Raw genomic sequence first — 57671 nt, 5'->3', positions numbered from 1 at the left:
CGCATTGCGTCCGGTGCCTTCTGCAACGACGCTCTCTAAAGCATAGCGGATTTGTTTTGATGTTTCCTTAGAAATGACTTGTTTCTTGGCGATTGGCGATTGTTTTTTGACTGTTTTTTTGGTTACCGGATCAATCCACTCTTTTGCTATATAAGGTGTGTAGAGCGTGCCGCCGTTAACAGCGGCAGAAACGGCTGCAACCTGCTGAATCGGCGTGACGGATACCCCCTGTCCGAAGGCGGTTGTCGCTTGCTCAACCGGACCTACTCTGTCAAGCGGAAATAAAATCCCTGTTCCTTCCCCTTGCAAGTCAATCCCGGTTTTTTGGCCAAATCCAAAGCCTTTTATATATTTGAATAGCTTTTCTTTGCCCAATCTCTCTCCCAATTCAACGAAGCCGGGGTTACAGGAGTTTTGCACAACTTCAAGATACGTTTGCAGTCCGTGGCCGCCTCTTTTCCAGCAGCGCAGTCTTGCTCCGTCTACTTCTGCATGTCCTTTATCATAAAATTGGTCGCGTTTTAAGTTGACTTTTTGCTCCTCCAGAGCCGCCGCAAGTGTAATAATCTTAAAGGTCGAACCCGGCTCGTACGTGCTCCACACAGGGAGATTCCGATTGTAAACGGACGGGTCAACAGATTGATAATCAGCCGGATCAAAGTCAGGTCTGCTTGCCATCCCAAGTATTTCTCCGTTTTTCGGGTTCATTGCAACTGCAATCATACCGTCTGGATGATATTTAGCTTCAGCGTTATCAAGCTCTCGTTCCATTATGGTTTGCACCTTCGAATCTACAGTTAGCTTCATATCGAGTCCATCCTTAGGAGGCGTGTAGTCATCGGCTTCATCGGGCATTTTCTTTCCTTTGGCATCTGTATAAAACTTAACAGAGCCTTTTTCTCCTTTTAAATCATCATCATAATAGGCTTCAAGCCCGAGGAGTCCTTGGTTATCAATCCCGGCAAACCCAAGAACATGGGATAAAAAGCTGCCGAACGGATAATGGCGGATACTATCCTCCGCTACATACACCCCTTTTAAATCGAGCGCTTTGATTTCTTTTGCCTTCTCATTTGAAATTTTTCTCCCTTCCGGCGTAATCTTTTCTATCGACGCTTTTTTTGTGACGTGCTTATATACTTTTTCTTCAGACATATTTAACACCGCAGCCAGCTGTTTGCTCGTTTTCAGTGGATCCTGGACTTGGCGCGGCACGACAAATACGGTCGGAGCACTCTTATTTGTAGCAAGCTTAACGCCGTTCCGATCAAGGATCTCTCCCCGTTCCGGCTCAAACGGCAGGTTCCGGCTCCAGGAATCCTTCGCCAGAGAAGTCAGTTTCTCCCCCATGACAAACTGAACATACCCCAGCCTTGTATCAATGATCAGAAATACGATCACTCCAAAAAGCAAAACAAATAATAAACGTTTTCTAACCGTTACATTCGAGACGCGCAAGGCACCGTTCACTCCTTATTTAGGCTTGTTTCATTTTATGCCTGCGTGTGGACAGGTAGAACGGCGCTCCTCTTTGGAGATAGAAAAAAAGAAAGCTCACCCAACAGGGTAAGCTTTCTTTCTATTTAATCAGGATTCTTAAACTTCACCTTGATCACGGTTCCGTCTTTTATTTCTTTGTCCTTCTTAACGCTTTGGCTCACAGCGTAACCTTGTCCGCTCACTTCTATATGAATTCCTGCCAAATCGCCGTATTGAAGAACCTCTCTTCTCGACCAGCCTGTCATATCAGGCATCTTGATTTTGCCCCCCGTTTTCAGGAAGACCTTCTGATTGGTCAAAACTTCCTCACCCGCTTTTGGATATTGCTGTTTTACTGCAATATCACTGCCGATCACAATCGGTGTGAGGTTTTCGTCTTTCGCTTTCTTTTGAGCACCTGTTACAGTTTGATCTGTTAAGTCAGGCATTGCCTGCGCTTTCGTTTCTTCCTCATCTGAATCTGACGTTTCAGTCGGCTCAATGTTCAGATAATGCAAACTGTTTTTCATTGTCGGATTGAAAATTTCAGATACTGGATTAGAACCTGTTTCATCATTTTCTAATTGCGGCTGCTGCACTGCAACATAGATCAGCAGCTCAGGATCATCTTTAGGCGCCATTCCCATTACGGAAAATACGTAATTATCGCGTCCAGATAGATAACCGTTTTGTCCGGCAATTTGTGCTGTTCCGGTTTTAACAGCCACATCAAAACCTTCAATTTTATATGGCTGTCCAGTACCGATATCAGAGGTAACGACATCACCTAAAATTTGACGAACCTTTTTAGCTGTATCCGCAGAAATTGGGGTACCGGCGGACTGAGGTTTATTTTGATAAATGGTTTTTTTCTTGTCAGGATCTACAATATGGTCTATGACATAGGGTTTCATCATTTTACCGTCATTTGCTATTGCAGTTGCAGCCTGCAGCTGTTGAATTGGTGTAACAGCAGAGGCTTGGCCATATGCAGTCGATGCTTTGTCAAATTCATATTTAAAATTGATTTTACTTGATGCTTCACCCGGCAAATCAATGCCTGTTTTTTGATAGAAATTGAACTTATGAAGATACTCATTAAACCGGGAATAGCCTAATTTTTCATTAGCCAGTTTGGCAAAAGCAACATTAGAAGATCTCACTACACCGTCATGGTATGTTGTTGGCCCCCAGCCTACACCATCATTATGGTCCTTTACAGGTTCTCCGCCTACTTTATATGTTCCGGACTTGTACTTTTCATTGCCGTTATACACATTCTCCTGTATGGCAGCAGCAAGTGTAAAAATTTTCATCGTTGATCCAGGCTCATACGCATATGAAATTAAATCATTATAGTAGTTCGTCACATCGCGCATATTCGGGTCAAAGCTTGGACGCTGACCCATTGCTAGCACTTTGCCTGTTTTCGGATCGACGACTGCTGCCATGATTTTTTTCGGATTATACTTTTTCGCCACTTTTGTCATGCTGTCTTCCAAAAAAGTTTGAATTTTTTGATCAATGGTTAAATATACATTGTCACCATTTTTTGGAGCTGTAATTTTATTTTTGCTGTTCGGGAGTTCCCAGCCGGATTTGTCACTTTCATATGTTACGTATCCGTCCCGCTCCCTCAAATACTTATCCAGCACTTTTTCTAATCCCATAGCGCCGGTGATTTCATTTGTTTTTTGGTCAACCTCGGCATAGCCAATCAAGTTGGACGCAAATATGCCGTTCGGGTAGTAGCGTTTTGTATCACGCAAAAATGAAATTCCCGGGAGATTCAACTTTTCGATTTTTTGCTTTTGTGAATACGTAATATCCCGTCCCGCTGAACCGAACTCGACTTGTTTTGCCTTCTTCTTGTTTAAGATATCAAGAATATCAGCCTTGTCCATGTTTATCATTTTAGACAATTCTTCAGCTGTTTTTTCCTTGTTCTGGACATGCTGCGGATGCTTTTTGTCAGTAGTCATTTTTTCATCAAGAACAGCGATCAGCTTATACGTAGCTGTATCCTCAGCAATTACTTTTCCATTTCGGTCTAAGATGGAGCCCCTGCTCGCTTCGATTGACCGTTTCTTTTCATGCTGCTCTGTCGCTTTTGTCGCAAGCACTTCACCGTTGGCTTTTCCGGTTATTTGAATATATGCCATTCTCCCGAGGATGACAAAGAAAAAGAGAGCGAAACAAATACTTAGAATCGCTGCTCCTCTGTTCATAAATTTATTCTTTTTTGGCATTTGAATCATTCCTGTATGTTTTTCACTTTTTTATCTTTTAAATTCAAGCCGTTCTTTTTCGCAATATCCATAATGCGCTGCGGCTTGCTTAAATCAGCAACGCTTTTTTCGAGGTCACCAATCTGCTTGTTTTCGGAAGAAATTTGCTCCTCAAGCTTTTGCACCTCTATATTTGTTTGGTAAGCCGCATAAGCCTTCGACACGATCAAAAGCGATACGCTCAGCACTGCAGCGGCGAAGAGGACGAGAAGCACCTTTTCTCCGAGAGTAATGGAAGCCCTTTTCTTGACAATCACTTTTTTCTCAGGACTGATCGCATGCCGTTGCTGTTTCTCTGGTTGATAAGCTAAATTGTTCATAGGCTGATGACCTCCTTTTTAGGTTTGCGTTCGCGTTTGTTATTTTCTTTTTTCAGCAATTCGAAGCTTCGCAGAACGGGCACGATTATTTTCTGCCAATTCTTCTTCAGATGCCGTGATCGGTTTTCTTGTGATAAGCTTGAGCTCCGGTTCAAACTCTTCCGGTATAACAGGAAGACCCGGAGGAAGATCCGGAAGTGACGACTTCTCTTTAAACGTTGATTTGCAAATTCTGTCCTCAAGTGAGTGGAAGGTAATCACTGATACCCTGCCCCCCGGCTTTAACACATCAATTGCTTGCTCCAAAGCCTCTTCAAAAACCTTCAGTTCATCGTTCACAGCAATTCTGATTGCCTGAAACACGCGTTTTGCGGGATGTCCTCCGCTCCTTCTGGCCGGAGCGGGAATCGCGTCTTTTATTAGATCGACCAGTTGGCCCGTAGTTTGAATAGGAGATTTGCTTCTGGCCTCCTCAATTTTTCTGGCGATCTGTTTGCTGAACTTCTCTTCACCGTATTTAAAGAAAATACGGACAAGATCCTCATAGCGCCACTCATTTACGACCTCTTTCGCCGTAAGCGTGGCCGACTGGTCCATCCTCATGTCCAAAGGTGCGTCATGATGGTAACTGAATCCTCTTTCCGGTGTATCCAGCTGCGGGGAAGACACCCCTAGATCAAATAAAATACCGTCTACTTCAGTAATGCCGTGTTCATGTAAACATTCTTTTAAGTACCTAAAGTTGCTTTTAATCAGAATAAGCTGTCCTTGATAATCGGACAACGCTTCTTCTGCATGCTGTAATGCCGTGTCATCTTGGTCAAAAGCGATTAAACGCCCTTTCTCGGATAACTGCTGTAATAAATATGTACTGTGCCCAGCTCCACCGAGTGTGCAGTCTACATATGTACCGTCCGGTTTAATATTTAGGCCGTCAACGGTTTCACGAAGAAGTACTGTCTTGTGTTGAAACATTTTGTGTTGGTCCCACCTTTTATCAGGATGAATTGAAATTGTTTTTAGAGTGTTATACACGAAGATTCATTATATATCAAATCCAATCATGTTTTCAGCAATTTCAGCGAATGAATCTTCTTGCTCTTCTGTGTATTGTTCCCAAATTACCTTACTCCACAATTCAATTCGATTCGAAACCCCGATAACAACACATTCTTTTTCCAGTTTAGCGTAATTCAATAGAGATGATGCGATATTTACCCTGCCCTGCTTGTCCAGTTCGCACTCTGTCGCACCTGAAAAGAAGAAACGTGTAAATGCGCGGGCATCTTTTTTTGTGAGAGGAAGAGCTTTTAGTTTTTCTTCAATCTGTTTCCACTCGTGCATAGGGTAGCCGAAGAGACACTGATCAAGTCCTCTTGTCAGCACAAACTGCTCACCGAGGCCTTCTCTGAATTTAGCGGGTACGATCATGCGGCCTTTCGCATCAATTGTATGCTGGTATTCACCCATAAACATGATCTTTTGCCCCACTTTCTCTCCTTAACTCACCACTATCCACCACTTCTCTCCACAACTTCATTTTACACTGTTTACACATAAAAAAAAACCCTGAACTATTCAGGGTTCTTTAAAACTTTATTTCAAAGTTTGACAACTTGATGTTGATTTTGAAAAGAAAATGGCAGATTCTTGAATGATATGAAGAATTTTGGGCCGTACCTGTTTAGATAATACATGATATTCCAAATTCGCTCTTGCGGTGCGAGCAGCGGCTTAATGCTATTTTGAATTCTCTCATAATCCCTTAAGACATAGCCTTCTTTTTCCTCAATTCGTTTTGTCACTGTACGCTCTAAAAACTGAAGCTGATCCTGAATAAACGCCGCGTTCTTCAGGAGCAAAGGCTCCATGCTCTGATCAACCTTAAGCGCCTCCTGCCGGACGGTTTTATGAATGGCTTCAATCTGGTTTTTCGCTTGCTCAATTACCGCGGTAAACTCTTCAGGAATCTGGTGTTCAAAGTATTTCTCTTTTTGGTTTTCCGTTCCGCCTTCTATCGCCTCTTGTAATGATATCTTTCGTTCAATCAGTTTTTTCTCAATATGGCGTTCAACTATCGTGATGTTCAGCCTCGGCATAACAGGAGGCATTTTAAAGCCCATCACTGCAAAAGCCTGTTTGAGCTCACCCCAATAATTGATTTCACCGGGTCCCGCGATAAATGCCAAGGTAGGAATCAAAAATTCCTGCATTAACGGTCTCGTTACGACATTATTGCTGAAGCGCTCAGGATGTTCTTCCATATGTGTATAAAGTTCATCCATCGACCATGCCAGATCAAGTTCCTTAATCACAAAACGGCCGTTGTCTTTCTCAATTAAAAAGCGTTCCTCTTCATATTCATAAAACAGATTTGCCTGCTCTTTTCCAGACTCGATAATCGGCTTGTAACCCGCTTCGCGCATGAAGTCCTGCTGTTTAGAAACAGCTTGTGCAAGATCATCATTGTCATGGAGGATCTTTTGGAACATGGCGGTTTCCAGCTTTTTAATTCCCGGGTCTCCGGAATTCAACAATACTAAGCCTTCCTCTTGAAACAGATCCGCAATCAGCTGTTCAAAGAAATCGGTAAACGTAACAGATTCTCTTAAACATCGTTTTACATGTTCCAGAAGTGTGTTCGTATGGTCTGTTTCTTCAAAAGCCGCAAACACATCGTCTATCCATGCGGCGCATTTTTCTTGATCAAGCGGTGTATTGGCGGCAGATGACTTTTTCCAGTAAGACTGTGGAAGCTTTTTTTTCACTGGCCCACTGTCTTCTGACGTATGGACAAAATTAATTTCATCCAAATCATGGTCTTCTCCGGCAACCCAAAAAATCGGTACAACAGGCACCTGTAGCTGTTCTTCCTTTTCCTTTGCTAAAACAATAATTGAGATGATTTTATGTATGGTGTAGAGCGGTCCTGTTAAAAGCCCTGCCTGCTGTCCGCCGACAACAGCAACACTGGAAGGATCCTTCAGCTTCTCAATAGAATGCTGCATAGCGCTTGAGCCGAACTTGTTGTGATAAGAGGATAAATAGGCTGTCAATTCCTCTCTTGCGAAAACCCGCGAGGATAAATCTTTCAGTCTTTCTTGCCACATATCCTTATGATGAATGCTGTAATCAAAAAAAGAAGACATTTCTTCTTTACCATCTATATAGTGCTGTACAAACACATTCTGATTTTTGATGGAAAGTTCAGTTAGCTGCATCTTCTAGAACTTCCTTTCTCCAATAAATAGTTAGTTATCCGAAATGAGTATAGCATGTTACCAGAAAAGCTCAAAAGACTTTGTTTCGGTTTCGCTCCAAAGCTTTGATGCTGCCATGTAAAAACGCAAGGTGAACAGCGTCACGACCTTGAAGCTGTGCTTCTTTCAGCAAATATCCGAGGATGGCATCAGCCTCCGTCTGCCGTCCGGCGGTCACATCGACCAGCATGGAAGAGCGATTGTCTTTCGTTTGCTCACAAACTGCACGTACACGCTCCCAGGCTGCCTCTTCATCTTCCAGCCGCAAAATGCTGCATGCCTCTTGAAAAACGAGCTTCATATAAGAAAAATAAGCAGGCACTGTCAACAGCTCTCCATTTTTCACACGCAGCAGCGCGGTTAACGGATTAATGCAGGCGTTTACGATCAGCTTGCCCGTCAGCAGGCGATACCAATCCATCTCATAGCGAATTGGAAATTCGGAATGGTTATGCTGGAGCATCGCGTTCAGCCGATCTGCTTCAGCATGCTTGAATGTGCTCCATTTTATCGCACCAATGCCTGTATGTTCAACGGCTGTATCCGATTTCCTTACAGCTCCGTGCTCAACAACCCCAACATAAACGGAATGGTCAGCCCCCCAGTCTTTAAGGTCGTGTATATGACCCATACCGTTTTGCAAGAATAAAATATTTGTTTTTTTGATTCGTTCAAGCATTGAAAAAACAGTTCGAAGCTGATGCTGTTTCACTGTCACGACAAGAAGGTCAAAACCTGAATCAATAGCTGTACCCGCACTGCAATGAGCATTGAACGCTTTCCCGGCTTTATAAAGCCGAACACCTTCAGATTGAATCGCTGCGGCCTGTTCATCCCGCCTCGTCAAAACAGTCACCTCATGATCCAAAGATAAATAATAGGCACATAAAAGACCGACGGAGCCCCCGCCGATAATTCCAATTTTCATGATGTCACACCCAATTTAACATTTACGTATTATCATAGCAGAAGTATGAAAAAAATACTTCGCAGAGATTTCAAAACACTTAAATTAAAGTTTAAATATTTGGATTTTTTAAATAAAGCGATTACAATATATGTAGAGAACAACAAAGGGGGAGATTGGTTTGATTAAGGTAGAACGTCTGCTTGTCAACTATAAAACGCTTGAAGAATTCAAGAAATTCAAAGAATATGGTATACAAGAGCTCTCGATGCTTGAAGATCTTCAAGCTAATATCATTGAAAATGACAGCACTTCGCCTTTTTATGGGATTTATTTTGGGGATAAACTGGTAGCGCGTATGAGTCTGTATCAAGTCAATGGCAAATCAAATCCTTACTTCGACCAACACCAGGATTACTTAGAGCTTTGGAAGCTTGAAGTCCTTCCAGGTTATCAAAACAGAGGCTACGGTACAGCCTTAGTTGAATTCGCCAAATCATTCAGAATGCCGATCCGAACAAACCCTCGGATCAAATCAGCAGAGTTTTTTAGTAAAATGAACTTTGAACCAGTCAAATATGACATGGCGCGGGACAAAGGGGAAAACCCGCTCATCTGGCATCCGGATATAGCTGGCGAGATGACACCGGGTGAATCAGCATAAAAATGAAACAACCGGCCTTTGATGACTCTAGGGCCGGTTCATTTTGAGGGTTCATTACGTTTCTTGAGCTGTTTTTTTCAGTCTCCCATCTTCCTTTGAAACAACCATTTTTCTGGCTCGGTCCATAATATCGATCAGTGCCTTGTAGTCCTCTTCTGTCATCTCCAGCTGGTTTCTCAATGTTTGGTTTTCACTCCGCAAATCCTCGAGTTCTTTTTGCAGCGACTGAATTTGCTCCTTCATTTTTTCCTTTTCAACGTGGAATTCTTGCGCGGACGGTGCCTCTTTAAACTGTTCGAGAAACTCAATCACATCCTGAATGGACAAATCTCTTTTTCCCTCTGAAGCTGCCGGGACAGTCTGCCTGACGGAATTCGGCATATTGACGGAATGAACCCCAATTTGTTTTCTTAGTTCTTTCCGCTGTTTTTTTGCCAGTTCTATGCCTGATTGGTATTGCTTTCTCACATAAGAGTTCCACCTGAATCCGCAGGCAGCGGCTGTTCTGGTCAGCGCCCTTCCGACCTCCTCAAAGGCAGAAAGCTGTGTTCCGCCCTCGCGAATATGACGAAGCACTACTTCTGCCAGCAGCAAATCCTCATCCTGTGTCCAAGCATCTTGTCTTGTAATGGTCAAATCAATCTCCCTCCATGTCAGCTTATTTATCTCATACATATGCCGGTAATAGATTAGATAGACTATTTGCACTCACAAATTTTCTACAAGCTGACAGGAAGAAAAAAAGAAAAAGCGCAGGGTTTTCACCCTGCGCTTTTCTAATTAGTTACTTTTTACATTTATGTCTTTGCCGTTGTATGATCCGCATGCTTTGCATACACGGTGAGACAATTTCATCTCTCCGCATGACGGACATTCTGTCATACCAGGTACATTAAGTTTGAAATGTGTACGGCGCAATCTTTTTTTCATTTTAGAAGTTCTTCTAAAAGGTACAGCCATTATTCCCACCTCCTTAAAGAGTTAAGATTCATCATCTTGTTTTAAGAGCTTTTCAAGGGCAGCAAGTCTCGGATCGACTTGATTCTTCTTGTCTTCCTCTGAAATGACTTGCCAGTCCTTTCCTTCTTGAGGAGCAGCTCCTTTTTCTTGTTCAGATTCACAAAAGATTTGCATAGGGATTTCTAAAAGAATTTCTTCTTTCAAGATCGGAGTTAAGTCGATAGTATCGTCCTCAACAATGTGAACGTCATCATCTTCTATATCATCCGTCTGATGAAATATAAACAGTTCTTTTGTTGAAATTGTAAATGGATACGGAACATCAACGAGTGTTCTTGAGCATGGCAAAATCATTTCGCCTGAGATCGTAAAATCAAACGAAACCTGCTTAGATTTGATATCCGCTCTGCCTTTCACCCTTACAGGAGAAATGCGGCGAATGTCAGAATTCTGCTTTGTCAGCTCATGTAACTCAACTGTCTCATCAAACTCAAAACTCGGGTTTTTCATTTGATGCAACTGATAAATCGTCCATTTCATTTGTATCACCTCAGGAAAGCAACAAACATGATTATAGCTTTTAAGAATGTTTTTGTCAATATTTTTTCTTTACAGCATAATGCTGCCAGCCAAGCATCGTTGACAGCTGAATATCCTATGCATACACTTAAATCAAAAAAGACGTAAGAGTTTTCAATTGCAAATGTACCATACGTTTTTAAACATAGCAAGAAAGGCGGAAAAAATATGAAAGCTGTCGGATTGGTGGTTGAGTATAATCCCTTTCATAACGGACATCTTTATCATGCCCAAACAGCCAAACGGCAAACCGGATGCGACACGGCTGTTGCGGTAATGAGCGGACATTTTCTGCAGCGCGGGGAGCCTGCTGTTGTATCCAAATGGGCCCGCACAAAAATGGCGCTTCAGAGCGGAGTCGACCTCGTAGTCGAACTGCCTTATCTTTACGCGGTGCAAAAAGCGGAGATTTTCGCAAGCGGCAGCGTCTCCACTTTGAATAACCTGGGATGCGAGGCACTGTTTTTCGGGAGTGAGAACGGACAGATTGAGCCGTTTTTAGAATCCGCAAAGATAATGGATGAGCATAAAGATTCGTTTGATCAATGTATAAAAGAAGAGCTTAAAAAGGGTGCCAGTTATCCATCAGCAGCTGCTATCGCCTTCAATTCCATTTTACATACAGAAAACGGACTTGATATGTCGAAGCCGAACAACATTCTGGGGTACCACTATGTAAAATCGATTCTTTCCGGCGGATATGAAATGAAGCCCTATACGACAGCGAGAATCTCCTCGGATTATCATGATGCTGACCTTCCTGATGAAGATAGGTATATTGCCAGCGCGACCAGCATCAGAAAAGCCCTGATTGAAAAGCCTTTTGATGACTGCGTTCCGTTTCTTCCCAAAGCAGCTGCACGAGAATTAGCCGATTACCGCAAGACTTTCGGACTGTGGCATACACCAGAAAGCTATTTTTCTTATTTGAAATACAGCCTTTCGACTCTCACAGCCTTAGAATTACAGCAAATATACGAGGTTGAGGAAGGACTGGAGAACAGAATCCTCCGTTCGATCAGAAAAGCCAGCTCCTATCAGGAATTTATGGAGCTTCTCAAAACAAAGCGATATACGTGGACGAGGCTTCAGCGGATGAACACACACATTTTAACGAGAACGAAAAAACAGGAGATTCACCGGCTGATCAATGACGAGGAGGTCCCTTATATCAGACTTCTTGGGATGACGAAAAAAGGACAGGCTTTTTTATCAGAAAAGAAAAAGACGCTGTCCGTTCCGCTTGTCAGTAAGCTGTCTTCCTTTTCCCACCCTGCTCTCGATCTGGACATTAAAGCAAGCAGAATCTACAGCCTTGCGATAGAAGAGCCCCTTAGAACCGAATTTGATATACAAGAATACGGACATGCCCCGATACGATATGACGAGGATGAACACCGTTTTTTGAGCATATAAAAAGAGCACCTGGATTTCAGGTGCTCTTCGCTTTCAGCTTATTCAAATAATCAATCGCATCCTGCATCGTATCAACAGGCACAATCTTCATGTCTGAATCAATGTCTTTCGCTGTTTTTACTGCGTTTTGATAATCAGAATTGCTGGCGCCGTTTTGATTCGGAGCGAAGAAGATGTCTTTACCGGCTTTGTCTGCGGCGACGACTTTTTGATCAATGCCGCCGATCGGTCCTACTTTTCCGTCGACATCAATCGTACCGGTGCCTGCAATGTCATAGCCTTTGGTTTCATCTGTTTTTGTCAGCTGATTATAAATTTCAAGCGACATCATTAATCCCGCTGATGGGCCGCCGATATTTTCGATTTCGAAATCAATATCAGGCTTCACCTTGACGTTTCTGTCCGTATACAGCGAAACTCCTATTCCAGCACGGCCAGGGTCATCAGGAAATTGTTTTAAAGTAAGGGTGGCGGTCTTTTCTTTTCCTTCTCTTTCAATTTTTAACGTTACTTTATCCCCGGCTGTTTTGCTGCTGATATAGTCGATCAGCTTTTCAGCAGACTGATAGGTTTTTCCGTCTGCACTGATGATTTTATCGCCGACTTCTATTTTGCCTTTCGCCGGCATGTTTTCTACCACTGAGCTTGCGTAGATGCCGTTAAAGGAATAGCTTACTTTTTTTCCTGCCTTTTGATATGCGGCGATGACGGCATTTTCCTGTGAGCTTTTCATCATTTGAAGCTGCCGTTTCATATATTCCTTATCTGATTCGCCTTCTTCCTTGATGCTTTCATCAGGAACGATTTCATAATAGGGATGCATCTTAGCCCATGCATATGTAAATGGATTAGCCGGTCCCACTTTGACAGTCATTAAGGAGAGACTCCCTGTTTCCGAGTAGCCTCCCTCCACTTTTATTAGTGAACCAAGCTCTGTCGCTTCTCCCGGTTTTGTAATATAGTATGGCAGTTTTATAAATGATAAAACGGCAATCAGAATGAGGATGACAAGCATCCAGCTAAAATGTTTTTTGCGTAGCAAGTTATTAGCCCTCCCAATTCTCTATTTCTTTTTTTATCTGGCTGATCATTCGGTTTGTTGCCTGCTCGCCTGCTGTTATCATCTCTTCTATATTGGCAAACGAGCTGGAGCTGTATGTTTCAAGAGAAGGGCGAATCATGATATCAGCGGCGATCGTCTGATGTCGCACCAATTCATTTTGGAGTATATCCATACTTTGCATGATTACATCAAAAATATGCGCCGCCTTTTCGGTTTTTCGAACCCTGGAGACATCTGAGGCGATGATAATGTCAGCCCCCATGTCTTTTACAACAGACACTGGGATACGGTCGACGACCGCGCCGTCTACAAGAAGCCGTCCGTCCAGCTTCTGCGGAATAAAAATGCCTGGTATGCTGATGCTTGCCCGCACCGCATCTGATACTGATCCTTTTCGGAAAACAATCTTTTCCCCTGTCTGCAGATCACACGCGACAATTCCAAGAGGGATTTTGAGTTCCTCAATCGGTTTGCCGAATGTATAAGCATGCACGAGCTGCCTGACACGGTCACCTCTCAAAAAACCGAGTTTCGGTACCGTATAATCAGCATAGAGCCGCCGTTTGAAAGCCTTGGCGACTTTTTTCATCGTTTCCACGTCATGCCCCGCGGCGTAGAAACTGCCGACCAAAGCGCCCATACTGCTCCCCGCAATCATATCCACTTCAATTTGGTGCTTATGTAAACTGGAAAGCACGCCAAGATGAGCAAGTCCTCTGGCGCCTCCCGATCCTAACGCTAACCCGATTTTAGGTTTGGCCAACGTGTTAACCTCCTGCCTGAATTCCCTGTATACCGAATTCTATGGTCTAAACTGAACCCCTATGCTCGTATATTAGTACAAAGGGTCAAGAGGACAGGTACTGCTTGGCCGTTTCGAGTCATACCATATTTTATCATGATATACATGTCATTGTGCATTTTTAGCGTCGGGGAGGTAAGAATGAACTTGTCGAAGATTCATACACTTTTGATTGCTGCGTTTTTTATTTTTTTAACAGCGACTGTCATCTCACATCCGCAGGCCTCATTCGAAGCCTCTAAAACCGGGCTGTCCATGTGGTGGGAGGTCGTATTTCCGTCTTTGCTGCCGTTTTTCATACTGTCTGAGCTATTAATTGGCTTTGGTATTGTAAGGTTTGTCGGTGTTCTGCTCGAGCCTTTTATGCGCCCTATTTTCCGCGTGCCGGGTGTCGGCGGCTTCGTTCTGGCCATGGGTATGGCATCAGGGAACCCCGCCGGCGCAAAACTGACGGCAAGGCTGCGGCAGGAAAAACAGATTTCAAGAGTAGAAGCAGAACGGCTTGCTTCCTTCACCAATTCATCCAACCCGCTCTTTATTTTTGGAGCTGTCGCCGTGGGCTTTTTTCAGAATGCGTCATTAGGTATTTTATTAGCATCTGCACACTATTTAGGAAATTTGGCTGTCGGTTTAACGATGCGCTCCTACGGGCGTAAAGAAGAGCGGCAGCTCATGAGAAACAAAACCATCTCTTTGCCTTCAATCAAAGATGCTTTACATGCTCTTCACACTGCAAGACTTGCGGAAAAAAGACCTTTAGGAAAAATTTTAGGCGACGCTGTAACGTCATCTGTGCAAACCCTTCTAATGGTGGGCGGCTTTATTATTTTGTTTTCTGTCTTTAATCGTTTGTTATCTGTCGTACAACTGACCGATATTCTCTCTATTCTCACAGAAGGCGCACTGACCTTGTTTCAGCTCCCCTCTCAGCTGGACATTCCTTTATTATCAGGGATGTTTGAAATTACAATGGGAAGCAAGCTTGTCAGCGAGACAGATGTCTCCCTTTTGCAAAAAGCCATTGTCGTCAGCTTTATCCTCGGGTTCAGCGGCTTTTCCGTTCAGGCTCAAGTTGCAGGCATTTTATCAGAGACGGACATCAGATTTAAACCATTCTTCATCGCGCGTGTGCTGCAAGGCATTTATGCCGCCGTTTTTGTCATTCTGTTATGGAAACCTCTTTACACCGCGTGGAATGACCATGATCAGTACGTTTTTAAATCTCTTGAAACAGGTGAGCTGCCGACAGCTCTTATCAGTGGATGGAATCTGCTTGTGCAGATTGGCCCTGCTGTCACGTTATGTGCACTGTTTACGTACATTTTCATTTTTTCATACAGACTGACAAACGGAACAAAAAAAGGATGAGCTCAAAACACTCATCCTTGTCTGAATTTTTCCTGAAGCGCCTTCTCGACTTCCGGCGGTACAAATTCTGATACCGCGCCTTTATACTTTGCCACTTCTTTTACTATGCTTGAACTTAAGAAAGAATATTGGTTATTTGTCATCATAAAAAAGGTTTCAATTGATTCATCAAGCACACGGTTTACGGATGTTCCCTGCATCTCGTACTCAAAATCAGACACCGCTCTCAAGCCTCTTAAAATGGCTTTTGCATTTTTTCTTTTTGCATAATCAATTAACAGTCCTTGTGACGTTTCAACTGTTATGTTCGGAATGTCTTTTGTCACTTCTCTCAAAAGCTCACAGCGTTCTTCTACACTGAATAACGGCTTTTTTGAAGAATTGTTCAGCACACACACATACACTTGATCAAATATATTAGCCCCCCGTTTAATGATATCCAGATGCCCGTAGGTCACCGGATCAAAACTGCCGGGACAGACAGCTATACTCGTCACATCACAACCCCCTCTTTTTATAGATCGCCACCCCTGTCAATCCGTAGGTTTCTTTTCTTGTTATCACTAAATCACCTACTGCTTCGGGAAGCTCGACGTCTTTGTCATGCTCTGCGACGATAAAACCGTCATCTTCCAGCATTTGTTGTTCGTCTATCACACTTAAGAGCGCTTTTAGTTTTTGTTCCTTATACGGAGGATCAAGAAAAATCCCGTGAAAACCCGTTTCTCTTTTCGCAGCTGCATGCAAAGCACGTTCCGCATCATTTCGGTACACATCTGCATACGCTGTAAGCTCTAATGTTTTTAAGTTCGATTTTACCGTTTGAATCGCTTTATAATCACGGTCAACGAATATACAATGGTCAAACCCTCGCGAAAGCGCTTCAATACCAAGACCTCCGCTTCCAGCGAATAAATCAAGTCCCCTGCCCCCGTCAAAATAAGGGCCAATCATATTGAAAATGGATTCCTTCACTTTATCAGTTGTCGGTCTCGTTGATGTTCCTGGCACTGCCTTTAGTGAACGGCCTTTTTTTGATCCAGAAATTACTCTCATGTTCCACACCACTTTTTCTAAAAGCTATTTTGTTACCTTGTTCGGCCGGACGCCGTTATGTATAAGAAAAAAACCAACCCTATCTTATCATAAAGCATTCTTTCAAACAATGAGCGCTAAACTTCATTTACAAGTGTATAAGCGGAAGGATCATTGTCCATACTATAAGCAACAGCATCCAGAGGATGTTGTTGCCAACCGCGGAGAAGACTTACGTTTCCCCATAAGTTCTTCCTCCGGTTTCTCCTCTCCCTTTGCCTTCTCCTTAACAAGTTAAGGAATAGAAGGACCCCGCAGAAACCTGCGGGGATTTTTTTATACAGCTATATTCCGATTTTATAATCATATTCTTTCGCTTTATCGAGCTTTGACTCAAATTCCAATTTTAAAAACGGTTTATAAGAAGGCACAACTTTCTTAACAAAAGAATATGACGAGATCTTGTCCATTGTTTTTTCAATTTGATCCATATCACAATACAGCACGACATATTTTAAGCGTTTTGACACATAATGCACATTTCCAAACTTTCTCAGCATTTTGCTTTGCTTTAAAGAATGAAGATACACAATCATGCCCTGGCGTCTATTCTCCAATACGTTCACCTGCCTGATTTCTCTTATATGTAAAAGACGAGACGGCCAGTCTCGTCATGACACTTTGCATCCGCAGCCGCCGCCTGATCCGCAGCCGCCTCCGCATGAAGACAAACCGTCAAAATAAGGATTCCCAGTCGGAACTTTTATATGCTCTGATACAGCTGTCCCAATTTCAACGCTGATTTCATCAAGAATAGACTGCAGTTCGGTCTCTGCTTTTTTGAAGTCGGCCACCTTATCGTTCAGGTCGAGCTCCCGCTTGATCTCCCTCATTTTCCGGGATATTTCTCTATAGTCAGGATGATATTTGCCAAAACGCTGCACATCCTCATATTGCTCTTTTATTTTGATAAAAGAACGAATAATCCGCCCTGCCTCTTCATCTTCCTGGAGACGCTTGTAACAATTGCGGTAGTTCTCAGCCGTCTCCGACTGCAGAATCATCTCGGCAAGCTGCTGAGCTTCACTTTGAAGCCGCACGGATTCCATCGTCGCATACATAGCACGCACCTCCAGTTGTTAGTTTACCATGAAACCTGCCAATTGGAAAATGCTTAGCCGCCCTTAAAAATGGAGTTGTAAAAGCCACACTGGTTTACACAATGAAAAAGACCCATTTTCGGGTCTTTTAATCTTTTGTCCGCATCGCTTGGAACATTTGCATCATCATTTGTGCCATTTGAATCCCGTTCGTAAACTGATTCACCCGATGCGGAATGGTTTTTTCATAAAAATTCATCATCTCAAGCTGAAATGAAGCCAGGTCATCCGGCTTCCTCGCCAGCCTCCGGTACCAAATCGGCTGTTCTCTTAAGAATCGTTTTCGTTCTTCATCTGCTAAAATAAATTCCTGAACGTCTTTGCGCATATAAGCTCTCCTTTATTAATCCTTCCGAAAAGAAAAAGGATGCTGTCCGGGTCCTGGCTGAGATTGCTTATGTCCGCTTCCGGAAAATGTGTTGAGAAGGCTTTGCAACGATGAGATCGACTGGCTCATTTTATTGATCTGTTCATTCATTTGATTGACATCCATCTTTTTCACAGCTGTCACCATTTTAGAAACAAAATCATTTCTTTCTGATGTGTCGGTTACCGCTTCTGCGGCTGCCCCCGGTTCTCTGTACGGATCCCAAATCGGGTCTTTTTCTCCGAAGAGAACCCAATTTTCGTATACGTCCTGCCAGCTTCTTTGTTCTTTGCGCACTTCTTTGATTAGCTTGGGATGTTTTTTAACGAATTGTTTAAAGTCATTAATTGAATGATTGGCATGTTGATTCGCCACAATCCTCACCCCCTCCGAAAAATGTACCTACTACAATGTATCGGTTTATGAGCCATAGTGTTCGCCTAATATTTACAGAAAAATTTTTTAAGCATTTCCCCTTAAAACAAGAAGTGCAGAACAAACTCCGCGTAATTTCTCAATGCGCTTTCAGGTCGAACAACAGAAGCTTTATCCCTAGCCGAGACCTTCGTTTCGAAATCAAGATTCCAGCCCTTTGTAAATGTTTAGATGCGGCATGTACCGAAACCCGTCAGAACAAGATCCCTAATTGGCTCCGGCCGTCTGTCAGTCTCCTCATCAAAAAAGAGCTGGACAGCAACTCGTTGCAGCCTTTTTTGGTCCCGACGTCACTCACAGTATCCATCGAGAAAGGTTCATCTGAGTCTTTGCAGAAACAATAAACAGCCGCGGTACCTGTGGCCCGCGGCTGATCTATCAGCGTTTAATAAAGTTTTGAGTGTAATACTTCCGGTCTACACCGACGCCAAGATGCGTGTAATCTGAATTTAGAAGCGCTTTTCGATGGCCTTCACTATTCAGCCAGCCTTCTACAGCAGCCGGACCGTCCACATAATTGTACGCGATATTTTCTCCCGCTTGCTCAAAGTCGACATCACCTTTTTCCAAGCGGTCCTTCAGCGTGCCGTATTTCTTCGATACATGGGAGAAATAGTTGTTTTCTTTCATATCCTCACTGTGGCCAAAAGCCACTTCGGCCGTTGGCTGATCCCACTCAAGCTTAGCTAACCCATGTTTGACACGAATGACATTGGTCAAATCGAGTATTTGCTTTTCACTCGTTGATTGGATCTCATTCCACTTATCTTCCGTAACGGTTTTCGGTTCTACTAACTCACCGCGGTACACTACCTCATAAGGTCTTTGCTTAACAAAGGTTTGCGCATCAAACGCCCTAATGCTGGATAGCTTCCCTTCAAATTTGTCCATATACAGCTGGACGTACATCTTCCCTACTTTTACAGTCGGTCTGGTGTTAATGTCCTCTTCAGAAAACTCAAACCGATAGGAATTTCCTTTATATTCTACATTTACAAACGGAGCCACCTGGGTTGTCTTAAATACTTCTCCCGTTGACTCACCGATTTTGAAGGGCTTTGCGTTAATATCATTTCCCGCCGCAAATAATGTGACCACTTTATTGTTCAGCATCCCGATTTGCACATATTGGTCTTTTCCCTGATTGTAAACCCACCATTCGTAATCATAAGCCGAGGGGTCAATACGTTCCGGTTCCCCAAGTTTTTTCTTTACATCGTCGTCGGATTTGCCCATAAAGGACAATAATCCTGAAGTCGGCATATGTATTCGTTTGCCGCTTGCCGCTTCCTCGTTAGAGACTTGAGGCTCGCTGTCATTTGATTTTTTTTCAGGAACAGCCCCATATTGAATAAACAGAACATAAGTTCCGCAAATGATCAAGAGGATAACCATGGCTCTTAATATATTTTTCAATCTATCACCCCCGTGATGTGAATTGCATGTCTTGCCTTATTTCTCATTACAATACAGCCTATTTAACATGTCAAAGATTTATGTGTTAATGCAAAAAGCCTTGCTCTCTGTTTTCGTCCTCTGAAATATCTGATAAAGCACTGCCGGCACGTTCATTTGTTTGTTCAGATAAGGAAAGATCGCCAAGCGTGACCATACCAGTCAGCTTGTTGTTTTTGGTTACAGGTATCCGTCTGAGCTGATGGGATGCCATTAAATGAAGTACCTCATCAACTGGCGCGTCCTCTTCGACACTGACAGGTTTTTCGGTCATAGCGTCAGTGATTTTTTGGGAGTTGGGCCTTTTTGAGGCGATGCCTCTTAACACTAGATCACGATCAGTTACGATGCCGACCAGTGTTTCTCCATCCTCATCAACTACCGGAATGGCTCCTACATCCGCGTCTTTCATCTTTACCGCAGCTTCATATACATTATCTAATACCGTGCAATATTGCAAGTCAGCTGTCATCAGATCTTTTATTTTTGTCATCCGTAAAACCTCCTTTTATCTAGTGATATTTTCGTCAAATTTTCATTTTTGCATACTTTCAAAAGAAGAAGATTCATTGAAAGTTTAACGCTTTCATACTATGATTGTCAGGAAAGGTAATTTTTATAAGGAGGGGTCAGTGTTGAAGTTTACTGATAGCGGACTTGAAGGGGTAAAGGCTGAGCTCAGCCTCTTGGACGATTTGATGGAAAGCAAGGGACTCATCAGAGCCGGTCAATGGGATTATGAAAGAGTGACCTATGACAGAAAGTTTTCGACGATTGAGGGAACGTTTTACCTGCGGATTCAAGGCAATGCAACAGAGGGCGATGTCGGAAGCGGCCGCGCCGTTATTCAATTAATGCCCCCTCTATTAGGAAAACACTATTACCCGCACGGAGTGGAATACGGAGAAACAGAAGAGTTCCCAGTGCAGGTTGTGACCAAAAGTAAGGCACTCATCCAGGACATCTCCGACATGCTGAAAACCGTTCAAATGTAATAAAAAAGGTACAGCTAATTGCCGCTGTACCTTTTATGATATCGTCTGCTGAATATAAGGCGGCTCCTCCTGTCCATCCTTTTCCCTTTCCTTCTTCACCCATTGAAAAAAGACTATCGCCAAAAAAGCGCCGTATACAATTTCCTGAATAATTTTCATCATAACTGCCCCGAGCTGCTGATCCTCTAACAAAGGAAGTGTATTAAACATTTCCGGTCCTGTTAACGGAACCTGTCCCAGCATATCCGCAGGAACACAAAGCTTCATGGCTTCCGCCCAGGCAGACGGATCTGTATAGGTGGCATATAACGGCGTTCCGCTAAACATGATCAGGGCGCAAGCAGGCGTCAGCAGTATACCGTCCGCCATAATATAGCCCAGCTTCATCAAGCCGCTGAGCTGCGGAAGCCGAGCCACCTTATGGACGAGCGGCCACCACATAAAAAATGCTAACACGAAAATGAGCCAAGTCATTACCGTATGGTAAAGCGTATCCGTTTTGACAGTGTCAAATATTAGCGGCACATGATAAAGAGAAAAAATGCCGTTAAATAAAAGCAATGCAATTAAGGGTGTTGAGAAAAAAGTAAAAAACGGCTTAATAGCAGGCTGAAAAATCATTTTTTCCCAGGCCCATGCAGGAATTCCTGCGATTAATAAAGGCGGAACCACTAAATACAAAACAGCCATCTGCACCATATGGGCGCTGAACATAATATGTCCGAGCAGATCAATCGGGCTTCCTTCGGCTGCATATAAAAACAGCATTGCCGACAGAAAACAGGCCATTTCTTTACCCGTAAGACGGTCAGGCTTTGAAGACATCCATCTGTAAAAAAAGATGTAAAGCACCGTGATGCCTAAAAGGATACAAAAAAGATAAGGGCTCCACATAGCGCGAAACCCAAACACGTCTAACTGATTCATTTCTTCACCTCCGGCGGCTGCTCAAATTACCACCATATAATTGTAACAAACGCAAGCACCGTAATGAACGCGACAAACATACCTGAATACAGAAACAATGCCGGCGCTTCATGCCCTTTCTGATTCATATGCATGAAGTAATACAGCTGAAATATCACTTGAATAGCCGCAAGCAGTATTATGAAAGGAATCGTAAACCAGCTGCCGATGCCGTCTGTTGCCACAGTCAGAAACGCAACGAGCGTAAGGCCAATCATCAGGCCAAAAGACATGACTTGATATTTCATCTCCTGAGCATGCTTCTTTTTCTTATATTCAAGGTCGCCGCTGATATGTCCTCTGCTTTTTTTATCGACCATGTTTATCCCACCATCCCCATTAAATATACAACGGTAAAGATAAAGACCCACACGACATCAATAAAATGCCAGTAAAGACTGGCCACGTAAAACTTAGGCGCTGTATATAAGCTCAAGCCCCTCTTTGCATTGCGAATCATCAGCGCGCTGATCCACAAGAGGCCAAACGCCACGTGCGCACCATGTGTGCCGACAAGCGTATAAAACGATGAGCCAAGCGCCGAGCTTGTGATGGTAAAGCCAAACTCATGTGTGTAATGCTTAAATTCATAAATCTCCAAGCCTAAAAATCCCGCCCCCAATAACAAGGTAATCCCCAGCCAGAGCTGCATTTTCCCGAATGAAAAGTTTTTCATATGATACATCGCATATACACTCGTTAAACTGCTCGTTAATAAGAGCATTGTGGCGATAAAAACGAGTGTGACATCAAACATTTCTGTCGTAGGCGGGTCACCGGCGTTTGAATTCCGGAGTGCAAGAAAAGTGGCGAAGAGAGACGCGAACAAAACAGTCTCTCCCCCAAGAAAAAGCCAAAAACCTAAAAATTTATTTTTCCCTTCCAGTGTTGCTTTTTCGGGAGAAGCTGGAAAGGTCTCTGCGGTGAATTTTTCTTCAATTTGCATTACGCCTTCACCCCTTTATCATCGTTCGGCAGTTCCTCTTTGTGAATATGATAACCGTGATCATCAATCAATGAACGGAGCAGCATTGTAAAAAATGTGATGCCAAGTCCGATAAAGATCACCGGCAGACCCCAAGCGTGCTCGGTTCTATACAAGAGACCAAAGGCAGCGACAAAGAGGCCGAAGGAAATGATCAGCGGCAGAATTGAACCGTTTGGCATATGGATATCTTCAACCGGTTCAGCCGGTGTCATTGATTTGTGTCCCGCCTGCTTCTCAATCCACAGCGGGTCAAGCCCTCTGACAAATGGAAGCTGTTTAAAATTATATTCTGGCGGCGGTGACGAAACAGCCCATTCAAGCGTACGCCCGTCATGCCATGGATCATCTCCGACATATTCGCCCTTCACCGAGGTCCAGATGACATTGACAAGCAGGAGGATAACGGCTGCTGCCATAAAAAACGCCCCGATTGTGCTGATCAAGTTGCCGGTTTCAAGCCCCTGGCCTGGCAAGAAGGTATACACTCGGCGCGGCATGCCCATTAAACCGACAAAGTGCTGGATGAAAAAAGTAAGATGGAAGCCGATAAAAAACAAGACAAATGATATTTTCCCCATTGTTTCATGCAGAATTTTACCGAACATTTTCGGCCACCAGAAATGAACACCGGCTAATAGCCCGAATACCACTCCGCCTATAATGACATAGTGAAAGTGCGCCACAACAAAATACGTATCATGGAACTGGTAATCAGCAGCTGCTGCCGCCAGCATGACACCTGTCACACCACCAAGCACAAAGGACGGGATAAATGAGACGGCATACAGCATGGCTGTGGTATATTTCACATTTCCTCCCCAAATCGTCAGCAGCCAGTTAAAAATTTTAATCCCGGTCGGAATAGCGATTGCCATTGTAGCAACTGCAAAGATTGCGTTCGCAATCGGTCCGAGGCCTGTCGTAAACATGTGGTGCACCCAAACCATAAAGCCAAGAAAACCGATAAGCACGATCGCAAAAACCATTGAAGAATATCCAAACAAACGCTTTCTGGAAAACACCGGGATGACCTCTGAGAAAATGCCGAAAGCAGGCAAAATCAGAATATAAACCTCCGGATGTCCGAATATCCAAAATAAATGTTCCCAAATAATCGTGTTACCGCCAAGCTCAGGATTAAAGAAATTTGTGCCGAACAGCCGATCCAGCATCATAAGAGCCAAGCCAACCGTTAGCGGCGGAAACGCAAACAAAATCAATGCCGACGCCACAAATGTCGTCCATGTAAACAAAGGCAGCCTCATGTACGTCATGCCGGGAGCCCTCATGTTAATAATCGTGGCCAAAAAGTTAATCCCGGCTATCAGCGTCCCCAGTCCGGATATTTGGAGTCCAAGGACGAAAAAGTCTATGCCGTGCCCTTTGGAATGAAGCGAAAGCGAGGCATATGACGTCCAGCCCGCATCTGGCGCTCCTCCCAAAAACCAGCTTAAGTTTAAGAAAATGCCCCCGAAGAAGAAGAGCCAAAAACCAAGCGAGTTTAAAAATGGAAACGAAACATCCCGCGCTCCGATCTGCAATGGAACAACCGCATTCATCAAAGCAAATAAAAGCGGCATCGCAGCCAAAAAGATCATTGTCGTCCCGTGCATCGTCATCACTTCATTGTACGCTTGAGCACTGAGAAAAGCATTTTCCGGCTTTGCAAGCTGGATTCTGATAAACATCGCTTCAATTCCCCCGACAAGAAAGAAGAATCCTCCTGCGATTAAGTAAAGTATTGCAATTTTTTTGTGGTCCACCGTCGTCAAATAATCCCAAAGCATAGATCCGCGCGTCCGCTTTTCTGTAAGCGCATTCAACATATGTGACCTCCCCCAATATCTCCCTTTCTTCCCTACTTGCTTTCTGCTTTCAAGCCTTTTAAGTATTCATAAAGCGCGTCCATTTCACTGTCTGAAAGCTTCGGATATGTTCCTGTCATTTTGTTCCCCGGCTTTATGCTCTCAGGGTCTTTCAGCCAGGCTTTCACATTTTCTTCATTGGCATCCTTTACCCCTGCCACTTTTGTCCTTTCACCGAAAGTCGCCAGATTTGGTGCCGTTCTTGCTGCCTCCGCACGCTTATCATTCGGCTCCACTGCATGACAGCTCAGGCAGTTTTTCTCTTTGAACAGCTCTTCCCCCTGCTTAGCCAAATCATTTTCTGCTGTCGTCTTATAGTTTTTCATATCTTTTGTCCATGCCTGAAACTCTTTCGCAGAAAGGGCCTTTACTTTAAAATCCATGAGTGCGTGTGAAGGCCCGCAAAGCTCAGCACACTTTCCAAAGAACGTATCTCCCGCCTCTTTGCTGCGTTTTGAATCGAACGTTAAGAAGAACGTATTTTCGTTATCAGTATTGGTATCAATTTTTCCTCCAGCTGAAGGAATCCAGAAAGAATGTTTTACATCAGAGGCTTTTAAACTGAAATAAACCCGCTGGTCTGTCGGTACGATCAGCTCCTGGCTTGTGATAATGCCATAATCAGGATATTCAAACTCCCACCAATATAAATTCGCTCTGACATTGACAACGAGAGCATCCTCGGCTTTGCGGTTTTTCTTATCCATAGGTGATGTATCTGCGAGTTCAAGCGTATATAATACGACAGGGATAACAAGAATGATGAGCAGCAAAATAGGGATTACTGTCCATGTGATTTCTAAAAATTTATTCCCTTCCACTTGTTTTGGTATCGTGTTTTCCCCAACCCGTGACCTTCTGAATCTTACAATCACGTAAAAGAAGATAACAGATACGACTGCTACGACAACAACCATAATCAATGTACTGAGCACTGTCAGGTCATACTGTTTATCAGCCACCTCGCCAGCAGGCTTGAGCGTGGATAAAAAAGGTTTTCCACATCCGCTTAACAGAAGCGGCACCAAGGCTAATAATAAGATAAGACGCCAATGCTTTACCATTTCACCCAACCCCTTTTCTGGTCAATACAGCGGCGGAAAATAGATTGATTCCATCGCAATCCGGCCGCCTCCCAATAAAGCACTTACATTTCCTCTTCTCTTAAATTATGAGTTTTTTTACTCAAAATGCCATCTATGTATAAAAGTAAAGCCGCCTGATTAAACAAAAGGTCAAGGCGGCATTCACTAGTTGTCATCGGTTATTTTGAAGCGATAAAACAAGCAATGTATCTATTTTTTAGAAAAGCGTAAAGACAACCATTGCAACGAAATAGATTGTCATGTAATTCAGTGAGTAAACGAACATCATCGTCGCCCACTTCATGATATTTTTTGAACGGAAACCCATCAACCCAAGAATCAGCCAGCCGATATTTAACAGCAATCCGAGAATCACAATCGGTAGACCTAGGCTTCCTAAAAAGAATGGAAGCGGCATCAGGCACGCAACCCATACAATAATTTGTCTTTTCGTCACTTCAAATCCATATACGACTGGAAGCATTGGAATATTCGCGGCTCTGTAGTCCTCAGTTTTCTTAATGGCAAGCGATAAGAAGTGAGGAATCTGCCAAATGAATAAAATCATAAATAATACCCATGCCACGACGCCGATATTTCCTTCTACTGCCGTCCATCCAATCAGAGGCGGCACTGCTCCGGAAACACTCCCTACTACTGTGTTAATCGTATAGCGGCGTTTCGTCCACATTGTGTACAGGACAACATAAGTAAATACTCCGATAAAACCAATAACAGCAGCCATCACAGTGGTCATCAGCAGCATGATCAATCCTAAAGCAACAAGCAAAATTCCAGACCATAAAGCCTGATTCGGCTGAATTTTACCCGTAACCGTCGGTCTTACTTTTGTACGCTCCATGATATGATCAATGTCCCGGTCATACCAGTTATTGATCGCACAGGAGCCCGCAATAATCAATGATGATCCAAATAAAGTAAGAAGAACGGTGTTTATATTGCCTAAAAAGCTTAAACCGGAAATATGAAAAGCAAGCCACATTCCAGTAAAAGTTGTGATGAGATTAGAATTTACGATCCCTATTTTAATGAGGGACAGAAAATCTTTCCATGCCGTTGTTTCTTCAATTTGTCCGTCTATAGCTGTATCATTTAAGATTCTGGAGTTAGCCATAACGTAAACCTCCCTTACAAACCTAACGCAGGTTCATAATAACCTGCAACTCTATCATACAAGATAACAACTTGTAAAAAAACATCCTATTAAATATTAAACGAGAAACAGGAATTTATTTGTGAACTTTTTATGAATTTTACCAGAGAAAAAGGCAATCGCCAATTCGCCAATGCGTTTACCTTATTTCTATCAGACCCGGCATGAATAATCAAGTATACATTTCCAGAAGTCGTAATTCTATTATATTTTTGTGAACAAAGGGCTCTAAGAATTGCCACAAAACACATATTCGCTTACACTTGGTACGTATAAAAAATTGCAGCAGTTTGTTAAGAAGGTGGATATTGTATGAATAAAGCATTAAAAGCTCTCGGTGTTTTGACTACATTTGTGATGCTTATTGTTTTAATCGGGGGAGCCCTCGTTACAAAAACAGGTTCCGGCCAAGGATGCGGCAGACAGTGGCCGCTGTGCCACGGGCGCTTCTTCCCTGAACTGAATCCCGCTTCTATTATTGAATGGAGCCACAGATTCGCAAGCGGCATCTCAATTATTCTTGTATTAAGCCTTGCCTTTTGGTCATGGAGAAAAATCACACCTGTTTTCCGTGAGACAACGTTTCTTGCCATCATGTCCATTATCTTTTTGTTTCTCCAGGCACTGCTTGGCGCGTTAGCTGTTGTATTCGGTTCAAACGCGCTTATTATGGCGCTTCATTTTGGGATTTCACTGATTTCCTTTGCGTCTGTTCTAATATTAACATTGCTTATATTTGAAGCTGATAAATCAGCCAGAAAACTTGTCAAACCGCTTCAAATCGGCAAGAAAATGCAATTTCACATGATAGGTATTTTGATATATTCCTATATCGTTGTGTATACTGGCGCATACGTAAGACATACAGAATCCAGTCTGGCGTGTCCTGATGTGCCGCTGTGCAGCAGGCTGAACAATGGACTTCCGACCCAATTTCACGAATGGGTGCAAATGGGGCACAGAGCTGCAGCCTTGCTCCTGTTTGTATGGATCATCGTTGCCGCTGTTCATGCGATTACTTCCTATAAAGAACAAAAGCAAATCTTTTGGGGCTGGATTTCGTGTCTTATTTTTATCATGTTACAGGCACTGTCCGGCATTATGATCGTATATTCTGAACTGGCGCTGGGCTTTGCGCTTGCGCACTCATTTTTTATTGCATGCCTGTTTGGGGTTTTATGCTACTTCTTATTATTGATTGCACGCTTTCGTTACGAATCAAAACGGGCATAAGACACAGGACCAAAGCTCTTATACGCTTTGGTCTTTTTTATCCTTCCAACTTGATGATTAATATAAGGTTTGGAACATCTCGACCGATGATGAATGCTAAACGCGCTGTTCAGTCGATGTTTAGGACAGGATTTTAATTAAAATAACTTTGTCCATTCATTCTTACCAGAAAAGAAGCCATCATCATACGAAGCTTATTAAGCATCCCTCCTTGTTCAGCTTGTCTCATTCCTGCACCTGTGAGCAGACAACCAATGCGTCCTTTACACACGTTTGAATCAGCCCCCGATTTGCTGCACTTTCCTGTCTTCATATCTCGTTCTTCACTAAAAAAGAGTGTATATCAGCTGATATACACTCTTTTTGATTATGCTTTTTCAATTTCGAGAAGCAGATCTCCCGTTTGGATCGGCTCTCCATTTTTCACATGAATCTGTTTGATTGTTCCGGAGAATGGCGCCTGAACCGTTGTTTCCATTTTCATGGCTTCGTTGATCATCAAATGATCACCTTTATTGACTTTGGCACCCGCTTCTGTCAGTACCTTGATGACAGTTCCAGGCATAGAAGCCGCAATATGATTTGGATTTGTACGGTCTGCTTTTAATCTTTCCTGAACGGAAGACTTAATGCTTTCGTCCTTTATGACCACTTCGCGCGGCTGGCCGTTCAGTTCGAAATAGATCACGCGAGTTGCATCCGGCCGAGGTTCACCGATTGAAATCAGTTTGACGATCAGCGTTTTCCCGCGTTCAATTTCCACTTCTATTTCTTCTCCTAATGTCATGCCATAGAAGAAGGTCGGAGTATCTAATACTGAAATATTCCCATAGCTTTCAGCAGTTTTCACATAATCGGAGAAGACTTTAGGATAAAGGGCGTACGCCACAGCATCCTGGTCTGAAATCTCTAGGTTATACTGCTCTTTAAACTCCTGTTTGATCGCTTCAAAGGATACCGGCTCAAGCAGTTCTCCCGGTCTGACTGTGATCGGCTCCTGCCCTTTTAAAATGAGCTTTTGAAGCTTTTCCGGGAATCCGCCATGAGGCTGTCCAATATTTCCTTTGAAAAGCTCAATAACAGAATCAGGGAAATCTAATGATTCGCCTTTTTCGTAAATGTCCTTTTCAGTTAGGTTATTTTGCACCATGTACAGCGCCATATCCCCGACTACTTTAGAAGAAGGCGTAACCTTCACGATATCACCGAACATATCATTTACTCGTCTGTACATCTCTTTGACTTCATTCCAGCGATCGCCCAGGCCTACTCCTTTCGCCTGCTGCTGCAGGTTGCTGTATTGGCCACCAGGCATTTCATGCTCATAAATTTCAGTATGCGGAGACTTCATCCCGCTTTCAAATTCACTATAATATTTGCGAACTGATTCCCAATACTGGGATAGTAATTCCACGCCTTGCACGTTCATTTCCGGACGGCGGGAGTTTCCTTCCATCGCATGATAAAATCCGCTCGCACTAGGCTGTGATGTTAAGCCAGCCATTGAGCTGACTGCCACGTCTACGATATCAACGCCTGCTTCTACTGCTTTTGCATACATATAAATTCCGTTACCGCTCGTATCATGCGTATGTAAGTGAACCGGAATATTGATCGTTTCTTTCAACGCAGACACCAGCTCATATGCGGCTTGCGGTTTTAACAGACCTGCCATATCTTTAATACCGAGAATATGGGCCCCTGCAGCCTCAAGCTCCTTCGCCATAGATGTATAATAAGCAAGATCATATTTTGTACGGGTTTTATCGAGAATATCACCTGTGTAACAAATTGCCGCTTCAGCCACTTTACCTGAATCCCGAACGGCATCAATTGCTAACGTCATCCCTTTTACCCAGTTTAAGCTGTCGAAAATACGGAAAACATCAATGCCGGATTGAGCGGATTGCTTTACAAATTCTTTAATTACATTATCTGGATAATTCGTATAGCCGACAGCGTTTGAGGAACGAAGCAGCATCTGGAACAGCGTGTTCGGCACTTCCTTGCGGAGGTCCTCCAAACGCTTCCATGGATCTTCCTTCAGGAAACGGTAAGCTACATCGAAGGTCGCGCCTCCCCACATTTCCATGCTGAACAGCTCCGGCCATAACGCAGCCGTCGGATTAGCGATTTTTTTCAAATCATGCGATCTGAATCTAGTCGCCAGTAAAGACTGATGGGCATCTCGGAATGTTGTATCAGTTAATAGAACAGATTTCTGTTCCTTAACCCAATTTACAAGCCCTTCAGCGCCTTTTTCATCTAGAATTTGTTTTGTTCCTCTTGCAGGCTGCTGGTCGACGTCTACTTTGATAGCTAACGGTTTGTCAAACGCCGGTTTCTCTTTTTTGCCGATTCCAGGGAAACCATTCACTGTTACATTTCCAATGTAAGTAAGCATTTTTGTTCCGCGGTCTTTCTGTTTAGGAAAATTAAACAACTCAGGCGTTGTATCAATGAAAGACGTATCATATCGCCCTGTCAGAAACTTTTCATGCTTTGCGACATTTTCAAGGAACGGAATGTTTGTTTTAATTCCTCTGATTCTAAACTCCTGAAGGTTTCGAACCATTTTGGCCGCCGCCTGTTCAAACGTTAAAGCCCAAGTTGATAGCTTAACGAGCAGTGAATCGTAATATGGCGTAATAACGGCGCCTTGGAAGCTGTTTCCTGTATCAAGACGAACACCAAAGCCTCCGCCCGAGCGGTAAGCCATGATTTTCCCTGTGTCAGGCATAAAATCATTTTGCGGATCCTCAGTCGTTACCCGTGACTGAATCGCATAGCCGATTGTAAAAATGTCCTTCTGCTCCGGAATGTTGACTTTTTTGCTGTGAAGGCTGTGGCCTTGGGCAACAAGGATCTGTGTCTGCACAATATCAACACCGGTAATCATTTCCGTAATTGTATGCTCAACTTGAACACGCGGATTTACTTCTATAAAATAAAACTCGTTGTTTGCGACAAGGAATTCAACCGTACCAGCATTTATATAGTTCACGTTTTTAGCAAGCGCAACCGCCGCTTCACAAATTTGATCTCTCAATTCAGTTGACAGCGAAACGCTCGGCGCTACTTCAATCACCTTTTGGTGGCGTCTTTGAACAGAACAGTCCCGTTCAAAAAGATGAATCACGTTGCCCTGATTGTCTCCAATCACCTGAACCTCAATATGCTTAGGGTTTTCAATCAGTTTCTCTACATATACTTCATCATTGCCAAAGGCTGCTTTTGCCTCTGATTTCGCACGTTCATATGCTTCTTTGACTTCACTTTCACTTCTGACAATTCTCATGCCGCGTCCGCCGCCGCCAAGCGAAGCTTTAATAATAATCGGATAACCGTGAATTTGTCCGAATTGTTCGACTGCTTCAAGCGTTTCTGCAGGGCCGTCGCTTCCTGGAATAACAGGAATTCCTGCTTTTTCCGCCTGTTCACGCGCTTTTACCTTATCACCAAACATATCTAAATGTTCAGAAGTCGGACCGATGAACACGATGCCTTCTTCTTCACAGCGCCTTGCAAAATGTATATTTTCAGATAAGAAACCATATCCCGGATGGATCGCATCCACCTTGTTTCTTTTCGCAATATCAATAATACCTTCAATATCCAGGTAGGCGTCAATTGGTTTTTTCCCTTCGCCCACCAGGTACGCTTCATCTGCTTTGTAACGATGATAGGAACCGGAATCTTCTTTTGAATAAACCGCAACTGTACGAATATTCAATTCTGTACAAGCACGGAATATACGGATTGCAATTTCTCCCCTGTTTGCTACTAACACTTTTTGTATCGATTGCTGTGACAAACTTTTTTCCCCCTTACCCGAATGGAATATAATCTATCATATCGGAATACCCTTTACGTGTACACACTTGTTTTTTACAGATAAACAGTTTTTTCAAGCTGTTTCTTTTTCATTCCCTTTGGCGCCAAGGACTCTCTCTTCTTCTTATTCTCTGAATATTTCACAAACATGCTGATATTGATTAATATCCCCATACTTCCCAATAAAAGCAGTAAAGAAGAGCCTCCGTAGCTGATGAATGGCAGCGTAACACCCGTAATCGGGATGAGCCCGCTGACACCGCCAAGGTTAATAAACGATTGTACGGCAATCATGCTTGAAATGCCGATTGCCAGAAGACTTCCAAACGGGTCATCGCATTTTCTCGCAATATAGAAACCTTTTAATACGATAAAGCCCAACAGGAAAACAACAAACAATACCCCAAAAATGCCGAGTTCTTCAGCAATCACGGCCATGATAAAGTCAGTATGTGACTCAGGAAGATACCCGTATTTCTGGATACTTTCTCCGAGCCCAAGACCGAAAATACCTCCCGACCCAATCGCATAATAAGAATTGATCACTTGCAAACCTGATGTATTCGCATATTTAAACGGATCTTCCAGACTCTCAAAACGAGCTAAACGCTTTTCTGTTAAAATGTTATCTATATTAAAATAAATAATTGGACTGACCAGAATTAAGACAATTCCACCCAGCAAAACAAGCCTTACCAGCGTCTTCCCGCTGAAACCCGAGCACAAGATCATACACGTAGCGATGATGGCGATAATCATCGCTGTACCAAAGTCAGGCTGCATAGCAATTAAACCGCAGATAATAACCGTCATCACCACAGGAGGCGCAACTCCTGTTAACAGGTGATCAATATAGCTTTGTTTTTTTGCATAGACAGCTGCTAGATATAAAATCACTACCAGCTTGACAAATTCACCCGGCTGAATACTCATTCCGCCGATTTTAAACCAGCTTTGCGCATTTCCGGCAACATGCCCGAATACAAACAGTGAGATAAGCGCAAACACTGAAACAAGCAGCATCACCTTTTGAAATTTTTGATGAGCCAGTGCTTTGTAAGGAAACACGGCCATAACAATAAAAAGGATGCCTCCTGCGATTAAAGCAAACAGCTGACGCATGAAGAAATAATTACTGCTTACCCCATACCGAGAAACAGCCGTAATCATACTTGAGCTGTATACCATCACTAAACCGAATCCGCATAGTAAAACAATTGCGAATATCAGTGAGTAGTCATAAGATTTTAGCATTTTTTTTAACATAACATCCTCTTCCCTGCTTCCAACTTCCATTACCTATGGTTTTTATGTATTTATATTTTTTATTTTACTACAATTTATCAAATGACACGAAGATTCTCTATACGATTCGGATGAAATGCACAAAAAGAGACCGTCATTATACGGTGAAAAAGCAAGCGGTTATAAAAAAACCCAAACTGTTAATTAGTTTGAGTTTTATCATTTATTTACCTGTAAACGCGTCGTGCAAAGCAGACAATTCGCGTTCTAATGTGTATAAAAGGTCTTTTCCATCTTTTTCGTCAACCAATCCCAGGCGGACAGCAAAATCGATTTCCCTCGAAAGTCCGAACATTTGAGTATCTAATACCTCTTCATATAGAGGACATTGAGGCATCGTTAAGTTATCCATTTGTACTCGGATCAGCTTCAAAATCTTCTCAGCGTCAACTTTCAGTAGCTCAAAAGCTTTTTGCCGATGGTCAACTATCATCTCTGAAGCCAAAAGTATCCCTCCGTTCCCCAGGCGAGTACCTAATTCTTCTATTTATCATAAAGGGTATCAGCAGAAAATGCAAGAGGATTTAAACAGATGACATAAATTAAAAAATACTCAGCCTATACGTTTCAGACATTATTTTCAAAAGCTTTACACCTGCAATGCTGTTCCCTTTTTCATCCAAAGCCGGGCCGAAAATGCCGATCCCAAAATCATAGGGTGAAATGCCCATAATCCCTCCTGATACGCCGCTTTTCGCAGGAATTCCGACCTTAATCGCGAATTCTCCGCTTGCATTATACATTCCGCAGGTGACCATAAACGTCTTGCAAATTCTTGCGACATCTTTTGAAATGACTTGTTCTCCTGTTTCTGGATGCCTGCCGTTAAGCGCAAACACTGCCCCAATTTTCGCTAAATCAAGACTGTTCATCTCAATCGCACATTGCTTCGTATATAAATCCATTACTGCTTCAACATCATCCTCAAAAATCCCATACTGCTTCATATAATAACACATTGCCCGATTAATCATTGATGTGCTGTATTCAGACTCAGCTACGTCCTGGCAGTAGGTGATGTCTTGGTTGTTTGTCAGTTTCCTGATAAAAGAAAGCAGATAATCGAGTCTCTCTTTAGACGTTTGTCCTTTAATCAAGCTGGTTACAACCAGTGCTCCGGCATTTATCATAGGATTTAGCGGCTTGCTCGGATTCATGGTTTCAAGCTTAATAATTGAATTAAACGGATCACCGGTCGGCTCCTGGCCGACATAACTGAAGACTCTGTCCTTGCCGTATTCCATTAACACAAGGGCAAGTGAGAGCACTTTCGATATACTTTGAAGGGTAAATGTTTTCTCTACGTCACCCGCTGACAGACAAGTATTATTGGAATAATAAATCGCTACTGAGAGATCGTGCTGATCAGCTTTTGCTAAAGCGGGAATGTAGCTGGCCACCTCTCCCTTGTCTGTCACCTTTTTTGCTTCTTTCACTAACGCTTCCAGTTCGTCATTATGCCGGCATACCATGCGACCACCCTCGCTCCCTGAGCATCTCAATACACATAATTTGTTACACAAAGTGACAATTCATGCGAAAACTTTTATAATTTTGAGAGAAGGGGGTTATACCATGAGCGTTATACAAGTAAAAGGCAATGTTACATATCCAATTACGATTGATCCGAGCGTATGGATTTTTGATGATCGTAAATTTTCATTTGACCGTAAAGGGGACGGCCAAGAAATCAATTTACATTCGGCTGAGAATGAATCTGGCCTGGATACTGAACGTGTTATTAGAGAAGGACAGATTGCGCCGCCTACATTAAAGACGGAAAAACAATTTGAGAAACAGAAATTAATGAACGGCAGCTTCGCAATGAAATTGGGAAGTGTGCTGAAAAATGCCGAGCCGCTCAGCTCTGCATCACAATGCGTATTTATTACAAGTTCCGGTAAAGCCGCCGTTCCTCTTGATACCGCGCTGAACAGTATTGTCCATTTCAGCCAGGCAGGCAAGCCGATTCAGGAAGGCGGCCCGGTTCATATTTATTTTGAAGATCCAGTTGATCACGTACAGCCAATCACCAATATAATAGAGATTGAAATCATTTAAATCATCACAGCAAGTCAGCGGCAAGCTGGGCAAGCCCGGATCTCTCACCTTTTAAAAGCTTCACGCTGCCTGAGATGGGTTGTCCTTTAAATCGCTCAACGACATATGCCAGACCATTATTCAGACTGTCTAAATATGGGTGATCAATTTGTTCAGGATCGCCCATTAAGACAATTTTACTGCCTTCGCCCACTCTTGTAAGAAGTGTTTTCACTTCATGCCTGGTCAAATTTTGCGCCTCATCAATAATAATAAATTGATCGGGAATGCTTCTCCCTCTGATATAAGTCAGCGCCTCTACTTGGATCGAACCGATCCCTGCCAAAATCGCCTCGAGCTCTCCCGGTTTCTTGGCATTAAACAGAAACTCCAAGTTATCAAAAATCGGCTGCATCCAAGGCTTTAGCTTCTCCTCTTTTTCACCCGGCAAGTATCCGATATCCTTGCCCACAGGTACAATCGGCCTTGCCACGACCAGCTTTTTATATATCCCTAAATCTTCTGTCTGTAATAGCCCCGCTGCCAAAGCAAGCAATGTTTTCCCGGTTCCGGCTTTTCCGATCAGCGTCACCAGCGGAATATCTTCTCGCAGCAAAAGCTCTAACGCCATGGTCTGCTGGACATTCCTCGGTCTGATTCCCCAAACGTGTTCATCATCAAACACAAGCCTTTTTAAGACCTTACCCGTTTTATCCGCAATACCGACAGCTGAGGACGATCCTCCTAATTCATCCTTCATTAACGCGAACTGGTTTGGGTAAAAAGCATGCTGCTTTATATCCTGAACTGAAATTTGATTTTTTCCGTAAAAAGAGCTAAATAACTGCTGGTTAATATATAAATCCTTATAACCGCTGTACATCTCATCATTGTCCACAACACGGTCATTTAAGAAATCTTCAGCAAGAAGGCCGATGGCATCCGCTTTGACTCTGACTAATACATCCTTGCTAACAAGGATCACAGGCCTGCCGTTTTCCTTCGTCTCTTCTTCGAGGCTTAAGTTTTTAGCAACGGCTAATATACGATTATCATTCGTTTTTTCGATAAAAATTTCTTGAAGCTGGTGAAAGGAACGGTGGTTTAATTCAATTCTGAGCGTTCCTCCCGTATCAAGCGGAACCTTCTCATGCAGTCTCCCCTTCAGTCTTAGCGCGTCTATCAGCTTAGATACGTGCCTCGCATTCCTCCCAACTTCGTCCATATATCGTTTCTTTGAATCAACCTCTTCTAAAACGACAGCAGGGATGACAACTTCATTTTCTTCAAAAGAAAAAATAGCGTTAGGATCCTGTAATAACACATTCGTATCTAACACATAAATTTTACTCAAGTCTCAGCCTCCTGATATAAGGGTCAAAGTTCTTCCTGCTTCTTTTACGATGAAAAAGGTGAACGCCTGCTAAAATATATGTTTTTGTGAATAAAGATAGAAGGTTAATTCAACAATAAAATTAATGAATGCATTTCAAGGAGGGAAACCGCAAGTGCGAATTCTTTTCATTATCATACAGCTCACACTCATTTTGTCCGCCTGCGCTGTTCAACAGGGAAGACAGGAGCAAAATATTGAAAAAGAATCAACAAGACAGCAGGAAACAAAACCGATTCACGTAAAGGACACATCTCAGGAAACAAAAGACAATGGAACTAGAACCGATATTGCCAAGCATCTTGTCGGCATTGCTGAAAAAGTGCCAGATGTCAAGGATGCAACAGCTGTTGTGCTCGGGGGATATGCTGTAGTAGGAATTGACGTTGACGATAATCTGGATAGAAGTAAAGTCGAAACCATTAAATACTCTGTGGCACAGGCTTTAAAAAATGATCGGCACGGAGCCAATGCAGTCGTGGTTGCTGATCCTGATACCGTCAGCCGCCTCAATGAAATGGGAAGAGAGATCAGTGAAGGCCGCCCTGTTACGGGGATTTTAGATGAACTGGCCGCAATTGTCGGACGGGTGCTTCCGGAAGTGCCTAACGATGTGATTGACGATGAAGATGAACCGCAAACCAAGCAGCAAAACGATCAATTAAACGAAAAGCAAGAGAAGGAAATGGAAACGGAACAAAACGATCAATCTGATCATCATATGAAAAAGAACAATAATGATTAAGCTATAGCCCTTGGGCTTTAGCTTTTTCTTATTTTGGACAGCATCTGATCCATGATATAATACATAGTAGAGTGAAAGAGGTGATATGATGAGGGTCCAATGTTCTATTTGTGATAAAATTGAAACAATTGATGATGAAACCCTGATCGCGAAACGGCTGAGAAACCGTCCGATCCATACATATATGTGCCAGGAATGCCATGAACGAATTGCCAAAAAAACAGAAGAACGGCTGAAAACCGGAAAGTTCACGTTTCACCCGGGACAGCAGAAGAAAGAAAAAGTTAAAAAATAAAGCGGCAGCTATTCATACAGAATAAAAAAAGACTCAGCGAGATGCTGAGTCTTTTTTTATGATTTTGCCGACTGTTCCTTTTTCGACTGATACAGCCGAATTTTGTAAATGATTAAAATCAATGCAGCGACGACCAATCCCTCTGCCACAGGCAAAAATACACCGAGAAAAGTCAAAACAGTGCAGCCTAAAGCCAGAAATAAGTACACCACTGCCGATTTTAATACCGGAAGCCGTTTGGCAAATCCAAGTTTAAACACAATAACAGCTAAAACAAAAATGGTGCCGTATAGCAGCCACATGCCTGCTGCGGGCTGCCGGTCCACTTGATATAGAGCGGCGAAGAACGACAGGCGTTCGCTTACGTCATTCAAAAAGATTCCCTCCCCTGTAGCGTACGGGTTCTATCTTTTCAAATTCTGCAAAGGATTAAGACAATCCTGCTGTTTTTTTCTTTTTAGCCGCTTTTTCACGTTCGTTTTTGTTGAGGATTTTCTTTCTTAAACGGATGGATTCAGGCGTTACTTCGCAGTATTCATCTTCGTTTAAGTACTCTAAAGATTCTTCTAGAGACATGATGCGCGCTTTTTTAATTGTTGTTGTTTGATCTTTTGTTGCAGAGCGGACGTTTGTCTGCTGTTTCATTTTGCTGACATTGACAACAAGGTCGTTGTCACGGTTATGCTCTCCAACAATCATTCCTTCATAAACTTCAGTACCAGGTTCAACAAAAATCACACCGCGGTCTTCAATCCCTTGAATTCCGTAAGATGTCGCTTTTCCGTTTTCCATTGACACGAGCACACCTTGACGGCGTCCGCCGACTTGGCCCGCCTGCATCGGCTGGTAGCTGTCAAACGTATGGTTCAGGATACCGAAGCCGCGTGTTAATGACAGGAACTCTGTTGAGTAACCGATCAATCCGCGGGAAGGCACTGTAAAGATTAAACGGACTTGGCCGTTACCGTTGTTAATCATATCGATCATTTCACCTTTACGCGCTCCCATTGATTCCATTACAGAGCCTGTATGCTCTTCCGGAACATCAATTTGCACGCGCTCTACAGGCTCACAGCGTACACCGTCAATTTCTTTGATGATAACTTCAGGTTTTGACACTTGAAGCTCATAGCCTTCACGGCGCATGTTTTCAATTAGAATAGACAGGTGAAGCTCACCACGGCCGGAAACCACCCAAGCATCCGGAGAAGCTGTAGGCTCGACACGCAAGCTGACATCAGTCTGCAGCTGTGACTGAAGGCGTTCTTCAATTTTGCGGGCAGTCACATATTTTCCTTCACGGCCGGCAAACGGGCTGTTATTTACGACAAATGTCATTTGAAGTGTCGGTTCATCAATGCGAAGCACCGGAAGCGGTTCTTGATGCTCTACAGGACAGACTGTTTCACCAACGTTGATATCTTCCATACCGGAAACCGCAACGAGGTCTCCCGCTTTTGCTTCTTCAATTTCCACCCGTTTTAAGCCTTGGAAACCAAAGATCTTTGTCACACGGAATGATTTAGCTGTACCGTCAAGCTTCATAAGAGAAACCTGCTGACCGACTTTCATCGTACCGCGGAAAACGCGTCCGATTCCGATACGACCTACATAGTCGTTATAATCAAGAAGTGCAACTTGGAATTGAAGCGGCTCATCTGCATTCTCAACAGGCGCTGGAACATGCTTAATAATCGTTTCATATAAAGCTTCCATGTTTTCATCTTGCTGCTTCGGATCAAGGCTAGCTGTTCCATTAATCGCGGAAGCATATACCACCGGGAATTCGAGCTGTTCTTCATTTGCATCAAGCTCGATGAACAGGTCAAGAACCTCATCGATCACTTCTTCAGGACGTGCGAAATCACGGTCGATTTTGTTCACAACAACAACCGGGTTCAAGTTTTGCTCAAGAGCTTTCTTCAGAACGAAACGAGTTTGAGGCATACAGCCTTCATATGCGTCAACGACAAGCAGTACGCCGTCAACCATTTTCATAATCCGTTCTACCTCTCCCCCAAAGTCTGCGTGTCCAGGGGTATCCAAAATATTGATACGTGTATCTTTATAGTTAATCGCAGTATTTTTCGCCAAAATTGTAATGCCGCGTTCGCGTTCAAGGTCGTTTGAGTCCATTGCGCGTTCAGCAACTTGTTCGTTGGCACGGAATGTACCAGCCTGGTGTAAAAGCTGATCGACTAGAGTCGTTTTCCCATGGTCAACGTGGGCAATAATCGCGATGTTGCGAAGATCATTTCGAAGTTTCACTTTTTCATCTCCTAAAAAAATTAGATAACTTTCATATTATACCACACATCCTCTTTAAAAGCGTCACGTTTTTCTGTAAACTTATCATAAGACGTAAAAGGGGATGGAAATATGAAAAAAATGAATTGGCTTTTATTATTATTTGCATTTGCAGCGGTTTTCAGCATAATGCTGATCGGCGTCTTTATCGCCGAAAAAAGCGCGTGGGGCATTATCGCCAGCATTGTACTCGTTTGCGCCGTGATGGGAAGCGGATTTACGTTAAAAAAGAAAATGCGTGAGCAAGGATTGCTCGATTAAAAGCTTATCCTTGCTAAAGACATTGTAATCAAAAACACCGCAAATGAATGCGGTGTTTTTTCGTGGCGTAAGGCTTATCTCCCCTGTTTCCTAGGCGGGAAGAAGCAAAACGATATCCATTCATGGACATTCGTTCTAAATATGACATCTTTAACCAAACAAAAGTGGTTCGACATTGATATACATAAACTACCATAAAGCCTATTTTCCTGGCACCAGCCTCTCCCTATAATGGGAATTGCACCACAATTCACAAAAGGGAGAGACGAAACATGAAAAAAACATTTGTAAAAAAAGCCATACTTACAACCGCCGCACTGACCTCAGCCACCCTGCTAACTTTCGGACCTGATGCCGCAAGCGCAAAAACAGTTAGTCACAGCACACCTGCTTTGCAGGAGACAATCACACATAAAGACCTGAATGCATTTTTAGATTTATTAAATCAATGTATATATGAAGAAGACGGGGTTTATTATTTTGACAGTGAAAAAGCTGTCGAGTTAGGAATGACACAAGAAGAGGCTCAAATCATTGCGAAATTGTGGGAATCGACCTCTGAATTTTTTGATGTTGTTTCACAATGTGTGTATGTTGAAGACGGCAGCTACAAATTTGATACAGAAAAAGCTGTTGAGCTCGGCTTCACAGAAAAAGAAGCACTCGCACTTGACCAATTTTTCGCCGCTGTTTCCCTTAAGATTCATATTCTGCAGGCATCCATTGTTTCAGAAGATGGAGCGTACAGCTTTGATAAAAATGCAGCTTTAGAAGCTGGTGCGACAACGGAGCAGGCAATTTTTTATGAAAAGCTCTTTGGCGCTCTGTCTCAAGAACAGCTTGCAGCCATCTACCAAATGCTTCATCCGCAGGCTTAATGTAATAAAAGCGCTTGTCCGTCAATCCGGCAAGCGCTTTTCCTTTAGATCAGCAGTTTGATGATCAGCATCACAGCAAACACTACTCCAAACCAGAAGGCTGCTTTAATAATCAGCATACCATAGTACCTTTGTTTAAAACGGATTTCTTCTTCAGGCAGAAAAGCATCTTGAGGTGCTTGTTCATCTTTAAACTCAAAAGGCTCAGACATCTGTTTATACATGTCTCTGCAGCTGCCGCAGGTGTTCATATGCTCTTCAATGAAGTTTTCCGGTTCTTTTTTGCAATCACCTTCTATATACAGAGGGAGAAGGTCTCTTACTAGAAAGCAGGTCATATCCGCTCCTCCTCTCTTCTATTCGTCATGTTTTTCTTGAGCTCCAATCTTGCCCGGTGAAGTGTGGTTTTCACTTTTGAAAGGCTCCAGCCTAAGATTTCGGAAATTTCTTCATAAGAAAGCTCTTGACATTCTCTTAAAATCAAAACGGATTGGTGCTGATCCTTTAGCTGCAGCAGCTCTTGCAGTGTATCTGTTCAAAATGAATATATAATGACTGAATAATTCCAACACGTACAACAATCCTTTACTTCTTATTAAGGCCTCATTCGGTTAGACAAGCCACTTGTTAAAAAGTTTCAATAAAAACCAAAAATTTCTCATCTCCCCTTTGATGAAAAGACGGCATAACTCTTGCAATCATCCAGCACATGACACTTGACTCATCTTGATATTATTCAACAAAAATAAACACAGGACAATTCTATCAATTTTGTCTAGTTATGTTAGTTTTTGTTGAGAATGCTAGATTGCTCGTTTAATATAACGATATAAAGATTTTTCAGTATTTTCAAAAAGGGGGATTTATTGTGGGTTTAGGTAAAAAATTGTCCGTCGTTGTCGCTGCTTCGTTTATGAGTTTATCAATCGGCCTTCCGGGTGTTCAGGCTGCTGAGAATTACCAGCTTAAGGAGAATCAAACAAACTTTCTTCCCAAAAGCGCCATTGCACAAACAGAGCTCTCTGCTCCAAATGACAAAGCTGTCAAACAGTTTTTGAAAAAGAACAGCAAAGTGTTTAAAGGCGATCCCGCCAAAAGACTGAAACTTGTGGAAAGCACAACTGACGTTCTTGGGTACAAGCACTTTCGATACGTGCCTGTCATTAACGGAGTGCCTATTAAAGATTCGCAAGTGATCGTTCACGTCGATAAATCTGACAAAGTCTATGCGATCAATGGAGAATTGCACAATCAGTCTGCTTCAAAAACAAAAAACAGCAAAAAGGTATCCTCTGACAAAGCATTGGCACTCGCTTTTAAAGCCATTGGCAAATCACCTGACGCCGTTTCTAACGGAAGCGCAAAAAACAGCGATAAAGCGGAGTTAAAAGCGGTAGAAACAGAGGACGGCAGCTATCGTCTGGCTTACGATGTCACAATTCGCTATATTGAACCTGAACCCGCGAACTGGGAAGTCTTAGTGGATGCCGAAACAGGCAGCATTTTAAAACAGCAAAATAAAGTAGAACATGCAGCCGCAACAGGATCAGGGACCACACTAAAAGGTGCAACAGTTCCTCTGAATATTTCTTATGAGAGCGGCAAATATGTTTTAAGAGATCTGTCAAAACCAACCGGCACTCAAATTATCACGTATGATTTACAAAACAGACAAAGCCGCCTTCCGGGAACGCTAGTCTCAAGCACAACAAATAAATTCACAACTTCATCACAGCGCGCAGCTGTAGACGCCCACTATAACCTGGGTAAAGTGTACGATTATTTTTACTCGACGTTTAAACGGAACAGCTATGACAACAAAGGCAGTAAAATCGTTTCTTCTGTTCACTACGGCAGCCAGTATAATAACGCCGCTTGGACAGGGGATCAAATGATTTACGGTGACGGAGACGGCTCCTTCTTCTCCCCGCTTTCCGGCTCCTTGGATGTGACAGCGCATGAAATGACACACGGTGTCACTCAAGAAACAGCCAACCTTGTCTATGAAAATCAGCCTGGGGCATTAAACGAGTCGTTCTCTGATGTGTTCGGTTACTTTACTGATACAGAAGACTGGGATATCGGTGAAGACATTACGGTCAGCCAGCCGGCTCTCCGCAGCTTGTCCAATCCGACAAAATATGACCAGCCTGACAATTACGCCAACTATCAAAACCTTCCGAATACAGATGAAGGCGATTACGGCGGTGTACACATAAACAGCGGAATTCCAAACAAAGCCGCTTACAATACTATTACAAAACTAGGCATTTCTAAATCACAGCAGATTTATTACCGTGCGTTAACAACGTATCTTACGCCTTATTCCACTTTCAAAGATGCGAAGGCCGCCCTCATTCAGTCTGCCCGTGACCTTTATGGCTCAACTGACGCCGCAAAAGTTGAAGCAGCCTGGAATGCCGTCGGTTTGTAATTTCTAAATGAAAAGCCTGAGATATCTCAGGCTTTTTCTTGATTTTCAAGTTTTTTTGAAAATCAGCAGCTGTTTCACGACAGCCGGACATATGTTAATTTTCAAATGTGCGGACTGCCTACCTTACCTCTGAATAAATCGCAGACTGCGCACATACAAACCCGGTCATTATCCGCCAAATCAGCCGATTGTTTTAAAAAACGGGTTTAATGATGTCAAAAGAGGTTCCGGCGGGGCTTACCATTAAAAGATGCAGAAGTCATTTCTACGACATTTATAAGGCGATTGGGTAGAAGGCGACCTTTTCCACACCATGAAAATCCTAATCCCGACTGCTGCGTCAGAGCAAATTTACATGAGATTTTAAAGCTAGGCTCAAGCCGCTTAAGTTCCATCGCGAGGAGCCACCGATGCTCATGATGCACGGCGATCATGATGACGTTGTTCCGTATGAGCAAAGCGGATTAATATAAGACTCTCACAAAAGCAGGTCATGTTGCAGTTATGTATTACAAGTAATAGCTAACAAATAAAAGAGAAAAATCTTACTCTTCCAACCCAAATATATTGACAAAATTTTTTATTTATGCTATAATTTACTATTAATATTTTTGTGTGTATAATAAGATTCTCCTGGCCGGGGGAATCTTATTTTTGTTTATCAGGAGGACATGATATGAAGGAAAATGAGTCCAGTTTAACAGCTTTACTATCTGCTTTTAGCCGAGCCTATCACAGTCAATATGACACACCTAAAATTTTTGACGATTATATTGCAAAAGACCTTATTTCTGAAAAAGAGTTTTCCGACATTAGTCAAAATATGATACAAGGCATACAGTTTTTCAATAAGGATATTGCCTTGAAGTTTCAAGATGACCCAGAGGAAATGCTGAAGTGGATTACACAAGTCCAGCTTTCCCCTACGCCCTTAGCTCGAGCAGCATATTGTGAGAAAGTATTGCGCAACGAAGTGGTGCTGGGGGCAAAACAGTATGTCATTCTTGGCGCCGGGTTAGATACTTTCTGTTTTCGGCATCCAGAGCTGGAAAACAGCTTAGATATATTTGAAATTGATTACCCCGCTACACAGCAATTGAAAAAGAAAAGATTGGATCATGCACAGCTGACTATCCCAACGAATCTTCATTTGGTTCCTATGGACTTTACCAAAACGTTTTCATATCAGCCTCTCTTAGATGAAGGCTTTGATAACAAAAAAACGTTCTTCAGCCTTTTAGGAGTTTCTTATTACTTGACGAAAGAAGAAAATAAAAGCCTGCTTAACCATTTATTTGCCCATGTTCCCTCGGGAAGCTCTATCGTTTTTGATTATGCAGACGAAACGCTCTTTGAAACAAAAGGAATGTCTAATAGAGTTGAACATATGGTGAAGTTGGCTTCAGCAGCCGGTGAACCGATGAAATCGTGTTTTACTTATCATGAAATCGAAAAAGCATTAGATTCAGCTGGTTTACTCATCTATGAACATGTCACACCAGCTGAAATTAATGACCTTTTCTTCAAGAAACGAACGGATGATTTGTCAGCGTTTGAAACCATTCATTATATACACGCCGTAAAAAAATAAACCCCTTGGTTCATCACCAAGCTCGCCTCTCAATCGATGGTTAAAGATTGGGAGGTTTTTTGTGCATGAAAATAAGCTGCCGTCATGTATACGGCAGCTTAAACTAAAGGCTTTACCATGATCATGTATGACTTGTCTGCCTCATCTTTCTCCGTCTTGAGCTGTTCAAAGCCGCACTGGCTCAAAAACCGGATCCATTCATTCCGGTCAATCGGAACCGCTGTAAATAGCGCTCTGTGTTTTTCCTTCAGCGATTGGCCGATCTGTTCAATGATCTCTCTGGCATGTCCCTTTCTTTCTTCAGCAGGATCAATCAGCACAGTTCCCAGCCATGGCTTTCCGTTGGAAGGAACCCATTCGAGATGATAGCTGACGGCAACAGGCAGGCCGTCTTTTTCCCATACAAGCCATGATCCGTTATACATCGAGTAGGAGATCATATAGCTTTCTGCATCTTTTTCCCCAAACTCTTCCTTTTTTCAAACAGGATGAGCCTCCGCAATTTCCTCAAACCAACTGAGGTCATCCTGTTCAAATGGTCTATTTTTCAGCATGAAGATACTCTTCCAATATTGTTTTATGTATAGATGGGTTTCCGGCCAGCACACAGTGATTTTCTAAAAAGGTGAACGGTTCACCTTCAGTCGTTGTATAGATGCCCCCTACTTCGTTTAACAGCACACACCCGGCTGCGTAATCCCAAGGAGCAAGCCGCATCGTAATGTAAGCGTCAATTCTTCCCGCAGCGACGTTTGCCAGTTCTAAAGCGGCAGAGCCATAGGAGCGTGTTCCTCTCACCCTTTTCACAAGCGGCGCCAGCACACCCGGGTCAATTCTTCTGTTTTCCGTCACCCATGTTGCATTAATGGCAAGAATCGCTTCTTCAATAATGGTTTCCTTTAAAGGAGACAGCTCCGTTTCATTCATATAAGCACCTTTACCACTAAACGCGTGATACAGTTCATCATGCACCACATCGTAAATTAAACCGATTTTGCCTTTTCCATTTTCAAAAATACCAATTGAGATTGCAAAATTTCTTTGCTGGTGCACAAAATTCATCGTGCCGTCAATCGGATCGATAATCCAGACGACACCCTCCAATGAGTGGATTTTATCTCCTTGTCCTTCTTCTCCAAGTATGCGATGCCCCGGAAAGGTTTCTTGAATGCGGTCAATAAAAAACTTTTCCGTTTCTTTGTCAATATTGGTGACTAAATCATTCGGATTTGATTTTGTTTCAATTGTCAGGCTTTCGTGCATCGACTGTTTAATTCTTGCGCCTGCTTCTTTTATCCATTTCTTTGCAGTCTCATCAATTTCCGTCCAATTTGTCATTCATGCGTACCTCTTTTCTATGTAGACCTTTATTTTATAGAATACTGATAACGGCAGTGAAAAAGCAAGGAAAATGAAAAATATGCCTTCTCACGTAAAAACGAACCATTCACGCGGTTCGTTTTTACTATAGCTTTTTACCCGTTGAGGCGAATCCATTCTTTTCTGAGACGTTCAAGTTTGTTTTTGCTTAGTTCAATCTGTTCGTCATTTTCCTTTTGCATTGCCTCATAAAGGGTTGCCAATTCATAATCAACCTCTAGTCTCCAGACAGCTACACGGTTGTTTTTCTCTTCCCTAAATCCCTCTTTCACAACTTGCCTCATTGTCTTTCGCCCCTTCCAGAGATCATTTGTTTTAAAAAAGCATCCCATTTTGCCATTCAACAATGATACTTCTTATATCCTATGATTCTTCTATTTACCTGTAACATGATTCTGAAAATTGTGTGTTTACCTATTCGTTTATTACCACATTCCCCCTCTCTTCAAACGCGTGCTCATCTTTTTGCTGCGCGTTCTAACTGTGATAAAATATGTATACTTAGCATGAAGGAGGAAAATCATGACACAAATGCGTTTTACTGAAGAAGACTTTCACACATTTACAATAGACGGCTTAGACGCGCGCATGGAGGTGTTAAAAGAGCGGGTTCGTCCGAAGCTGACTGCTCTAGGCGAGCACTTTGCCCCGACATTGTCTGCTTTAACCGGAGATGAAATGTTCCCCCATGTGGCCAAGCATGCAAGAAGATCAGTCAACCCTCCCGCAGACAGCTGGGTGGCTTTTGCCAATAGCAAAAGAGGCTATAAAAAACTGCCGCATTTTCAAATCGGCTTGTGGGAGAGCCATGTTTTTGTATGGTTCGCGATCATTTATGAGTCCCCTATAAAAGAAGAATACGGCAAATTGCTTGAAGCGAATCAAGACAGCGTTACAAATCACATTCCAGACAGCTTCGTTTGGTCTGCGGATCACACAAAGCCAGGGGTCCATAAGCAGTCAGAAATGGACAAGGAACAACTCAAGACATTGTTTGAACGTTTGCAGACCATAAAGAAAGCCGAACTGTTATGCGGTATACAGCTTTCAAAAGATGAGGTGCTGAGTATAAATAACGATGAATTTCTGCAGCGAATCGACGATGCCTTCCAGCAGCTTGCATTTCTGTATCGCTTAACCCAAAAAGTATCACAAGCATAAAAAAGAGCCGGGATCTTTCATCCGGCTCTTTTCCTTTTACATCTTAATCTTTGCCTGGTCAGATTCCTTCGCCTGCTTGACCGTACGATAAGGAGAGTATGTACTTTGTTCCTCAAACTCGCCGCATAGCTTTTTTTCTTCAGCTTTTCCCGGCACAATTTCTTTGAAACGCCGGTACGCCTTAAGCAGTTCTTCACGATCGGCTCCCTTTTCATAAGCCAGCTCAACCTGCTGGAAAAATGCAATCACATCCACTGCTTCTTCGGTTGTCCAATCTTCATTCATGGGATATTGGTATTCCATTTTCTTCACTCCTTATAAATTCGCTTTCCTTTTACAAAAAGCATCTTTATTTGATCATAAATTGTTCTTTACATTCTTTCAAGTTCATAATATAATTCATTTGTTTTACGTCTAAAAAACGGTTGAGAAACTGATTTTAATACACACTAATATGCATAGGTATTACTACAAAGGTGGGAAAACAATTGTCGCAACATGAAACACCCTTATACACAGGCCTGAAAAAGCACGCAAGCAGACAGCCTGTTCAATTCCACATTCCCGGCCATAAAAAAGGGGCAGGAATGGATCCAGAGTTTAGACAATTTATCGGTGAAAACGCGTTAAGTATAGATTTGATTAATATTGAACCATTAGATGACCTGCATGCGCCTAAAGGCATTATTAAAGAAGCGCAGGATTTGGCGGCCGAAGCCTTCGGCGCGGACCACACCTTTTTTTCTGTTCAGGGCACAAGCGGCGCAATCATGACAATGGTGATGGCTGTCTGCGGACCTGGAGATAAAATCATCATTCCAAGAAATGTGCACAAATCCATTATGTCAGCTATTGTATTTTCCGGAGCTGTCCCAATCTTTATTCATCCTGAAATTGACAATGAACTGGGCATCTCTCACGGCATTACACTTGAATCCGCTAAACGGGCGCTGAGTGAACATCCTGATGCCAAGGGGCTTCTAGTGATCAACCCGACATATTTCGGAGTAGCTGCTGATTTAAAAAGCATCGTAGAATTAGCCCATTCCTTTAATGTGCCGGTTCTGGTCGATGAAGCACACGGCGTTCATATTCATTTTCATGACCAATTTCCGCTTTCAGCGATGCAGGCAGGTGCAGACATGGCCGCGACAAGTGTGCATAAGCTAGGCGGATCACTGACACAAAGCTCTATTCTAAACATGAAAGAAGGCCTTGTATCTAAAGACAGAGTGCAATCGATACTCAGCATGCTGACAACCACGTCTACTTCTTATTTGCTTCTAGCCTCTTTGGACGTCGCCAGAAAACGTCTTGCGACAGAGGGCTACCAGCTTGCTGAAGAAACGTTGAAGCTTGCCAACCAGACGAGAGAACGTCTGAACCAAATTGAGGGCATTTACTGTGTCGGTTCAGAAATTCTTGGTTCTAAAGCAGCTTACAATTATGACCCGACAAAATTAATTATTTCAGTTAAAAATCTTGGGCTCACAGGACATGATGTCGAGAAGTGGCTGCGGGAATCCTTTAATATTGAAGTAGAGCTTTCAGATCTTTATAACATCTTGTGTATCTTCACGCCTGGTGACAGCCAAAACGATGCGGATCGCCTTGTTGAAGCTTTAAAAGAGATTGCGCGTCAAATGTCAGCAAATGATGTTACCCATCAACAGACAAAGGTACTGCTTCCAGAAATCCCGTTACTGGCGATGACGCCGCGTGACGCTTTCTATGCGAATACAGAAGTTGTTCCATTAAAAGAAGCAGCAGGACGGATTATCGCTGAATTTGTAATGGTGTATCCGCCTGGAATTCCTATCTTTATCCCCGGCGAGATTATTACAGAAGAAAACATCAGCTACATCTTCAAAAACATTGATGCCGGACTTCCAGTTCAAGGACCGGAGGACTCTACTCTAAGCATGATTCGAGTTATAAAAGAGCAAAAAGCTATTCAATAAATACAAAAAGCATGCGGCTAAGCCGCATGCTTTTTCTTACTCTTCATCAAGAGGACACTGACATTGTCCGCAGCATGTTCCGTATAACGTTGTAACCTTCTCATCCTCGAAGTAATGAATGGCTTCGTTACAATCTTGGCAAACAATCGTACCCATCTCTCATTCCCCATTTCTTTTAATTTTGAAAACGCTTAATTTCTTTTATTGGTATTATATTAATATGTCACATTTAAAATGTCAACAACAAACTGTATAACACATTTATTTAGAAAAACTTTTAATGTAACATGTTTTTTCTTTTCGGTTATATGAATCATCATCTTCATAACAAACGCTTTCATTCGATACTTATGCTGAAAAGACATGGTGATTTCATGTTTTCTTGAACTTTTTTTGAATCGTGTAACGAAATTTCAAATGATTCGCGATGAATAAAATGTGCGTTCAGAGTATTGGGTTTAAAGGAATGTTATCTCTCTTTAAAAACGGTTTCAATTATATAACAATTAGGTAACAAGAAGCAGATGACGCGGTTACTCGTGATAAACTAAAACTAGTTTACTATGGTTTATACAGAGGAGAAGATAGATGCGATATCGCGCGGTATTTCCCATACTGATGATAGTATTTGCTTTATCGGGCTGCACCCTTTCCACAATCAACCCAATACAAAAAAGCCGAATTGACAGCATTCATCATACTCAAATCCTATTTTTTTCTGATGAAAATCAAATTGATCAAGAGGCGTCATATTATGATGCTCTGCTTGATTTAGAAAAGGATTATCCTGATCAAATAGATAAAATGAAGGTATACGATAATAGAAAAGGCTGGGAAGATGAAATCGAAACCGTCCCTACTCTCATGGTAGTTGATCAGCGGCATGTCGTTGTGAAAATAGAGGGATGTGTGAAAAAGAAAGAAGACATTATTAAACCATTACAGCATGTACTGTCTAAATAAAGGAAAACAGCCCTCGCTTAAAGCGGGGCTGTTTTTTATGTTATCTCTATTATTTTACGATGTGAATCGGGCTTCCGATTGCCACTTCAGCAGCTTCCATTGTGATTTCACCCAATGTTGGATGCGCATGAATTGTCATAGCGATATCTTCAGCAGTCATGCCGCCTTCGATAGCTAAGCTTAATTCAGAAATCATGTCAGAAGCGCTTGCGCCGGCGATTTGCGCACCGATCACAAGGCCGTCCTCTTTACGAGTGATCAGCTTCATGAAGCCGTCTGTTTCGTTAAGAGAAAGCGCACGGCCGTTTGCTGCAAATGGGAATTTAGCAGCAACAATGTCAAGGCCTTCTTCTTTCGCCTGTGCTTCAGTGTAACCGACTGATGCAAGCTCAGGCTCAGAGAAGACAACCGCAGGAATACCAAGGTAATCGATTTCTGCAGGCTCTCCAGCGATCGCTTCTGCAGCAATCTTACCTTCGTAAGATGCTTTGTGAGCAAGCGGCGGTCCTTCAATGATATCACCGATTGCATAGATGTTAGGTACGTTTGTACGGCACTGTTTGTCAGTTTTGATAATACCGCGGTCAGTCATCTCAATACCGACTTGATCAAGACCAAGTTCATCAGTATTTGGACGGCGTCCGACAGTGATCAATACGTAATCAGCATCAACGGTTTTTTCTTCACCTTTTACTTCGAAAGTGACTGTTACGCCGTCAGCCTTTTCTTCAACGCCTTTAGCCATCGCGTTTGTATGGATTTCAACGTTGCCTTTTTTCTTCAGTCTGCGAGTAACAAGGGAACTCATTTGTTTTTCGAAGCCTGGGAGAATTTCATCTCCGCCTTCAAGAATGACAAGCTCAGTTCCGAAGTTTGCATACGCAGTTCCAAGCTCAGTTCCGATGTATCCGCCGCCAATGACAACGAGTTTTTTAGGAATTTCTTTAAGAGCCAAAGCGCCTGTTGAATTTAAAACACGCTCAGTATATTTGAAGTTTGGCAATTCGATAGGACGAGAACCAGTCGCAATGATTGCGTTTTTGAACGTGTATGTTTGAGCAGAATTCTCATCCATTACACGAACTGAATTGCTGTCTACGAAGTAAGCTTCGCCTTTTACTACATCTACTTTGTTGCCTTTAAGAAGACCTGCTACACCGCCAGTAAGCTTGTTAACAACAGAAGTTTTCCACTCTTGAACTTTTGTGAAATCAACTGTTACGTTCTCAGCAGTGATTCCCATGTCATCAGAATGCTTAGCATTCTCATAACGGTGGCCAGCATTGATCAGCGCTTTTGAAGGGATACATCCAACGTTCAGACAAACGCCTCCAAGAGTTCCTTTTTCAACGACTGTTACTTTTTGTCCAAGCTGTGCAGCGCGGATGGCAGCTACATAGCCGCCAGGTCCCGCACCAATTACAAGAGTATCTGTTTCAATAGGGAAATCTCCTACTACCATAACATTACGCCTCCATTAAAATTAATTGTGGATCGTTCAGTAAACGCTTGATGTGATTGAGTGCATTTTGCGCAGTCGCTCCGTCGATCATACGGTGGTCGAAGCTGAGAGAAAGAGCTAAGACTGGAGCTGCTACGATTTCGCCATCACGAACAATCGCTTTTTCTGCAATGCGTCCGATACCAAGAATCGCAACTTCTGGATGGTTGATAACCGGAGTGAACCATTGTCCGCCGGCAGAACCGATGTTTGTAATTGTGCAAGATGCGCCTTTCATTTCAGCTGGAGCAAGCTTGCCTTCACGAGCTTTTGTTGCAAGGCTGTTGATCTCATCAGAAATTTCAAAGATCGCTTTACGATCTGCATTTTTTACAACCGGCACAAGCAAGCCTTTTTCAGTGTCAGCAGCGATACCGATGTTGAAATAATGTTTTTGGATTACTTCATCTGTTTTATCGTCAATTGACGTGTTTAAAACAGGGAATTTTTTCAGTGCAGATGTAAGAGCTTTTACAACGTAAGGCAAGTATGTCAGCTTGATGCCTTGATCAGCAGCAACCTGTTTGAACTGTTTACGATGTGCAACAAGGTTTGTTACGTCCACTTCGTCCATTAGTGTTACGTGAGGAGCAGTGTGTTTAGAGTTAACCATCGCTTTTGCAATTGCTTTACGGATACCGCTCATTTTTTCGCGAGTTTCTGGGAATTCGCCTTCTGGAGCTGGTGCAGCAGCCGGTTTAGCAGCTGTTTCTTGAGGTGCAGCCGTTTCTTGCGGCGCAGCTTCTTGTGCTCCTCCGTTTACAAAGCTATCGATATCTTCTTTCACAACACGTCCGTTGTTGCCTGAACCAGTTACCTTGCGAATATCTACGCCTTTTTCACGAGCGTATTTACGTACAGAAGGCATAGCGATCACGCGTTTGTTCGGGTCAACTTCAGCTTGATCCTGCTGTCCTGCGCCAGTTTCTTTAGCAGGCTCTTCAGCACGCTCTTCTTTCGCAACATCTTGTCCAGCTTCACCAGTAGACTGAACTTGCGCTTCAGTTTTTGCGTCGCCAGACTCATCGCTGCCTTTAAATTGAAGGTCTTCGTAACCAGGTGCATCAAACGTAATGATCGTTTGTCCAACAGTTGCAACTGTTCCCTCTTCAACTTTTAATTCTAATACTTTTCCTTTAACAGGTGAAGGAATTTCTACTACTGCTTTATCATTTTGGACTTCCGCCAGTACATCATCTTCGTCTACCTCATCGTTAGGCTTGACAAACCATTTTACGATTTCGCCTTCGTGGATACCTTCCCCGATATCTGGAAGTTTAAATTCAAATGCCACAGTTCTCGACCTCCTAGTTTGATTAAGCAATTTTAAAGTTTACATCGTAAGCATTGAAAACACATATATAATGGAGGGAAAGCGTTTCAGCTCCCTCCCGATTATGCAATTTGATTAAAATTCAAGTACTTTTCTAGCTGTTTCAAGAACGTCTTTATGGTTTGGAAGCCATACGCTCTCCGCTTGAGAGAAAGGAAATACTGTATCAGGCGCAGCAACGCGAAGTACAGGCGCTTCCAAGCTCAAAATCGCACGGTCATTGATTTCAGCTACTACGTTCGCAGCAACGCCGGCTTGTTTTTGAGCCTCTTGAACAACAATCGCGCGGCCTGTTTTTTCCACAGATGCAATGATTGTGTCGATATCAAGCGGGCTGACTGTGCGAAGGTCAACAACTTCAGCAGAAATGCCGTCTTTTTCAAGCTCTTCAGCTGCTTTTAATGATTCATGAACCATTGCGCCGTAAGTGATGATTGAAAGGTCAGTACCTTCACGTTTTACGTCAGCTTTGCCAAGCTCAATTGTGTATTCTTCTTCAGGAACTTCCTGACGGAAAGAACGGTAAAGCTTCATGTGCTCTAAGAAAACAACAGGATCGTTGTCTCTGATCGCAGAAATCAAAAGTCCTTTGGCATCGTAAGGAGTTGATGGAATAACAACTTTGATACCAGGCTGTTGTGCAACAAGACCTTCTAAGCTGTCAGCGTGAAGCTCAGGAGTATGAACACCGCCGCCGAACGGAGAACGAATGGTTACAGGTGAAGTCCAGCGTCCGCCAGAACGGTAACGCATACGAGCCATTTGGCCAGAAACTGAATCCATTACTTCGTAAACAAATCCAAAGAATTGGATTTCCATTACCGGACGGAAGCCGTTTAAGCCTAAACCAAGGGCAAGACCGCCGATACCAGATTCAGCAAGAGGCGTGTCAAACACACGGTCTTCACCGAATTCTTTTTGCAATCCTTCTGTCGCACGGAATACGCCGCCGTTAACACCAACGTCTTCTCCGAAAACTAAGACATTTTCGTCATTTTTCAGTTCTGTGCGTAACGCATCCGTGATTGCTTGAATCATTGTCATTTGCGCCATGGCTTACTTCGACTCCTTCTGTGTATAAATTTCAAATTGCTCCTCAAGGTTATGAGGCATTTTTTCGAACATGATTTTCATTAAATCAGTTACTTTTTGTTTAGGCTCAGCATCCGCTTTTTTGATTGCTTGCTTAATTTCTTCTTTTGCATCCTCGATTACTTTTGCTTCTTCTTCTTCAGACCATAAGCCTTTGTTTTCAAGGAACGCACGGAAGCGTACAAGCGGATCTTTTTGCTCCCACTCGTTTTCGATTTCTTTTGTGCGATATTTAGTCGGATCGTCACCAGCCATTGTGTGCGGGCCATAACGGAATGTCAGTGTTTCAATCAGTGTCGGGCCTTCGCCGTTAATCGCGCGCTCGCGTGCTTCAGCAGTTGCAGCGTATACAGCAAGTGGATCCATTCCGTCTACTTGTACACCCACAATACCGGCAGCTACTGCTTTTTGTGCAATTGTGCCTGCTGCAGATTGTTTTTCAACTGGAGTTGAAATCGCGTAACGGTTGTTTTGTACCACGAAGATCGCAGGTGCTTTATAAGCGCCGGCAAAGTTAATTCCTTCGTAGAAGTCCCCTTGTGAAGCTCCGCCGTCACCAGTGTAAGTGATTGCGACAGCTTTCTTACCGCGTTTTTTAAGACCTAGCGCAACACCGGCCGTTTGAATGTATTGAGCACCGATAATGATTTGTGGAGAAAGGGCATTCACATCATCAGGCATTTGGTTACCCCGGAAATGTCCGCGAGAGAACAGGAACGCTTGATATAATGGAAGGCCGTGCCAGATTAACTGAGGCACATCACGGTATCCCGGAAGAACGAAGTCTTCTTTTTCAAGCGCGAAATGCGTAGCAATCTGAGAAGCTTCTTGGCCCGCAGTAGGAGCGTAGAATCCGAGACGTCCTTGACGGTTTAATGAGATAGAGCGCTGATCAAGCACACGCGTAAATACCATACGGCGCATTAGCTCTTTCAATTGATCATCAGTTAAATCAGGCATCGCCGCTTCATTCACGACTTCTCCCTTTTCATTTAAAATTTGGAACGTTTCGAACTGCTTTTTAATGGCATCAAATTGCTTCTTACTATCAACGATTACTTTTTTCGTTTTTGCAGCCATACTAAGTCACCTCTTCCTTTCTTTTAAACAGTCATTAGACGTGCATTCCTTTTATACATACAAACTTAGGGTACCCTAAAGTATCAGCAGTAAGTCGTATATATTTTAGCCGATCCCCAGTTTGCCGAAACCATTTATGTAGGATAGTTACACTCTGCTTTGAACTGTATTATTTCGAAGTTGTAAAAAACTAATACAACACCGCTTAACATGGATTAGTTTACACCATATAAAGAAGAACCGTCAATCGTTTTCATCGCTGATTTTCAATAAATGTATTCGCTTTACATTTTCTATAAAAAAACAGATGCAACCTGCACCTCAAACTGTACTAGTATAACCTATCACACTGTACTACAATAGAAATTTAAATTTTGAATAGAATTTAAAAAAAGAGCTGATCATAGTCAGCTCTTTTTTTATGTGATAGCCTGCGGCGTCATATAAATCTTCGCGGGCTTTATTATATTTCTCCGTTTGCACATCAAATTCTCCGCTTTGTTTAAGGACTTTTTTATAAGAAGCATTTGCTTTTTCGATCTGCTGTTCAAGCTTATCCAGCGTCAAGTCTTTGTCTTTCAGAAGCTTATACAGTTCTTTATCAAGTTTAATGGCTTTTTCATATTCTTCAGACATAGAGCTGTATGCTGCATATCTTTTTTCCATATGATCTGCCGCAGTCTCAGCCTTTTTCTTTATGTGTCTATCCTTAATAGTTTCAGCGGATTTTTTTGCTTCCTCAAATTCTGATTCGGATTTCTCGATGCTCTCATTTTCAAGCTTCAGATGTTCTTCACGTTTATTTACATTCTCTAGCGCTTCATTTGATAAAGAAACGATTTTTTTATAATCATCCATATTAAGCTTGATGACATCATTGTAAAGAGCATGTTCTTTTTTCTCTAATTCCTCGAGCGTTTTCTGTTCTTCTTGAAACGGCTTTTCTAGATCAGCGACTTTTTCTAATGAGTCATGAAGTGAGTCCAGCGGATCCTGTCCCACACACCCGGTTAAAAGTAAACTCAAAGCGCAAAAGGCTCCGATTTTCACACCGTGTCGCCGTTTTATTCTGTCTTTCACGTTAAATCCCCCAATCTTGACATTTTCTACTATAGAATCCATAAAGATATTTGACAATAGCCAGATGGTTATCTCATGGTTTGCTGAACAAAAAATCAAATCTAAATCGTGAAAAATCAGGACAGATGACCATACAACTTTTTTGTTTTTACATAGGTTATTGTAGACGCTATGCCTACTACAAGGCTCTGGCGTAATTAAAAGAGGAGGTTATGTTCATGTACGGTTATGGATATGGTTACGGCGGAGGCTGCTGCAGTTATGGTTACGGATATGGCGGAGCAGGATATGGCCGCACATTTGCGTTAATTGTTGTTTTATTCATTCTGTTAATCATTGTCGGAGCTGCTTATTTAGGCGGAGGCTGTTAATCATTACACAGTAAAACACTGACCAGCCATTTACGGCTGGTCATTTGTTTCGTTGCACCTTTACGAAGAAATCCGATATAATTTACATATTAAGCTTTAGGAGTGAAGTTTCTTGATTACTATGGAAAACATCGTGCGCGACGGCCACCCTGCCCTAAGAGTGACAGCAGAGCCTGTCGGGCTGCCTGCCACAGAAGAAGAAAAACAGCAGCTGGCAGATATGATTGAATTCGTAAAAAACAGCCAAAATCCGGAATTAGCTGAAACATATAAGCTGCGTCCCGGCGTGGGACTCGCGGCTCCTCAAATTAATATTAATAAACGGATGATCGCAGTCCATGCAGAAGATGCTTCCGGGAAGTTATACAGCTATGCATTGTTTAATCCAAAGATCGTCAGCCATTCCGTTGAAAGAAGCTACTTAACTAGCGGTGAAGGCTGCCTGTCAGTTGATGAGGCAATTCCCGGCTTTGTTCCGCGCTATGCTCGTATCAGAGTGAAAGGAACAACACTGGAGGGTGAACAAATTGATATTCGTTTAAAAGGATTTCCGGCGATTGTATTTCAGCATGAAATCGACCATTTAAATGGCGTCATGTTTTATGATCATATCGATAAAGAAAATCCTTTTAAAGAACCTGAAAATGCGATTGCGATAGACCGCTAAAAGAAAATATGCGGCTGACACTCTAAGTGCCAGCCGCTTTTTTATTTTAGCAGGCCTAATTCTTTGACAGCATGAGCAATTCCATCCTCGTCTACAGGCTTTGTTACAAAATCCGCAACTTCTTTTAATTCAGGA

Annotated in this window: 61 protein-coding genes and 3 pseudogenes (2 of these 64 only partly in view); 18 read left to right on the top strand and 46 right to left on the bottom strand. The window is 42.8% G+C overall.

Going from position 1 to position 57671, the window contains the following annotated elements:
* The 7 genes from NST56_RS08690 to NST56_RS08660 all read right to left on the bottom strand — a co-directional run.
* A protein-coding gene (locus tag NST56_RS08690; RefSeq protein WP_339181355.1) for a stage V sporulation protein D crosses the window boundary here: on the bottom strand, window positions 1-1458 show its 5' portion. The gene continues 486 nt to the left of window position 1, outside the view; only the first 1458 of its 1944 coding nucleotides appear in the window; the start codon lies at window positions 1456-1458; its stop codon lies beyond the left edge, outside the window.
* 125 nt (window positions 1459-1583) lie between these two features.
* Window positions 1584-3737 (bottom strand): penicillin-binding protein 2B, encoded by a 2154-nt coding sequence (gene pbpB / locus NST56_RS08685; RefSeq protein ID WP_339181353.1) that lies wholly within the window; start codon window positions 3735-3737, stop codon window positions 1584-1586.
* Complete coding sequence (gene ftsL, locus NST56_RS08680; RefSeq protein ID WP_010334153.1) at window positions 3734-4087, bottom strand: cell division protein FtsL; 354 nt, start codon at window positions 4085-4087, stop codon at window positions 3734-3736. Before ftsL ends, pbpB begins: the two co-directional genes overlap by 4 nt.
* A 39-nt stretch (window positions 4088-4126) precedes the next feature.
* Window positions 4127-5062, bottom strand: coding sequence for a 16S rRNA (cytosine(1402)-N(4))-methyltransferase RsmH (gene rsmH, locus NST56_RS08675; protein ID WP_168747736.1), 936 nt, complete (start codon window positions 5060-5062; stop codon window positions 4127-4129).
* A 69-nt stretch (window positions 5063-5131) separates the two neighbouring features.
* On the bottom strand, window positions 5132-5563 hold the full coding sequence (gene mraZ / locus NST56_RS08670) for a division/cell wall cluster transcriptional repressor MraZ (RefSeq protein ID WP_003221402.1): 432 nt from the start codon (window positions 5561-5563) through the stop codon (window positions 5132-5134).
* A 125-nt stretch (window positions 5564-5688) separates the two neighbouring features.
* A complete protein-coding gene (gene bshC, locus NST56_RS08665; protein ID WP_339181348.1) occupies window positions 5689-7308 on the bottom strand; it encodes a bacillithiol biosynthesis cysteine-adding enzyme BshC in 1620 nt (539 codons plus the stop codon).
* Between the two features lie 70 nt (window positions 7309-7378).
* Window positions 7379-8275 carry a 2-dehydropantoate 2-reductase gene (locus NST56_RS08660; protein WP_168747734.1) on the bottom strand — a complete coding sequence of 299 codons (897 nt, stop codon included), beginning with the start codon at window positions 8273-8275 and terminating at the stop codon, window positions 7379-7381.
* A gap of 160 nt (window positions 8276-8435) precedes the next feature.
* On the opposite strand from NST56_RS08660, the gene NST56_RS08655 reads away from it, so the two are divergent.
* The gene (locus NST56_RS08655; protein ID WP_168747733.1) at window positions 8436-8918 is read left to right on the top strand and encodes an N-acetyltransferase; all 483 of its coding nucleotides are present in this window, start codon (window positions 8436-8438) and stop codon (window positions 8916-8918) included.
* 54 nt (window positions 8919-8972) lie between these two features.
* Here NST56_RS08655 and gerR read toward each other — a convergent pair whose 3' ends face one another.
* The 3 genes from gerR to NST56_RS08640 form a co-directional block, all read right to left on the bottom strand.
* A complete protein-coding gene (gene gerR / locus NST56_RS08650; protein WP_168747732.1) occupies window positions 8973-9554 on the bottom strand; it encodes a sporulation-specific transcriptional regulator GerR in 582 nt (193 codons plus the stop codon).
* A 144-nt stretch (window positions 9555-9698) separates the two neighbouring features.
* A complete protein-coding gene (gene rpmF, locus NST56_RS08645) occupies window positions 9699-9878 on the bottom strand; it encodes a 50S ribosomal protein L32 (RefSeq protein ID WP_003154457.1) in 180 nt (59 codons plus the stop codon).
* Between the two features lie 21 nt (window positions 9879-9899).
* Window positions 9900-10418: a DUF177 domain-containing protein gene (locus NST56_RS08640; protein WP_339181343.1), complete on the bottom strand. Its 519-nt coding sequence runs from the start codon at window positions 10416-10418 to the stop codon at window positions 9900-9902.
* 27 nt (window positions 10419-10445) lie between these two features.
* Here NST56_RS08640 and NST56_RS08635 point away from each other — a divergent pair.
* Together NST56_RS08635 and NST56_RS08630 are read left to right on the top strand one after the other, a co-directional pair.
* Window positions 10446-10629: pseudogene (locus NST56_RS08635) on the top strand (hypothetical protein).
* Complete coding sequence (locus NST56_RS08630; RefSeq protein ID WP_339181341.1) at window positions 10626-11873, top strand: nucleotidyltransferase; 1248 nt, start codon at window positions 10626-10628, stop codon at window positions 11871-11873. Before NST56_RS08635 ends, NST56_RS08630 begins: the two are co-directional and overlap by 4 nt.
* Before the next feature lie 16 nt (window positions 11874-11889).
* Here the strand turns inward: NST56_RS08630 and ddcP are convergent, their stop codons facing one another.
* Both ddcP and NST56_RS08620 read right to left on the bottom strand, forming a co-directional pair.
* Window positions 11890-12915, bottom strand: a complete 1026-nt coding sequence (ddcP, locus tag NST56_RS08625) for a protease DdcP (protein WP_339181338.1) — start codon at window positions 12913-12915, stop codon at window positions 11890-11892.
* 4 nt (window positions 12916-12919) lie between these two features.
* Window positions 12920-13699 (bottom strand): patatin family protein, encoded by a 780-nt coding sequence (locus NST56_RS08620; RefSeq protein WP_168747728.1) that lies wholly within the window; start codon window positions 13697-13699, stop codon window positions 12920-12922.
* Window positions 13700-13879: 180 nt separating this feature from the next.
* On the opposite strand from NST56_RS08620, the gene ylbJ reads away from it, so the two are divergent.
* A complete protein-coding gene (ylbJ, locus tag NST56_RS08615) occupies window positions 13880-15106 on the top strand; it encodes a sporulation integral membrane protein YlbJ (protein ID WP_339181335.1) in 1227 nt (408 codons plus the stop codon).
* A gap of 11 nt (window positions 15107-15117) precedes the next feature.
* Here the strand turns inward: ylbJ and coaD are convergent, their stop codons facing one another.
* The 8 genes from coaD to NST56_RS08575 all read right to left on the bottom strand — a co-directional run bounded on the left by coaD (window position 15118) and on the right by NST56_RS08575 (window position 20051).
* Window positions 15118-15603, bottom strand: a complete 486-nt coding sequence (coaD, locus tag NST56_RS08610) for a pantetheine-phosphate adenylyltransferase (protein WP_024121295.1) — start codon at window positions 15601-15603, stop codon at window positions 15118-15120.
* A gap of 1 nt (window position 15604) precedes the next feature.
* Window positions 15605-16162, bottom strand: coding sequence for a 16S rRNA (guanine(966)-N(2))-methyltransferase RsmD (gene rsmD / locus NST56_RS08605; protein ID WP_029441239.1), 558 nt, complete (start codon window positions 16160-16162; stop codon window positions 15605-15607).
* A gap of 323 nt (window positions 16163-16485) precedes the next feature.
* On the bottom strand, window positions 16486-16758 hold the full coding sequence (locus NST56_RS08600; RefSeq protein ID WP_010334141.1) for a YlbG family protein: 273 nt from the start codon (window positions 16756-16758) through the stop codon (window positions 16486-16488).
* 54 nt (window positions 16759-16812) lie between these two features.
* The gene (gene ricF, locus NST56_RS08595) at window positions 16813-17262 is read right to left on the bottom strand and encodes a regulatory iron-sulfur-containing complex subunit RicF (protein ID WP_010334140.1); all 450 of its coding nucleotides are present in this window, start codon (window positions 17260-17262) and stop codon (window positions 16813-16815) included.
* Window positions 17263-17389: 127 nt separating this feature from the next.
* Window positions 17390-17629 carry a YlbE-like family protein gene (locus NST56_RS08590; RefSeq protein WP_010334139.1) on the bottom strand — a complete coding sequence of 80 codons (240 nt, stop codon included), beginning with the start codon at window positions 17627-17629 and terminating at the stop codon, window positions 17390-17392.
* Between the two features lie 15 nt (window positions 17630-17644).
* Window positions 17645-18043 (bottom strand): YlbD family protein, encoded by a 399-nt coding sequence (locus NST56_RS08585; RefSeq protein ID WP_029441238.1) that lies wholly within the window; start codon window positions 18041-18043, stop codon window positions 17645-17647.
* A gap of 438 nt (window positions 18044-18481) precedes the next feature.
* Entirely contained in the window at window positions 18482-19519 is a 1038-nt protein-coding gene (locus NST56_RS08580; protein WP_010334137.1) for a CAP domain-containing protein, read from the bottom strand.
* Between the two features lie 85 nt (window positions 19520-19604).
* On the bottom strand, window positions 19605-20051 hold the full coding sequence (locus NST56_RS08575; protein WP_268449724.1) for a CBS domain-containing protein: 447 nt from the start codon (window positions 20049-20051) through the stop codon (window positions 19605-19607).
* Between the two features lie 139 nt (window positions 20052-20190).
* On the opposite strand from NST56_RS08575, the gene NST56_RS08570 reads away from it, so the two are divergent.
* On the top strand, window positions 20191-20553 hold the full coding sequence (locus NST56_RS08570) for a YugN family protein (RefSeq protein ID WP_081720783.1): 363 nt from the start codon (window positions 20191-20193) through the stop codon (window positions 20551-20553).
* A gap of 33 nt (window positions 20554-20586) precedes the next feature.
* Here NST56_RS08570 and ctaG read toward each other — a convergent pair whose 3' ends face one another.
* The 6 genes from ctaG to cyoE all read right to left on the bottom strand — a co-directional run bounded on the left by ctaG (window position 20587) and on the right by cyoE (window position 26592).
* Window positions 20587-21480, bottom strand: coding sequence for a cytochrome c oxidase assembly factor CtaG (ctaG, locus tag NST56_RS08565; protein ID WP_339181330.1), 894 nt, complete (start codon window positions 21478-21480; stop codon window positions 20587-20589).
* Between the two features lie 26 nt (window positions 21481-21506).
* The gene (gene ctaF, locus NST56_RS08560; protein WP_010334133.1) at window positions 21507-21839 is read right to left on the bottom strand and encodes a cytochrome c oxidase subunit IVB; all 333 of its coding nucleotides are present in this window, start codon (window positions 21837-21839) and stop codon (window positions 21507-21509) included.
* A 2-nt stretch (window positions 21840-21841) separates the two neighbouring features.
* Window positions 21842-22465, bottom strand: coding sequence for a cytochrome c oxidase subunit III (gene ctaE / locus NST56_RS08555; protein WP_059352864.1), 624 nt, complete (start codon window positions 22463-22465; stop codon window positions 21842-21844).
* Window positions 22465-24333 carry a cytochrome c oxidase subunit I gene (ctaD, locus tag NST56_RS08550; protein ID WP_026014704.1) on the bottom strand — a complete coding sequence of 623 codons (1869 nt, stop codon included), beginning with the start codon at window positions 24331-24333 and terminating at the stop codon, window positions 22465-22467. The genes ctaE and ctaD overlap by 1 nt, the downstream gene beginning before the upstream one ends.
* Before the next feature lie 32 nt (window positions 24334-24365).
* The gene (coxB, locus tag NST56_RS08545; protein WP_010334130.1) at window positions 24366-25436 is read right to left on the bottom strand and encodes a cytochrome c oxidase subunit II; all 1071 of its coding nucleotides are present in this window, start codon (window positions 25434-25436) and stop codon (window positions 24366-24368) included.
* A gap of 238 nt (window positions 25437-25674) precedes the next feature.
* On the bottom strand, window positions 25675-26592 hold the full coding sequence (gene cyoE / locus NST56_RS08540) for a heme o synthase (protein WP_010334129.1): 918 nt from the start codon (window positions 26590-26592) through the stop codon (window positions 25675-25677).
* A 351-nt stretch (window positions 26593-26943) separates the two neighbouring features.
* Here cyoE and ctaA point away from each other — a divergent pair, with 351 nt between their 5' ends.
* Window positions 26944-27864 carry a heme A synthase CtaA gene (gene ctaA / locus NST56_RS08535; protein ID WP_339181325.1) on the top strand — a complete coding sequence of 307 codons (921 nt, stop codon included), beginning with the start codon at window positions 26944-26946 and terminating at the stop codon, window positions 27862-27864.
* A 367-nt stretch (window positions 27865-28231) separates the two neighbouring features.
* Here the strand turns inward: ctaA and pyc are convergent, their stop codons facing one another.
* The 4 genes from pyc to glsA form a co-directional block, all read right to left on the bottom strand.
* Window positions 28232-31678: a pyruvate carboxylase gene (pyc, locus tag NST56_RS08530; RefSeq protein WP_010334126.1), complete on the bottom strand. Its 3447-nt coding sequence runs from the start codon at window positions 31676-31678 to the stop codon at window positions 28232-28234.
* Between the two features lie 74 nt (window positions 31679-31752).
* Window positions 31753-32964, bottom strand: coding sequence for an FtsW/RodA/SpoVE family cell cycle protein (locus tag NST56_RS08525; RefSeq protein ID WP_339181323.1), 1212 nt, complete (start codon window positions 32962-32964; stop codon window positions 31753-31755).
* A 202-nt stretch (window positions 32965-33166) separates the two neighbouring features.
* Window positions 33167-33448: a YlaN family protein gene (locus NST56_RS08520; protein ID WP_003221339.1), complete on the bottom strand. Its 282-nt coding sequence runs from the start codon at window positions 33446-33448 to the stop codon at window positions 33167-33169.
* A gap of 97 nt (window positions 33449-33545) precedes the next feature.
* On the bottom strand, window positions 33546-34475 hold the full coding sequence (glsA, locus tag NST56_RS08515) for a glutaminase A (protein WP_010334124.1): 930 nt from the start codon (window positions 34473-34475) through the stop codon (window positions 33546-33548).
* Between the two features lie 103 nt (window positions 34476-34578).
* Between glsA and NST56_RS08510 the strand changes: the two genes are divergently transcribed.
* Window positions 34579-35064 (top strand): peptidyl-prolyl cis-trans isomerase, encoded by a 486-nt coding sequence (locus tag NST56_RS08510; RefSeq protein WP_168747717.1) that lies wholly within the window; start codon window positions 34579-34581, stop codon window positions 35062-35064.
* A gap of 4 nt (window positions 35065-35068) precedes the next feature.
* Here NST56_RS08510 and NST56_RS08505 read toward each other — a convergent pair whose 3' ends face one another.
* Complete coding sequence (locus NST56_RS08505) at window positions 35069-36397, bottom strand: PhoH family protein (protein WP_268446285.1); 1329 nt, start codon at window positions 36395-36397, stop codon at window positions 35069-35071.
* Between the two features lie 154 nt (window positions 36398-36551).
* Here NST56_RS08505 and NST56_RS08500 point away from each other — a divergent pair, with 154 nt between their 5' ends.
* Together NST56_RS08500 and NST56_RS08495 are read left to right on the top strand one after the other, a co-directional pair.
* Window positions 36552-37181, top strand: coding sequence for a YhcN/YlaJ family sporulation lipoprotein (locus NST56_RS08500; RefSeq protein WP_339181319.1), 630 nt, complete (start codon window positions 36552-36554; stop codon window positions 37179-37181).
* A gap of 85 nt (window positions 37182-37266) precedes the next feature.
* Window positions 37267-37476, top strand: a complete 210-nt coding sequence (locus tag NST56_RS08495; protein WP_339181316.1) for a YlaI family protein — start codon at window positions 37267-37269, stop codon at window positions 37474-37476.
* A gap of 56 nt (window positions 37477-37532) precedes the next feature.
* On the opposite strand, the gene NST56_RS08490 is transcribed toward NST56_RS08495, so the two are convergent.
* Both NST56_RS08490 and typA read right to left on the bottom strand, forming a co-directional pair.
* Window positions 37533-37850, bottom strand: coding sequence for a YlaH-like family protein (locus tag NST56_RS08490; RefSeq protein WP_024121276.1), 318 nt, complete (start codon window positions 37848-37850; stop codon window positions 37533-37535).
* 55 nt (window positions 37851-37905) lie between these two features.
* Window positions 37906-39744 (bottom strand): translational GTPase TypA, encoded by a 1839-nt coding sequence (gene typA / locus NST56_RS08485; protein ID WP_010334118.1) that lies wholly within the window; start codon window positions 39742-39744, stop codon window positions 37906-37908.
* 111 nt (window positions 39745-39855) lie between these two features.
* On the opposite strand from typA, the gene NST56_RS08480 reads away from it, so the two are divergent.
* Window positions 39856-40044, top strand: a complete 189-nt coding sequence (locus NST56_RS08480) for a YlaF family protein (RefSeq protein WP_010334117.1) — start codon at window positions 39856-39858, stop codon at window positions 40042-40044.
* A gap of 272 nt (window positions 40045-40316) precedes the next feature.
* Entirely contained in the window at window positions 40317-40922 is a 606-nt protein-coding gene (locus NST56_RS08475) for a hypothetical protein (protein WP_029441237.1), read from the top strand.
* A gap of 44 nt (window positions 40923-40966) precedes the next feature.
* Here the strand turns inward: NST56_RS08475 and NST56_RS08470 are convergent, their stop codons facing one another.
* Together NST56_RS08470 and NST56_RS08465 are read right to left on the bottom strand one after the other, a co-directional pair.
* Window positions 40967-41260 (bottom strand): zf-HC2 domain-containing protein, encoded by a 294-nt coding sequence (locus NST56_RS08470; protein WP_339181313.1) that lies wholly within the window; start codon window positions 41258-41260, stop codon window positions 40967-40969.
* Window positions 41257-41457, bottom strand: a pseudogene (locus NST56_RS08465) (sigma factor-like helix-turn-helix DNA-binding protein); the annotation flags it as partial. The pseudogene NST56_RS08465 and the gene NST56_RS08470, both read right to left, overlap by 4 nt.
* 333 nt (window positions 41458-41790) lie before the next feature.
* Here NST56_RS08465 and NST56_RS08460 point away from each other — a divergent pair.
* Both NST56_RS08460 and NST56_RS08455 read left to right on the top strand, forming a co-directional pair.
* A complete protein-coding gene (locus NST56_RS08460; RefSeq protein WP_339181310.1) occupies window positions 41791-43356 on the top strand; it encodes a M4 family metallopeptidase in 1566 nt (521 codons plus the stop codon).
* Window positions 43357-44032: 676 nt separating this feature from the next.
* Window positions 44033-44947 carry a class I SAM-dependent methyltransferase gene (locus tag NST56_RS08455; protein ID WP_168747703.1) on the top strand — a complete coding sequence of 305 codons (915 nt, stop codon included), beginning with the start codon at window positions 44033-44035 and terminating at the stop codon, window positions 44945-44947.
* Window positions 44948-45045: 98 nt separating this feature from the next.
* Here the strand turns inward: NST56_RS08455 and NST56_RS08450 are convergent.
* The 3 genes and pseudogenes from NST56_RS08450 to NST56_RS08440 form a co-directional block, all read right to left on the bottom strand.
* Window positions 45046-45501 (bottom strand): annotated as a pseudogene (locus NST56_RS08450) (GNAT family N-acetyltransferase).
* Window positions 45488-46285, bottom strand: a complete 798-nt coding sequence (gene suhB / locus NST56_RS08445) for an inositol-1-monophosphatase (RefSeq protein WP_010334111.1) — start codon at window positions 46283-46285, stop codon at window positions 45488-45490. The pseudogene NST56_RS08450 and the gene suhB overlap by 14 nt, the downstream one beginning before the upstream one ends.
* 137 nt (window positions 46286-46422) lie before the next feature.
* Window positions 46423-46611 (bottom strand): hypothetical protein, encoded by a 189-nt coding sequence (locus NST56_RS08440; protein ID WP_010334110.1) that lies wholly within the window; start codon window positions 46609-46611, stop codon window positions 46423-46425.
* 238 nt (window positions 46612-46849) lie between these two features.
* Between NST56_RS08440 and NST56_RS08435 the strand changes: the two genes are divergently transcribed.
* Complete coding sequence (locus NST56_RS08435) at window positions 46850-47488, top strand: DUF1054 domain-containing protein (protein WP_339181309.1); 639 nt, start codon at window positions 46850-46852, stop codon at window positions 47486-47488.
* 36 nt (window positions 47489-47524) lie between these two features.
* On the opposite strand, the gene NST56_RS08430 is transcribed toward NST56_RS08435, so the two are convergent.
* Entirely contained in the window at window positions 47525-47791 is a 267-nt protein-coding gene (locus tag NST56_RS08430; protein WP_010334108.1) for a UPF0223 family protein, read from the bottom strand.
* Window positions 47792-47976: 185 nt separating this feature from the next.
* On the opposite strand from NST56_RS08430, the gene speA reads away from it, so the two are divergent.
* On the top strand, window positions 47977-49449 hold the full coding sequence (gene speA, locus NST56_RS08425; protein ID WP_326128910.1) for an arginine decarboxylase: 1473 nt from the start codon (window positions 47977-47979) through the stop codon (window positions 49447-49449).
* Between the two features lie 36 nt (window positions 49450-49485).
* On the opposite strand, the gene NST56_RS08420 is transcribed toward speA, so the two are convergent.
* The gene (locus NST56_RS08420; RefSeq protein WP_010334106.1) at window positions 49486-49605 is read right to left on the bottom strand and encodes a GapA-binding peptide SR1P; all 120 of its coding nucleotides are present in this window, start codon (window positions 49603-49605) and stop codon (window positions 49486-49488) included.
* Between the two features lie 432 nt (window positions 49606-50037).
* Here NST56_RS08420 and slp point away from each other — a divergent pair, with 432 nt between their 5' ends.
* A complete protein-coding gene (gene slp / locus NST56_RS08415; protein WP_010334105.1) occupies window positions 50038-50412 on the top strand; it encodes a peptidoglycan-associated lipoprotein Slp in 375 nt (124 codons plus the stop codon).
* 49 nt (window positions 50413-50461) lie between these two features.
* Here slp and lpdA read toward each other — a convergent pair whose 3' ends face one another.
* The 5 genes from lpdA to NST56_RS08390 all read right to left on the bottom strand — a co-directional run bounded on the left by lpdA (window position 50462) and on the right by NST56_RS08390 (window position 56498).
* On the bottom strand, window positions 50462-51874 hold the full coding sequence (gene lpdA / locus NST56_RS08410) for a dihydrolipoyl dehydrogenase (protein WP_168747692.1): 1413 nt from the start codon (window positions 51872-51874) through the stop codon (window positions 50462-50464).
* A 4-nt stretch (window positions 51875-51878) separates the two neighbouring features.
* Window positions 51879-53207, bottom strand: coding sequence for a pyruvate dehydrogenase complex dihydrolipoyllysine-residue acetyltransferase (gene pdhC, locus NST56_RS08405; protein WP_024121262.1), 1329 nt, complete (start codon window positions 53205-53207; stop codon window positions 51879-51881).
* A gap of 114 nt (window positions 53208-53321) precedes the next feature.
* Window positions 53322-54299: a pyruvate dehydrogenase complex E1 component subunit beta gene (gene pdhB, locus NST56_RS08400; RefSeq protein ID WP_029441235.1), complete on the bottom strand. Its 978-nt coding sequence runs from the start codon at window positions 54297-54299 to the stop codon at window positions 53322-53324.
* Between the two features lie 3 nt (window positions 54300-54302).
* Window positions 54303-55418 (bottom strand): pyruvate dehydrogenase (acetyl-transferring) E1 component subunit alpha, encoded by a 1116-nt coding sequence (pdhA, locus tag NST56_RS08395; RefSeq protein ID WP_326128912.1) that lies wholly within the window; start codon window positions 55416-55418, stop codon window positions 54303-54305.
* Between the two features lie 354 nt (window positions 55419-55772).
* Entirely contained in the window at window positions 55773-56498 is a 726-nt protein-coding gene (locus tag NST56_RS08390; RefSeq protein WP_339181302.1) for a YkyA family protein, read from the bottom strand.
* 218 nt (window positions 56499-56716) lie between these two features.
* On the opposite strand from NST56_RS08390, the gene NST56_RS08385 reads away from it, so the two are divergent.
* Complete coding sequence (locus NST56_RS08385; RefSeq protein ID WP_010334100.1) at window positions 56717-56869, top strand: YjcZ family sporulation protein; 153 nt, start codon at window positions 56717-56719, stop codon at window positions 56867-56869.
* Window positions 56870-56981: 112 nt separating this feature from the next.
* Window positions 56982-57536 carry a peptide deformylase gene (def, locus tag NST56_RS08380; RefSeq protein ID WP_168747688.1) on the top strand — a complete coding sequence of 185 codons (555 nt, stop codon included), beginning with the start codon at window positions 56982-56984 and terminating at the stop codon, window positions 57534-57536.
* Between the two features lie 41 nt (window positions 57537-57577).
* Here def and NST56_RS08375 read toward each other — a convergent pair whose 3' ends face one another.
* Window positions 57578-57671, bottom strand: partial view of a Cof-type HAD-IIB family hydrolase gene (locus NST56_RS08375; protein WP_268505592.1) — the 3' portion only. The gene runs 680 nt beyond the window's last position; 94 of the gene's 774 nt are visible here — the last part of the coding sequence; the start codon falls outside the window, past its right edge; it ends in the stop codon at window positions 57578-57580.

The sequence above is a fragment of the Bacillus sp. FSL R5-0560 genome (assembly GCF_037966305.1).
Classification (GTDB): Bacteria; Bacillota; Bacilli; order Bacillales; family Bacillaceae; genus Bacillus; species Bacillus mojavensis.
This window is presented reverse-complemented; position numbering and strand designations above follow the sequence as displayed.

Coding starts and splice junctions, on each gene's coding strand:
- pbpB (WP_339181353.1), bottom strand. CDS start 3,737: ATGATTCAAATGCCAAAAAAGAATAAATTTATGAACAGAGGAGCAGCG.
- ftsL (WP_010334153.1), bottom strand. CDS start 4,087: ATGAACAATTTAGCTTATCAACCAGAGAAACAGCAACGGCATGCGATC.
- rsmH (WP_168747736.1), bottom strand. CDS start 5,062: ATGTTTCAACACAAGACAGTACTTCTTCGTGAAACCGTTGACGGCCTA.
- mraZ (WP_003221402.1), bottom strand. CDS start 5,563: ATGTTTATGGGTGAATACCAGCATACAATTGATGCGAAAGGCCGCATG.
- bshC (WP_339181348.1), bottom strand. CDS start 7,308: ATGCAGCTAACTGAACTTTCCATCAAAAATCAGAATGTGTTTGTACAG.
- NST56_RS08660 (WP_168747734.1), bottom strand. CDS start 8,275: ATGAAAATTGGAATTATCGGCGGGGGCTCCGTCGGTCTTTTATGTGCC.
- rpmF (WP_003154457.1), bottom strand. CDS start 9,878: ATGGCTGTACCTTTTAGAAGAACTTCTAAAATGAAAAAAAGATTGCGC.
- NST56_RS08640 (WP_339181343.1), bottom strand. CDS start 10,418: ATGAAATGGACGATTTATCAGTTGCATCAAATGAAAAACCCGAGTTTT.
- NST56_RS08630 (WP_339181341.1), top strand. CDS start 10,626: ATGAAAGCTGTCGGATTGGTGGTTGAGTATAATCCCTTTCATAACGGA.
- ylbJ (WP_339181335.1), top strand. CDS start 13,880: ATGAACTTGTCGAAGATTCATACACTTTTGATTGCTGCGTTTTTTATT.
- rsmD (WP_029441239.1), bottom strand. CDS start 16,162: ATGAGAGTAATTTCTGGATCAAAAAAAGGCCGTTCACTAAAGGCAGTG.
- ricF (WP_010334140.1), bottom strand. CDS start 17,262: ATGTATGCGACGATGGAATCCGTGCGGCTTCAAAGTGAAGCTCAGCAG.
- NST56_RS08590 (WP_010334139.1), bottom strand. CDS start 17,629: ATGCGCAAAGACGTTCAGGAATTTATTTTAGCAGATGAAGAACGAAAA.
- NST56_RS08575 (WP_268449724.1), bottom strand. CDS start 20,051: ATGACAAAAATAAAAGATCTGATGACAGCTGACTTGCAATATTGCACG.
- ctaG (WP_339181330.1), bottom strand. CDS start 21,480: ATGAATCAGTTAGACGTGTTTGGGTTTCGCGCTATGTGGAGCCCTTAT.
- ctaF (WP_010334133.1), bottom strand. CDS start 21,839: ATGGTCGATAAAAAAAGCAGAGGACATATCAGCGGCGACCTTGAATAT.
- ctaE (WP_059352864.1), bottom strand. CDS start 22,465: ATGCAAATTGAAGAAAAATTCACCGCAGAGACCTTTCCAGCTTCTCCC.
- ctaD (WP_026014704.1), bottom strand. CDS start 24,333: ATGTTGAATGCGCTTACAGAAAAGCGGACGCGCGGATCTATGCTTTGG.
- coxB (WP_010334130.1), bottom strand. CDS start 25,436: ATGGTAAAGCATTGGCGTCTTATCTTATTATTAGCCTTGGTGCCGCTT.
- cyoE (WP_010334129.1), bottom strand. CDS start 26,592: ATGGCTAACTCCAGAATCTTAAATGATACAGCTATAGACGGACAAATT.
- ctaA (WP_339181325.1), top strand. CDS start 26,944: ATGAATAAAGCATTAAAAGCTCTCGGTGTTTTGACTACATTTGTGATG.
- NST56_RS08525 (WP_339181323.1), bottom strand. CDS start 32,964: ATGTTAAAAAAAATGCTAAAATCTTATGACTACTCACTGATATTCGCA.
- glsA (WP_010334124.1), bottom strand. CDS start 34,475: ATGGTATGCCGGCATAATGACGAACTGGAAGCGTTAGTGAAAGAAGCA.
- NST56_RS08510 (WP_168747717.1), top strand. CDS start 34,579: ATGAGCGTTATACAAGTAAAAGGCAATGTTACATATCCAATTACGATT.
- NST56_RS08495 (WP_339181316.1), top strand. CDS start 37,267: ATGATGAGGGTCCAATGTTCTATTTGTGATAAAATTGAAACAATTGAT.
- NST56_RS08480 (WP_010334117.1), top strand. CDS start 39,856: ATGAAAAAAATGAATTGGCTTTTATTATTATTTGCATTTGCAGCGGTT.
- NST56_RS08475 (WP_029441237.1), top strand. CDS start 40,317: ATGAAAAAAACATTTGTAAAAAAAGCCATACTTACAACCGCCGCACTG.
- NST56_RS08470 (WP_339181313.1), bottom strand. CDS start 41,260: ATGACCTGCTTTCTAGTAAGAGACCTTCTCCCTCTGTATATAGAAGGT.
- NST56_RS08455 (WP_168747703.1), top strand. CDS start 44,033: ATGAAGGAAAATGAGTCCAGTTTAACAGCTTTACTATCTGCTTTTAGC.
- suhB (WP_010334111.1), bottom strand. CDS start 46,285: ATGACAAATTGGACGGAAATTGATGAGACTGCAAAGAAATGGATAAAA.
- NST56_RS08440 (WP_010334110.1), bottom strand. CDS start 46,611: ATGAGGCAAGTTGTGAAAGAGGGATTTAGGGAAGAGAAAAACAACCGT.
- NST56_RS08435 (WP_339181309.1), top strand. CDS start 46,850: ATGACACAAATGCGTTTTACTGAAGAAGACTTTCACACATTTACAATA.
- NST56_RS08430 (WP_010334108.1), bottom strand. CDS start 47,791: ATGGAATACCAATATCCCATGAATGAAGATTGGACAACCGAAGAAGCA.
- NST56_RS08420 (WP_010334106.1), bottom strand. CDS start 49,605: ATGGGTACGATTGTTTGCCAAGATTGTAACGAAGCCATTCATTACTTC.
- slp (WP_010334105.1), top strand. CDS start 50,038: ATGCGATATCGCGCGGTATTTCCCATACTGATGATAGTATTTGCTTTA.
- lpdA (WP_168747692.1), bottom strand. CDS start 51,874: ATGGTAGTAGGAGATTTCCCTATTGAAACAGATACTCTTGTAATTGGT.
- pdhB (WP_029441235.1), bottom strand. CDS start 54,299: ATGGCGCAAATGACAATGATTCAAGCAATCACGGATGCGTTACGCACA.
- pdhA (WP_326128912.1), bottom strand. CDS start 55,418: ATGGCTGCAAAAACGAAAAAAGTAATCGTTGATAGTAAGAAGCAATTT.
- NST56_RS08385 (WP_010334100.1), top strand. CDS start 56,717: ATGTACGGTTATGGATATGGTTACGGCGGAGGCTGCTGCAGTTATGGT.